We start from the raw sequence: 56640 nt of genomic DNA on the forward strand, positions 1-56640 counted from the left end.
AGGTTTTGGTTCAGGTTTTGGTTCAGGTTTTGGTTCAGGTTTTGGTTCAGGTTTTGGTTCAGGCGCGGGCTTATTAATACTAACTTTATCTTCATCTAATACAGCAACAAAATCAATACTATTGTTTCCTGATATTTCAACTTTTTCAAAGTCATTTATATTATTTTTTAATCCAGCTAAATTTATAGTAATTATATTGCCACTAGTGTAAAACATAGGTAATGGTATGTATTGTAATTTACCACCTTCTATTTGATAAGAATTTGCTATAAGTTTAGAATTACCATTATTTCCAAAATCAAGCTGCAAAATAGCATTGTTTTTTTGGTTATATAGACCTTCTACAATTAAATCGCTTAAGTCTTGATTTCCAGGTCTCACAATTCCTTGATTGTATAAATTATTTTTTATTAAACCATTTCCGCTAAATTTACCATTAGTTAAAACTTTAACCTCTCCACTTATAATTCCTTTATTATTTTGTGTTTTTATTAGGGAAAGCTCACCCTCTTTTACTATAGTTTTACCAAGATAAGTATTTTCTCCACTTAAAATTAACCTTCCTTGACCATCTTTGATAAATCCAATATTTAAATTTTGTATTTCATCTTTTGGAGAATTTAAAGCATCGAGTCTATGTAAACTATCATCCCATTTTTTTTGAGATATGTCATTGCTAAAAGTCGCGTTATATCCTTGAGTATTTATAGTATAGTAAGCTTCTTTTTCGCCATAAGTATCGGTAATATCTTGTGAATTTAATCTATTTGCATCTAAAATTCCTATACCATTTATGGCTTTTTCAATGTCTAGAATGCCTTGTCCTAAGATTTGTTCTTTTTTGAGAGTTTGTATTCCTTTGTAGTCTTCATTGGCATTTTGCATAAGTGGATATTTGTCGATTAGATTGTTTAATATCTTATCTGCTTCAAAACTCCAATATCCAGCATCTATCAAATCTTGTTTTATTTTATTTTTATCATCAGGGATAGGCGTATCTATATAAATAATAGTATAATAGGATTGTTTTCTTCCATTGGAAGTATTAAGAAGTTGAGTTTCTTTTACTGTTAGTTTTGGAGTTTTGTAATTTTTATTTGCTGTACTTAATAAAACATCAGCTATTTGTTTTCCATTTAAAAAAGGGAATTTTTCTGACACTAAAGCAGCAGCTCCACTTACCATAGGAGTTGCCATAGAAGTACCACTCATTTTAACATATAAATTTTTATCAGGTCTTCCAAAAATGGGTTGTATATTATAAGCAGCATTAACTGAATTAACAAAACTTCCAGGTGCTACTAATGAAAAATTTTCAACTCCTTTTAATCCATTACTATACGATGCTATAGCTTTAGAGGATAATATAAGTTTTCCATTTTCATCTTTTGTAATTTTAGAAGAATCAATGGCTCCAATGCTAAGCCATGATCTTAAATTTTCATCATAATAAGGAAGAGTAGCATTAAATCCAGGTGATACTATACCCTCATTTCCAGCTGCAAATAGTATTAGAATGTTTTTTTCTTTTGCTAACTTTATAATCCCATCAAGCGGTTTATTGTTGTTTGCTAAATTTAAAAAATAATTAGAATTTTGCTTTTTAAGATCTGATACATACCACCCGAGCTGACTCATTCCTACTATTGGATATAATTGCGTATTCCAGCTATTATTGATTATTTTTATTTCTTTATCTTTAAAATAATCATAAATATTATAAGGAATTATTTTTTGACTTCCATTGTTATAGCCAAAAATTTGAATTCCATACATTTTCGCATTGTAAGCAATCCCATATGGCTCTTTAATGTTTTTAAAATTACCAAGTATAATTCCTGCTACATGTGATCCGTGAGTGTCTACTGTTAGATCAGGAGTATAAGGTTTATTATTTACTGTTGAGTATTGTTGCTCTATGATTTGTCCTTGCAAACTAGGATGATTTGCATTAAAAGCAGAATCTATAATACCTACATTTATATTTTTTCCTGTGATATTAAGATCGTGTGCTTTGTGAACATTAATAACTTCAAAATCATTTAAAGCTAAAATTTGAGTTATAAAAATAAATATTATTAAATATTTTTTCATATGACTTTCTTAAATTTTATTAAAGATTCTTATAATTTTTAAGTATAACAGAAATATTTTAATTTTGATTAGAAACTCTTGTTTAAGATATTTATATTATTTCTTTTCCTTCTATAAAAAGTTTTAACACTTCTTTGCTTTGTAAGATAAATTGCAAAGGAAGTTGTTTTAAATTTGCACTATTTGGTAAAGCAAAAAGACTAAAATCAGCTATTTTGCCTTTTTGAATTTGACCTAGGTTTAAATTTAAGGCTTTTGCGGCTTTATTTGTTGCCATTAAAAGTAACATTTTGGCAAAATTTTCTAACTCAAAATCATGTATAAGTAAATTTGCTCTCATTTCATCAAGTATGCTTAAAGAAGTATTTGAACTTAAGCCATCGGTTCCTAGATGGATATTAATACCATTTTTTAAAGCAGATTTTAATTTAAAAGTATTTTTACTCAAAAGCCTATTTGAAAAAGCACAATGCGTGATTGAGTGCAGATTTTTATCTAGCAAATTCCATTCTTTAAAATACACACAATGTGTAAATAAAGTCCTTTGATCTTTAAAAAGTTCTAAAAAGCTTTGCGGAGTGTAAAATGGCATAGGATTTTTGCTAAATTTAGTCAAGCTCTTTTTAAAACCACCTTTTTTAAACCTTAGCCAGTTGTTTTCATGATTGCTTTCAAGAAAATGTGTGCTTAGTAAATGATCGTTTTCTCTAGCAAGTTTTATAGCAAATTTAGCAAGCTCTGTGTGGGTTGAGTAGGGTGCATGCACTGAAATAGCAGGGATAAATTTAGAAGTTTTAAAGCTCATGCTTTTTTTATAGCGAGTTAAAAATTCCTCTTTTTTTGCTTGGATAAAATTTTCATTTGAACCTAAAATTTCATTGAAAAATATCACTCTAGCTTGTGAATTTACACAAGGGATTAAATCGCCCCCAAAGCTTGAAATTTCTCCTATAGTAGCAGTGCCACTTTTTAGCATTTTATGAATATTTTGTGAGATTAATTTTTCTTTGGCTTTTTCGTTTAATTGCTCGCGGTTATTAAAAACGCTATCAAGCCATTTTAAAAAGTCCCCAAAGACTAAATTTCCATTATTTGCACTAAATTCTAAATGTGTGTGCGGGTTGATGAAGGCGGGTAAAAGTAAGGTATTTTTTGGAGTTGGTATAAGCTTGGCTTTCGGATAGGATTTTTGTAAATTTTCTAAAGTATCAATTTCTAAAATATTATCATCAAAAAGAATAGCTTTTTTTTCTAAAATACTAAATTTATCATCACAAGTTAGGATGATTTTGGGTGCTATTATAAACATTTTCCATCCTTTAAAAAGGTAAATTGTAGCTAAAATTTAGCTTTAAAGTGTTATAATATAGTAAATTTTACTAAATAAAGGTTAGATTATGAAAGTTATGGTGATACAAGGACCAAACATTAATATGCTCGGTGTAAGAGAAACTCACATTTATGGTAATATGAAAATGGAAGATATCCACGAGCAAATGAAACAAGCCGCAAAACAAGCTAATGTGGAGATTGAGTTTTTTCAAAGTAATTTTGAAGGTGAGCTAGTTGATAAAATTCAAGAATGCTTAGGCAGTGTAGATGGAGTGATTATTAATGCAGCTGCTTATGCACACACTTCTATAGCAATCCGTGATGCGATTGCGGCGATTAATATGCCTGTGATTGAAGTGCATATTAGCAATACTTACAGAAGAGAAGAATTCAGACAAAAAAGCATGATAGCACCAGTTTGTGCAGGTAGCGTGGTAGGTTTTGGTCCTTTTGGTTATCATATGGCTCTAATGGGACTTTTCCAAATTTTTGATCAAATCAATGCATATAAAGCAGCTCAAGCAAAAGCACAACAAGCAAATCAATGAATTTTATCTTAAAAAACGAAAATGCACTTTTTTATGAGTGTGGCTATTCTTGCGATAATGCTTTGTTTTTAAAACTTGAAGATAAAGCTTTTTTCATCACTGATGCAAGATATAGCTTTGAAGCTAGCGAAATGATAAAAAATGCTAAGGTGGTTTTAGCACAAGATCTTTTTGCTAGTGCTAGAGAGCTTTTAGAAAAAGCAGGAATTGATAGGGTGTGTTTTGACCCAAAAGACTTTAGTTATTTTGAATTTAAAGAACTTAGTAAAAGTGCAAATATCGTTTTTGAAGAAAAATTAGACTTAAGTAAAAATAAACGCATTATAAAAAATGCCAAGGAATTACAACTTTTGCAAAAGGCTGTAAATTTTGGTAAAGAATGCTTTGAAGAATTTGCTAAATTTATCAGTCAAGAAGGCCATGGAAAAAGCGAAAAAGAATTACATTTTAAAGCATGTGAAATTTTTCAAAAAAAAGGTGCTTTAGGGCTTTCTTTTTCACCTATTGTAGCTATTAATGAAAATGCGGCTAAAGCACATGCTTTACCTAGTGATAAATGTTTAGAATATGGAGATTTGTTATTAGTTGATGCGGGTGTGGTTTATCAAAGGTATTGTTCTGATCGCACAAGAACGGCTTGTTTTGATGAGAGTGGCATAGTGTTTGATAAAAATAAGCCAAATTTTAAAGACAAAGAAATTATGCAAATTTATGAAGTGGTTAAGCAAGCCCAACTTCAAGCTATAGAAAAAGCACGCGTTGGTATGAGATCAAGTGAGCTTGATTTTATCGCAAGAGAAGTGATTAAAAATGCAGGTTTTGAAAAAGAATTTATTCATAGTTTAGGACATGGAGTGGGGCTTGATATACATGAGTTACCAAACATTAGTCCAAGAAGTGATTATGAGTTAAAAGAGGGTATGGTATTTACCATTGAACCTGGAATTTATATCAAAGATAAACTTGGCATTAGGATAGAAGATATGGTTTATCTTGATAAAGAAAAGGCAGTGGTGTTATAACTTGCTGATTAAAGGGGCTAGAAGGTTAGAAAAAATTCGTTTTTTTCCTTTTTATTCAAAGGCTGATAAAAAAGGAAAATACATAGCCATTATAGGACTTGGAAGCAATATAGAAGATGAAAAAAAACGCTTTCGGAGTTTATTTAGGCTTTTAATGCAAGATAAACGCTTGCAAGTATTGCAAACATCGCCATTTTTGATTAATAAAGCTTTTGGCTTTGAAGAGCAAAAAGACTTTACTAATGCAGTGATGGTTGTAAGCACAAGTTTGCATGCAAGAGCACTTTTAAAAGTTTTGTTTTTTTATGAGTTTAAATTCAAAAGAAAAAGAACTTTTAAAAATGCTCCTAGAACGCTTGATTTGGATTTGTTGTATTTTTCAAAAAAAGCGCGTAAAGATGAGTATTGCATAGTGCCTCATGTGGGGGTAAATGATAGAATTAGCGTAACTTTGCCTTTGGGCTTGTTAAGATAAGGAAAAATATGGGACAATTGATTCATACTTTTACGGTTGAAAGCACAGATGAGATTATACCTAAGGTCAAGCAAGATTATGGCGATAAGGCTTTGATAGTAACTAATAAGCAAATTCGTCCAAAAACTATCAATCAAAAGCCTTTGTATGAGGTTATAGTGGCGATTGAAGAAGCTGATTATGAAGAGCATTTAAAACAAAATAATTTGCCTATGCCACCAAAGAAAAAACCAAACACAGCAAGTTTTCCTGAGGCTAAAATTCAAGCTCCAAAACTTGAAGATGAAAAAAAAGAAGAAGATGTAGTGCTTGATTTTTCTTCGAAAGCTAAGCAAAAACCTATTAATCCTTATTTAAATACAAGCAAAAAAGATGATAATTTTTTAAATTTAAAAAACAAACTTTCTCAAGTTAGTTCAGAAATTAGCAAGGTTTCAAACTATCAAGATTTTTCTATGCCAAATCCAAATTATGATAAAAAAATAGAAGCTTTTGAAAAACAAATGAACAAGCTTAATGATAAAATGAATTTGCTTGTGGATATGATGTGGGATGATAAGGCAGATTTACGCAAAGAATTAGCTATACCACCTGAGTTTGCAAGTATTTATAAGCAAGCTAAAGCAAGTGGTATGCAAGAAGCGCATTTAGAAGCGATTATGAAAGCAACTATTGAAAATATGCCAAGCACTATGAAAGCAAATCAAGAAGCAGTGCAAAGGTATTTTTACTCACTTTTGCGTAATATGCTTCCATGTCGTTTAGAAAGTGAAATTAAAAAGCAAAAAATCATGATGTTAGTAGGCCCAACAGGAGTGGGTAAAACTACTACTTTAGCTAAACTTGCTTTTCGCTATGCTTATGGAGATAGACGCTATAAAACCGGTATTATAACTCTTGATACTTATAGAATAGGCGCAGTAGAGCAACTTTTTCAATATGCTAAGATGATGAAACTTCCTATTATTGATAGTATAGAGCCAAATGACTTAGATGATGCGATTAGAAGTTTAAATACTTGTGAGGTTATTTTAGTAGATACAACCGGAAATTCACAGTATGATAAGGCAAAACTTGAAAAAACAAAAGAATTTTTATCGCATTCTAATGCGCAAATTGATGTGAATTTAGTGCTTTCAGCAAATACAAAATATGAAGATTTATTAGAAACTTATAATAATTTTTCATTTTTAAATATAGACACTTTAATCATTACAAAATTTGATGAAACAAAAGTATTTGGAAATGTGTTTTCTTTGCTTTATGAAACTAGCACTCCGATGAGCTTTTTTTCCATAGGTCAAGAAGTACCTGATGATATAGAAGTAGCAAATAGCGACTTTTTGGTGCGTTGTGTGTTAGAAGGTTTTAGAAGGGATGAAAATGAGTAATCAAGCAGAAAAATTAAAAGATCTAGTAAAAAATGAAAACTCAAATGTAAAACATACCCATTTTATCGCAGTTACTAGCGGTAAAGGTGGAGTTGGAAAAAGTACTTTTAGTGCAAATTTGGGCAACATCCTAGCTAAAAATGGATATAAAGTAGGGCTTTTTGATGCAGATATAGGGCTTGCAAATTTAGATGTGATTTTAAATGTGCGTGTAGAAAAAAACCTTTTACATGTTTTAAAAGGTGAATGCTCACTAGAAGATATTCTAATAGAAGTCAAGCCAAATTTATGGCTTATCCCAGGTGAGAGTGGCGATGAAATTTTAAAATACAATGATAAAAATATTTATGAGAGATTTTTAAATCAAACAAGTATTTTAGATGATTTAGACTTTTTAATCATTGATACAGGAGCAGGTATTGGTGGCAATATAGGGAATTTCTTAGAAATGTCTGATGAGGTTATTGTCATAACTGTACCTGATCCTGCCGCAATTACCGATGCTTATGCTACTATAAAAACTACTTCAAAGACTAAAGAGAATTTATTAATGGTATTTAATGTAGTTAGAAATGAAAATGAGGCTTTAAGAATTTTTGATAATATTAAAAAAGTAGCAGATATTAACATTAAGCATAATTTAAATTTAGAATTTTTAGGATTTTTAGGTCAAAGTAAAGATATTAGTTCTAGTATTAAAAAAAGAACTTTATTTAGCGATGATGATACTAATGCAAGTGATGAGCTAAAAGCCATAGCTTCTAAGCTTTTATATAGGTTGGAACAAAAAGTGCTTAATAATGTGGGAGATAAAAGCATTATGAGTTTTTTCAAAAAGCTTTTGGATCGTTTTTAGATTGAAGGAAAAAGATGAGACCAGAAAATTTTGTTGCTTTTTTTACTGTTTGTGGTTTTTTTATAGGATTAATGTTCACCATAGTTAATATAGAAGATGCAGTAGAGATAGTTGTATATACCTGTTTGATTACTTTTGTGTTTTATGTGTTAATCCATATAGTAATTATGATTTTTGTAGATGCAAATAAAATTAGTGGTAGAAGCTTTAATAAAGAAAAATATGAAAATGAAAATAATAGCTTTATAGCAGAATTAGCTGCAAGAGAAAAGAAAATGGATTACTTGCTTGAAAAACTTCAAGAAGAGCGTGAAGACCTTAAAAAACTTGATAGCTCTTCAAAAAGAAAAGTAAAACATGCAGCCGCATAATGCTTATGCTTCTACGCTAAAAAAAGAACAAGATGACTTAGTCATCTCTTATATGCCCGCATTAAGAGCTATGGCTTTTAGACTTAAAGAGCGTTTGCCTGCAAGTATTGATGTAAATGATTTAATTAGTATTGGCGTAGAAGAGATGATTAAACTCTCGCGTCGCTATGATAAAGAACAAAATGACAATTTTTGGGGTTTTGCAAGAAAAAGAGTAAATGGAGCTATGCTTGATTATCTAAGAAGCCTTGATGTAATGAGTAGAAGCAATAGAAAAATCATCAAAGATATTGACGCTATTATAGATGAGTTTTATCAAGAAAATGAAAAAGAACCTGATGATGAGTATTTAGCACAAAGATTAAATTTAGAAGTAGAAAAGGTAAAAGAAGCAAGAGCAGCTCATGCTATATCGCTTGTTATGCCTTTAGATGAACAGCTAAATTGTTTTAATGATAGTAATATCATAGAACAAATAGAAAAAGAAGAATTAATAGAAAAAATCAACGCGGTTTTGGAAGAATTTAAAGAAAGAGAAAGGCTTGTGATACAGCTTTATTATTATGAAGAATTAAATTTAAAAGAAATTGCAGAGATTTTAGAGATTAGCGAGTCAAGAATTTCACAAATTCATAAGCGTTTGCTTAAGAAGATTAGAGAAAGGCTAGTTTAATGGCTGAAATACTTTCCCAAGAAGAAATTGATGCTCTTTTAGAAGTCGTTGATGATGATAGCGATGATAGTGCTGCTTCTTCAAAATTAGAAGAAATAGAAGATAAAAGAGATATTGTAGTATATGATTTTAAGCGTCCAAATAGGGTTTCAAAAGAACAACTTCGTTCTATTAAAGGAATTCATGATAAATTAGCTAGAAATCTTGCTTCGCAAATTTCATCTATGATGAGAAGTATAGTTGAGATTAAACTACACTCAGTTGATCAAATGACTTATGGTGAATTTTTGATGTCTTTACCTTCACCGACAAGCTTTAATGTTTTTTCTATTAAGCCTTTAGATGGAAATTGTGTTTTAGAGATCAATCCAAGTATTGCTTTCCCTATGATAGATAGGCTTTTGGGTGGTCAAGGTGAAAGTTTTGACACCTTAAGAGAGCTTACAGAAATAGAACTTAACTTGCTTGATTCTATTTTGCGTATTATTATGCAAAGGCTTAAAGAAAGTTGGATGAATGTTACGGAAATTTATCCAAGTGTTGAAGCAAAAGAATCAAGTCCAAATGTTGTGCAAATTGTTTCTCAAAATGAGATTGTTATCATGGTGGTAATGGAGATTATCATAGGAAATTCAAGTGGTATGGTAAATATATGCTATCCAGTTGTGCATTTGGAAAGTATTTTGAGCCGTTTAGCAAATCGTGATATTATGATGGGTGAAACTTCGGCTAAAAAGTCAAGAAACAAAGAACTTAAAACTTTGATCGGTCGTGCTGAAGTGATTTATGAAGCTATGCTTGGTAAAACTTTTATCAATGTAAATGAATTTTTAGATTTAAAACAAGGAGATATTTTAAAACTTGATAGAAGTGCAGATGATAAAGCTATAGTGGCCATAGATAAAAAAGAAGTATTTTTAGCTCAAGTAGGACTTCATAGATTTAGAAAGTCGATTAAAATCTTAGAACTTATTAAAACTGATAAAGATGAGATTAAAGAAATGCTTGAAAAATATGAAGATGAAAGAAGAGCAAAGGCAAATTCTTATGATGAAAATGAAGAGTTAGAAGAGGAAGAAGATGATCAATGATTTTTTAGGCATATTTGTCAACGAGTGCATAAGCACAATAGAAGGCTTAACAGGGAAAAGTGCTGAATTTAGCGAGTATTATGAGTATGATGTAAATTCTCAAGATTCTATGACTCCGCCATTAGTTAGTGCTACTTTTAGTGTCAATAATGAGATGAAAATCAAAATCTTAGCAAGTGCGGTTTTAATGAGTGCAATTGGTGAGTGGATGATGGGAGAAGAAGAAATCTCTAAAAATAGTGAGCTAAATGAAGATGAAATGGACGCGGCCAAAGAAGCTATACAAAATATCATTTCAGCATTTTCTACAACTTTAGGTGCACAAAAAGAAATTCCAAAAATGGAATTTAGTTTAGAAAATTGTGAATTTGTTGCAGATAGTCTAGAACTTGGCGGCTTTCATAAAATATATTTATATAATGTAAAAATAGCTGATTTAGAAGAGAAAATTTCCTTAGTATTTGATGAGAAAATTTATAAAGTTTTAACTAAAACTAATTTAGAAGAAATTGTTACAACTCATGAAGAGCATACTCAAGACCATAAAACCTTAGCAAGCGTTGAAGAGTTAAGAAATATCGGCTTGATTATGGATGTGCGTTTGCCTATAAGAGTGCGTATTGGTAGTAAAAAAATGCTTTTAAAGGATGTTTTAACTATGGACATAGGTTCAGTTATCGAGCTTGATCAATTAGCTAATGATCCTTTAGAAATTTTAATAGGTGATAAAAAGATTGCCTATGGGGAAGTAGTTATTGTAGATGGAAATTTTGGAGTACAAATTACTGAGATTGGCTCTAAAAAAGAAAGATTAGAGCAATTAAGATGAAAAATTAGTTCTCTAATCAAAAAACAATAAAAATCAATATAAGCTAAAAGGCTTAAAATCAAAATGCAAAGATTTTGGAGTATTTAGCTTGAAAGGTTTTAACTCTTTTTAGGAGCAACAATTAAAGCATAACCACCTTTATTATATCTATCCCAAATGCTAAAAAATTGACTTTTAGAGCTTATGTATTCTCCATGGCTTGGATCAAGCACTTGTAAATAATTCCCCTTGTGATTAATAATTACCACAAAATGTGGGAAGCGTGGGTCATCTTCAATTTTTACAAGCATTGGAATATTTACAAGCTTGTCTAAGCTTTCTCTATTGATTTGATAGGAATCGCTTTCATAACCTAGCTTTTTAACCGCATCGTTTAAATCTGCAAAGCTTACCATATCCGTATAAAGCTTTTGTCCGCTCATGGTTTGTAAAAGTTTAAGCTCATCAAACTTTTTATCATCAAGTATATTGATTAAAGTTGCCAAAGATGAAGCCCCGCAAGATTGCTCGTAAGTTTGTCTTATTACTCTTTCGTTTTTAATTTCTTGATAAGACTTGACTACCCATTCTGCTTTTGCATTCAAAGAAAGAATGGATAAAAATAATAAAATTTTTAAAATTTTCTCCATAAGCTTATCCCAAATATACTATCAGGCGAAGCAGAACTTCCCCCAAAACTAGCATTAACAGAAACTGCGGTATCTGAATTAATGCTATAAGTAGAACCTAGACTTAAAGTTGGAATAGAACGCACTTCAGAATTTTGATAACCATTGATTTTTTGCTCGGTTTGAAATCTTTGCTCTGCTCCCAAATCTAAAGTAATTTTAGGACTTAGTATGATAGACAAATCCCCACCCACATAAATACTATTTCCATACTCTATTTTAAGGGTTTTAAATTTTCTTGATTGATTATAACCAAAACCGATATAAATGCTATATACAACAGGGTCGCTATATCCCCTTAAACTAGCTTGTAGGCTTTGTGATTTTAGATAAAAGTTTTCGGTTTGATTGATTGCTTTTTCTCTTTGAACGACTGCAGTTTGAAAGGTAATTTGTGGAATTAAATCTGCAATGCTATCTCCTGTATAAATAAACCTAGCCATAAACTATCAAAACCTATTCTGTTTTTACTAGAATACTCATTTGTAAAAAAGTTTGTATATTCAGCTCTTGCATAACTTCCGCCCCCTGAAATAAGTATGTCAAACTTAGGTGTTATGGTATAAATGAAAGTTTGAGTTAAAAATACTTGCTTTGTATCATTCCAAATTGTAGGATCTCCGTCTATTGTTATATTAGGATAAAGAGAATACGAGTTTGCATTTCCTGTGCTAAGTAAAGAAAAGCTTGTAATGCTTCTTAAGCCTATTTGCTTTTTAAATAAACTGTCTATACTTAGTTCATCACTAGCAAAAACACAACTAAGTAAAACCATAAATGTTAAGAAAATCTTTTTCATTGTTATCTTTCTAAATATTTTTAGATTTTTTCCATTAAAACAATAAATGTTTCAAATAACAAATTGATTTTAATATGTAATTTGTGATATTCTTTAAAAAAGAGTAAAAATAGCTAAAAAAGGAAGTTATGTTAAAGAAGTTAGCAAGTTCTTTAATTTTAGGTTCTTTGTTAGTAAGTTCTGCTTTTGCTGGGGATTTTTTAGCTAAAGTTAGTAATGGTGCTTTAAGTGATAATTCTCAAGGCGTAAAAGTTCTAAATGTAGATGAAATGAAACAAGTTAAGGGTGGGTATTTAGTCGGTTTTAAATTTTTTAAAGATCGTCCAAATTTAATTTCAGAAGTTTATGCAATTGCAGATTTTTCAGAATACGAACTTAGCAATCTTAACAAGAGTCTATGTGGTGCAGGAGATGAAAAATGCTCAAACCCTAGTAGAGATAGATTAATTTCTTGGTTGCAAGCGAGTGCTAATTCTCCTGCTGAATATCGTCCTGTATATAAGGTAAAAAGACAAATAAAATACTCAAATTTAGGACAGCCTTATGTTTTATTTACTTATGGAGTCGGTGTTTATAATGTAAAGAATGGACAAATATATCAATATAATTCTAGTCCTATGTTAAATAATAATACAATCATGAGAGAAATTGCTTATAAATATCAAAATTCTATACAAGATGCCATGGGTGGTTGGAATCCAAGATTATTTTAATAAAATATCATAAAAAAAGGGTTTTCTATGGTAAATTTTGATACTCAATATACAAATATTAATTATCTAAGCAATAACACGAACAATAAAAAATCTGTGCTTAAAAACGATGATAATTATTTTAATTCCGTGATAAAAAAATTTAATTTCTCTGAAAAAACCAAAGAAGAACAAGGGTATAATGGATCTCCTGATGTAAAAGAAGTAGAAAACTCTTTATATAAAAGATATATGGAAGATAAACTAAGCAAGGATGAAATAAAAATACTTAATAAATTTGGCACAGACTATCTTACAGAAGGCGTAGATTTTGTCCGCACTTCATAAACGAAAAGTTGATCTTTTAAAAACTCTTACAAGTATGAATGAATTTGAGAAAATATGGGGTGCTGAAAGGGCACAAAGAGAAAAACAATTTTTTAATGAACTTGGTAAGTCACTTACTCAAGAAGATATAGATAGGTTCTTAGCTAATAAAAACAATCAAAAAGAAGATAAAGAAAAACCCTTTAAACCTATACAAGCAGAAAGCAAAAACAAAGAAACTTATAAAGATGATAATACAAGAAATGATCTTGTAAAAAAACTATTAGAAGGTAAATTTAGCACAAGTAAAGAATTAGAACTTCTTTTTGGTATGAAATTTAGCGATGATGCAGGAGAATTTAACAAAGTTCTTTCTTTAAATTCTGTACCAAAAAGTATAGATATTAAAGTTTGAAAATGCAACAATTTAAATCACATTAAAGAGAAATTATGTTTAAAAAATTAACAAGTTCTTTGATTTTAGGTTCTTTGTTAGTAAGTTCTGCTTTTGCTGGGGATTTTTTAGCTAAAGTTAGTAATGGTGTTTTAAGTGATAATTCTCAAGGGGTTAAAGCTCTTAATTTAGATGAAATGAAACAAGTTAAGGGTGGGTATCAAACTAGCTTTAAGCTAGTTGGGAATAATGAGCTTTTAGCTTTTGCTAAGCCTAGTTGGACTTCAGAATTAACCTTATTTCAAGATAGTAACGGAGATCAATATTATTGGAATAGAGAAGGGCTTGTCCGATTTGGTGGAATGTGCGGTATAGATACCACAAATTGCTTAGTTAATGGAAAACATACATACACAAATCAACAAAGACTTTTGGAAACTATAAGTATAGTAGGAAATGATCCTTATCACAATTTTATTGGATATACTGTAAAAAGAAATATTGGTGTTTCTAATTTAGGAAAAAGATTTGTATATTTCTCCTATGGTGTAGCTGTTATTAACGAACAATTAGGTAGTTGGTATAGAGTAAAATCGAGCACTGTTTTAAACAATTACAAAGTAATTAAAGAAATAAGTTCAAAATATAAGAATGATATGGAATTAGCTCTTGGTGGTTATTCTATAAAATAAAAAGGATAAGTTAATGATAAACGGTATAAATTTCAATTTAAATCATCATCACACTATCTTAAATTTAAATAATAAGAAAGAAGATGAAAAATTTTCAAATAATACAATGACTGAAAATTCTATTTATCGCGGGAAAAATTTGAATTTAATTCTAAAATATTCGGACTTGATAAAAGTATTAGCAAAAAAGATATGAAAAAATTTAATAACTTTATGAAGTCAAATGCTTTAAAAGATCCAAATAAAATAGAAAAATCTTCACTTAAAAATCTTGGTAAAGATTATAATAGTTGGGATATAAAAGATGAAGATATTAAATTGATGAACTTTTCCTCTTACTCTCAAATGTTTAATCTTGGATCTGATATTACTAAAAAAGCATCTAATTTTAGAAAAGAATTTAATAATCTTATGCAAGAAGATTTAACTCTAGAGGAATTTAAAACTAAATATCTTGATTTTAAACAAAGACACGATGAGTTTGTAAAAGAATTTGAAATAGCTATGGGCGATAAAATGTTACTTAATGATAATAATGATACTAGCATACAAGAAAACAAAGAAACTTTTAAACCTATACAAGCAGAAAGTAAAAACAAAGAAACTTACAAAGATGATAATATAAGAAACGAGCTTGTAAAAAAAACTATTAGAAGGTAAATTTAGTACAAGCGATGAGTTAAAATTCTTTTTGGTGTTAAAATAGATGTAAAGATTTAAATAATAACGAATTTATTAAAATCTTTTCATAATTAAGTGTGTATAATATATAAAAGTGTGAATTTGAAAGTTTAGAAATTTAAAAAAACCTAATTTAATGCAGTTTGCAAAAGAAAATTATTTAAAAATTACATAAAAGATTATTATAAAAATTTAGCTAGAATGGAATTTATTTTAACTAAAGGTTATAAAATGAATGAAAAAATAATCCAAGATTTAGAAAAATTTGCTAACATGCCAAACCTAAAAAATGCTATAACTTTTTTTGGTTCTGCAAGATTAAAAGAAGACAATGAGTATTGTATTTTGGCTTCAAAATTAGCTCAAAAGTTAGCTGATGAGGGTTATAGCATCATCAGTGGTGGTGGCGGTGGTATTATGCAAGCTGCTAATCATGGCGCTATGCAAAGTCAAACTTCCCACTTAAAATCTTTTGGATTTAATATACATTTACCATTTGAGCAAAAAGCAAATGACTTTTTAGAGTATAATATCACTTTTAAGAGCTTAGCCATTCGCAAAATGGCTCTTATCCAAAAGAGTCTAGCTTTTGTGATTTTCCCAGGCGGCTTTGGAACATTAGATGAATTTTTTGAAATTCTTACTCTTAAGCAACTTAGTTTTAAAAAAGATGTTCCTATTATTTTAGTTGGGCAAAAATTTTGGCAACCTCTTGATGAATTTATCAAAACTTCTTTACTAGAACTTGGAACTATATCTAAAAATGATGAGTTAAAGTATAGTATAAGTGATGATTTAGATGAAATTATAAGAATGATAAAGGAAAAAGATGAAAATTCTTGTTGCAATGAGTGGGGGTGTAGATAGCACTGTAACTGCTTATAAGTTAAAGCAAGCAGGACATGAGATTATAGGTTGTTATATGAAGCTTCATGGAAAAGCTAATTATCATGAAGAAAATATACAAAAAGTTGAAAAAGTTGCTAAATTTTTAGACATCAAATATCATATTTTAGACTTACAAGAAGATTTTAAAAATCAAGTTTATATGCCTTTTGTTAATACCTATAAAGAAGGTAAAACGCCAAATCCTTGTGCTTTGTGTAATCGCTTTATTAAGCTTGGCAAGCTTTTAGAATTTGCTAAGAGTTTGGGTTGTGAGAAATTAGCCACAGGTCATTATGCAAGGATAGAAAATGGTTTGATTAAAATTGCAGTTGATGAGAGTAAGGATCAAAGCTATTTTTTAGCAAATGCAGAGAAAGAGGCTTTGGAATATTTGATTTTCCCTCTTGGAGAGATGAGAAAAGAAGATGTGAAAAAATTTGCTTCTACAATCGATGTTTTAAAATCTTTTGCAACACAAAAGGAAAGTTCTGAAATTTGTTTTGTGGAAGATACTTATGTGCAAGTTTTAGATCAGTTTATGGATACTAAAATTCCAGGTATTGTAAGAGATAGTAGTGGCAAAGAAGTAGGAAAACACGAAGGTTATATGCACTATACCATAGGTAAAAGAAGAGGTTTTGAGGTACGCGGGGCTCATGAGCCACATTTTGTGTTAAAAATTGATCCTAAAAAAAATGAAATCATAGTAGGTAAAAAAGAAGAACTTAAGATAAGTGAATTTAATCTTGATAATATTAATTTATTTGTTGATGCTAAAGAGCTAGATTGTGAAGTAAAAATACGCTATAGATCAAGATCGACCCCATGTAAAGTTTTGATTAATGAAGATAAAAGTGCAAAAATCATCTTACAAGAGCCTGTTTATGGGCTTGCTAGCGGACAAATGGCGGTATTTTACGATAAAGATTTGGTTCTTGCAAGCGGATTTATTAAATAAAAAAGCTAAAGGGTTGCACCCCTTTGGCGTTGCACCCTTTATACTAACTTTTTTTAAAAATTAAAATTATTTTATTGTAATAGAAAATAAGAAAATTGTAGTTGAGGTTTTTCTAAGATAGATTAAGCAAATCTTGTCTTAGAAAAATTATATTGCATTTGATAAGTTGATCTTATTCAGTCACATCAACAATTGATCCACGATCTTCACATCTTTCTTTATTCCATTTTCTTGTATCACACATGCCATAAACTATTTTATGTTTATTCAAATTGCCATTTTTATAGTTGATATAAACAACATCGCCATATTGTATTTGCCCATTTGCAACTTCTTTAGCTAATTCATCTTGAGTCGGTTTTATCTCTTCAAAATCTTCAGCTACTTCAGGGTGTTTTTCTTTTAAAGCATTTAAATCAACATCTTTAAGGCTTTTTATCACAACATTAGAGCCGTAATCTTTTTTTAAAGTTTCAATGAATAAATCATAACCACTTTTAGAACCTCTACTTGGATCATATTTATAATCTACTCCATTAGCACATGCTATAAAAGAAATTAATGTCAAAGCACCAAACATTGTTTTTTTAATCATTTTTTATCCTTTTAGTTTTAGTTTGCAAAGTTTATCATAAATGAAGTTAAATCAAAAAATTACGGAGCTAAAATATCTCCATAATACTTATATCAAACCATAAAAGATCAAATTTAAGTAAAATTCCATAAATTACTGCACTAAATAATCCTGCGAAAATTCCTGCTAAAACATCATCTAGCATTACGCCTAAACCACCTTTAGTTTTTTTGTCAATTTTACCTATGATAGAAGGTTTTGTGATATCAAAAAATCTAAATAAAACAAAAGAAAGTAAAAAAGTAAAAATACTCTGTCCGCAAATTGCCAAGGCTAAAAATACCCCAACAACTTCATCTATTACAATATGCTTATCATCGTGTATGCCTGTTTGTTTTTCATATTGATCGATGATTTTTATAGAGATTAAAAAAAGTAAAATTGCAAGCAAGATCAAAGTTCCTATGCCCAAATACCTTAAAATAAAAAAAGCAGGGATTAGCGCTGCTATCGTGCCAAAAGTTCCTGGAGCTTTATTAACACTACCTGAATAAAAAAAAGTTAAAAATAATTTTTGCATGATTACACCATATATGACATTTGATGAAGTTTTATAAGTTGCTCATAAAATTCTTTATCGCTTCGATACTCTAAAATACCATGTGTAGGGAAAAGATTACTATAGATATTTTGTTTATTATGAAAGCGATTTGGGAAAAGCTCAGATAAAATCAAAGCTGAAATTTCTCTTCTTATAAAAACTGCTGGTGGAATGATACCAAGTCTAAGTAAATTTTTTAAAGAATCACCATGGTATTTCATATGATGATGAGCTCCATGGGGACATGATTTGGTACTTACTACCATTTTACATTCATCACAAAATACAAATTCAGGAAGTATGGTAACTTCTATATTATAATCTTTTGCAAAATCATCAAGCACGGTAAAGGTTCTGTTTTGATTAAAATACATCCCAAGTCCTGCATGATTTTGTCCTACAAAAAGTTTATTGCAATCAAAACTTTTAGCCAAAGCACACTCAAGCACAGGGTTTAAATGCGAGGCAAAAATTTTGATATTATGTAAAGGTATAAGTAAAACCCTAGAAGATGGTAAGTAATTTTGCGCAAAAACATCAAAACAACGCTTTTTGAGTTTTAAGCTCAATCCGTTGTTTTCATAGGATTCTATAAGGAAAATAATCACTAAATCAGATTGTTCTATAGCCCATCTTAAAATTCTCTCATGTGCTCTATGAAAAGGATCAAAACTTGAAACAATGGCTGTGATATTAGAAGGATTTAATCTTTTTTTGATTTTTTCAAAATCTTCTTTAATGGCTTTGATATTATTGTGATAAATTTCAAATTCGCCACTTATACAAATTTTTCCAAAATCTTGGATCAAGCAAGCATTAGGTCTAAAAATATCATTGCTATTTTTATCATTTTCAAATTTGCTTTCTAAAATGATATGTCCTATGGGTTTATCATTGCAAATAAAGTCTATTTTATCGCCAACTTTTGCATTTTCTAAAGCAGTATTATTTTCTTTTGTACTTGCAGGTGCAAAGGTGAGAGTATAAGGAATTTTTTGTTTATGTATCATTCCTGTGGCTATAACTTCATCTCTTTCTTTTTGATTCATTAATTTTGTAAAAGAACCAAAAACTCCTTCTTTGATAAAACATAAAACTTCGTATTCTTCTTCTGAGATTGTAATACTATTTTTTCTTTGTAATGCCATATTTTTTCCTTTTTTCCCATAAAGATTTTCTAGAAATTCCTAATTTTTTTGACAAATCTGTATCAGGAAAGACATTTTGATAACTAATGATAATATGTTTAACATAATCATCAATAGTTAAAATTCCATTACTTTCGAAGTTTTTCTCATCCTCGCCTAGTTCTAAAATTTGAAAATCACTATGTTCAACATTTGTACTTGTATGTATAATAACAGCTTTTTTTAAAGCAAGGTTTAACACTTTTTCTTTGTCTGATGATTTTAGAGTTTGGAAATTTACAAGATAGTATAAACAATTATCTTTAAAGATTTTATCTAAATTTTGTTGATGTGAAAGATCTATGTAAATATTTGCGACATTATGCTCATTGGTATAGTTAAATACAAAATGATCTGCAAAATTTTGATTATTAGTTTTTAAAATCAAAGGCAATTTGAATTTTTTATAATCAAAAGTTGGTAATTTAGCTGTCTCAAATTTATGTTTTAAATAAGACTGATAAGTATGATTTAAAATATTTATTTTCTTAAATTCTTGAAAATGTTTGATTTTTCGCGTTAATTCTTCTATCATAAAAGGCTTTTGTATATAATCACTCGCACCGGCTTTTAGTGGCGCTAAAACTGTATCTGAGCTTATATAAGATATGAGTAAAATAATAATTTTATGCTTAAAAATTTCTACAATATGTTCAAAATTGGCCATACTAGTAGAAAGCAAAATGATTTCATAATCATGATGAGCAAGCTCATTAACATTTGCAATAATATCACAATCATAACCTATAGAATTAAGTTTTGAACCTATGCTTTGGGCTAAATAAAATTCATTTTCTACTATTAAAACTTTCATAATTTCATCCAATCAAAATATTTTAAATTCGCACTTACTAAAACAGCAATTCCTTCTTTTCTTCCTACAAAACCTAAATGCTCTGTGGTGGTGGCTTTGATATTGATTTTATTTGGTGTTACTTTTAATATTTTGGCTATATTAAAAGCAATATCTTCTTTAAAATCTTTCATCTTGGGCGTTTGTGCAATGATTGTAATATCAGCGTTCACAAGCTCAAATCCATAATTTTGCACCAAAGTATAAGCATTTTGCAATAAAAGCATAGAATCTGCGTTTTTATATTGTATATCATTATCTGGAAAAAGTTCTCCAATATCTCCAAGTCCTGCTGCACCTAAAAGCGCATCAATTAGTGCATGAGTTAGCACATCTCCATCAGAATGAGCTTTCAAGCCCATATTTTCATGTACCTTTACTCCGCCTAAAAGTAAGGCTCTTTGCTCTCCAAATTCATGCACATCAAAGCCATTTCCATTAAAAATTTCCCAAGATGGTTTTGGTAAATTTAAGCTTTTTAAATCTTCTTTAAAGGTAATTTTTTTAGCTAACTCATCACCTTGTACATACCAAATCTTACCACCAATAGCTTGTATTGCTGTGCTATCATCGGTAAAATTTGCATTTTGCTCTAAAGCTTTTTTGAGCATACTTGTGCGCGAAAGTTGAGGGGTTTGTATGAGTTTTATTTTATCTCTGTCGATAACTTCTTGAGCATAAATTGCTGTATCGCTTACTTTTAAAACAGGTGTAATACAATCTGCTTTATCGTAATTTTCTATAATATTATTAAAAAGGTTTTTAGAAATCAAAACCCTTGCGACATCGCTAACTAAAACATATTCACTTTGTACTAAATTTAAAGCATTAAGTAATGATTGTGCTCTTGTATTACCGCCTTTAACAAAATGATACTCAGGTGCAAATCTTTTCATATAAGAAATATTACCAGAAGTAACAATTACTTGTTTAAAAGGGTAAAAAGAACTTAAATTTTTAGTTGCATAAAGCCATAATGGATGTTCACCTAGTCTTAAAAACTGCTTTTTTACCGGAGCATTAAATCTTGATGACTCCCCTGCTGATAGCATAATCAAGGAAATATCTAACATTTGTTACACCTTAATTTTTTATTAATGTTACGATATTATACACCATAAAAGCCAAAATTTATATTTAAGTTAGTAGAATTAATCATTTTAAACAACAAGGAGAAAAATTGAAGGAAAAAATCGAAGAAAGACTAAAACAAGTTATATATCCGGGATTTAAAAAAGATATAGTAAGTTTTGGTTTTGTAAAAAAGATTGATTTGAATGAAAAACAAGCTCATATTGTAGTTGAAATCGTTTCGGCTAATGCTCAAATTGCACAAGAACTTAGACTAAACATTGCAAATGTTTTAAAAGATTTAAATTTAGAGCTTAATTTAGAAATCATACAGCCAAAAATTCCTGAAGAAAAAAGCAATTCAAGAAGTGGTAAAAACATCGCTCCACAAATTAAAAATTTCCTTATGATTTCAAGTGGAAAAGGTGGGGTAGGTAAAAGTACTACAACTTTAAATTTAGCGATTTCTTTGGCTAAAATGGGTAAAAGGGTAGGGCTTTTGGACGCAGATATTTATGGACCAAATATACCAAGAATGCTAGGTGAGAGTAAAAGCAAACCTGAAATTGTAGGTCAAAAAATTCGTCCTATTTTATCTCATGGGGTTTATATGATGAGTATGGGTGTGTTGATAGAAGAAGGTAAGGGTTTAATGTGGCGTGGCTCTATGATCATGAAAGCGATTGAACAACTTTTAGCTGATGTGCTTTGGCCTGAACTTGATGTATTATTGCTTGATATGCCTCCAGGAACAGGTGATGCGCAAATTACCCTAGCTCAAAGCGTGCCAGTGAGTGCGGGTGTGTGTGTAAGTACTCCTCAAGTAGTGTCTTTAGATGATAGCAAAAGAGCGCTAGATATGTTTGAAAAATTGCACATTCCTGTTGCAGGTATTATAGAAAATATGAGTGGCTTTTTATGTCCTGATAATGGTAAAGAATATGATATCTTTGGTAAAGGCACCACAGAAGAAATGGCAAAAGCTTATAAGTGTGAAGTTTTAGCTCAAATTCCTATCGAAATGAGTGTAAGAGAAGGTGGAGATAGCGGTAAGCCTGTAAGTTTTTATATGCCTGAGAGTGTAAGTTCAAAAAGATATTTACAAGCTGCTGAAAAAATCTGGGAATTTATAGAAAAGGTTAATCAAGAAGGTAAAGTAGATAATTCAGCTATTCAACCTATAATGAATGGCAAAAGCGCGTGCTCGCAATAAGGAGGAAAATATGCCAATAGAAAGTAAAGAAGAATTTTTAAATTTAATCAAGCAAATCGAACAAAGGATTAATTATAAAAAGCCTAAAGCTTTTGCTATAGCAAGACTTGATCTAAGTCAAGTTGATCCTAGTAAAAAACTTCAAGCTAATTTTGGTGTGATTAATTTTGAGCAAAATTATGCCGCTGCAGCTGTTATGTTTGAAGCTTTTTTTAGAAGAGGGGTTGATGTTGATTTTAATGAAAGTGAGTTTGTGGCTACTTTGATTAAAGAAGATTTGGATTTTGCACTTGAATGCTTTGCGCCATTTTTACAAGAGCAAGGTCATAAAAATATAGAAGCAATCAAAGCAGCAAAGGAAAATTTTAGAGAAAATGCTTTTTCTTTTGTTTGTATTTTTGAAGATGAAGCACCAAAAAGCTTAGAAAGTGTGTATTTAAAACTTTACTTACTTTCAAATAAAAAAGTACCTTTGAGGAGTTTAAATTTAACAGGTGCTTTTGGGATTTTACCAAATGTTGCATGGAGTGATAATAAGCCTATTGATTTGGACTTTTTAAGAGAAAATGAGATTGATTTAAAAATGAGTGGAAGGTATCCAAGGATTGATTATGTAGATAAATTTCCAAGATTTTTAGCTCATGTTATTCCTGAGGATAATACTAGAATTTTAGAAAGTTCTAAAGTAAGAATGGGGGCGGTTTTAGCTGCAGGTACTACTATCATGCCAGGGGCTGCTTATGTGAATTTTAATGCAGGTACAACTGGAGCTTGTATGGTAGAAGGGCGTATTAGTTCATCAGCTGTTGTGGGCGAAGGTAGCGATGTAGGAGGCGGTGCTTCTATACTTGGTGTTTTAAGTGGTACAAGTGGTAATGCTATTAGCATTGGTAAAGCTTGTCTTTTGGGTGCAAATTCGGTTACGGGAATTCCTTTAGGGGATAATTGTATCGTTGATGCAGGCATTGCTGTTTTAGAAGGGACTAAATTTGCTTTAAAAAATAAAGAAGAACTTCAAAAAATCAATCCTGATTTTAAATTTGACAAAGATATATACAAAGGTTTAGAATTAGCAGGGCTAAATGGCTTGCATTTTAGACAAGACTCTCAAAGTGGAGTGATGATAGCAGCTTTAAACAAAAAAGCTGTAAAACTTAATGAAGATCTACATTAAATTCTTAGCCCTTATGGGTTAAGAATTTTAAAACTCATGTTGTAGATTTTAAATTAAACTATAGATATTGTAAAAATGATTTTTAGTATTTAGCTTTTTTAGTGAAAATTCCTACATAAAAGCTTGAACTGAATACTTATCTAAATAATATTTTGTGATGATCATTTTTCAATGATATATTTTTGTTTAAAAATACATTGAGTTGCTATAAACTATAATTATAAAACAGTACTTAAGCGAACTTGGAATTTTATAAGAGTAGTTTCTCTTGGGAAGTTAAATTTGTTTTTTGACTTAAAGCAATAAAGCTTTGTAAGTCAAAAAACATTATAAATTCTTACATAGAGCAAGTATTTTGGATAGTTGAATTAAGCATCCAAAGAACTTTTTCATATTTTGCGATATTTTCTTGAGCAAATGCTGCAGTTGTAGTATCGCTTGCTTTTTCAGCTTCTTCATTTAATTTTTTAAATTCAGCTAAAAGATATTTATAATCTTCTCTAATAAATTCTAAAACTTCTACAGGAGTAAAGCAATCTTTACCATTTTCTAGTTTTGGGCTTTTTGCATTTTCCATTAAAACTTTTTGGCAAGTAATAGCTTTTTCTCCAAGTTGTAAAACTCTTTCAGCGCAATCATCAAAAAGTTCTGCCATTTCTTCATAAGCTTTTTCTGTATATTCATGAATTGAAAAAAACTGTAAACCTTTTACATTCCAATGATAATTATGAAATTTAACCCATAAATGATGAGCATCTGCTTGTAATTGTAATAATTGTTTTGTTACTGACATGTTATCTCCTTTTTTATTTTTAAAATTATAACATAAAATTCTTAAATAATAATTATTATTATTATCTAATAAATTTTAATGTTAATAATTATTATATTTTCATTATACTCTTTTTTTACAATAAAGCAAATTTATTTACTTAATATATTTTTGAGTATTAATTTTCCCACCTCTACGCCAGGTTGATCATAAGTGTTAATTCCAAGCATAATGCCACATGCAGAAGTAAATAACTCATAATAATACATCAAATACCCACAGTGATAAGCATCTAATTTCTCAAGTTCTATTACATCAACACTTAAATTTTCAGCAATTAATGCATGCATGGTTGCATCGCATTGCGCGTTTAAAAGATTATGTAAATTAACTTCATTAGTAAAATCACAATTTTGTAAATGATTAAAGCTTATATTTGGGATACTAGGAGATTTTTGACTATCTTTGATTTTTAAAAAAGTAACAGTTTTATCTTTGGGTCCATCCATGATAAGTTGTAAAAAGCTATGCTGATCTCTAGCGCCAATTAAAGCAATAGGAGTTAAACCTATGCGTTTAAAGCCCTGTTTTTTACCTAGACTTTCAGCAATTAGTTGAATATACCATTCATTAAAACCTTTAAAAGCATCTCCATAAGAAAAAAGCACATTAATATGTGCACTTTTATGTGTGCAGTAATGATAAGCCTTTTGCAAAATTTGATCACATTTTTTCTCAAAAAAATCCACATAACAAGCTTTTGCGCCTTCTAATAAGGCTTTAGTATCATAGCCACAAAAACTCAAAGGAACAATACCAATAGCAGATAAAACACTAAATCTACCACCGACATTTTTAGGTATAAAAAAGCATTTTATGTTTAATTCTTCTCCTAGTTTGTGAAGTTTTGACTCAAAATCAGTAATAAACACAAAATTTTTGTGTAAATTTTCATTTTTAAAATCAAAATGAGCAATGATGAGTTTAAATAAAGAAATCACTTCTATAGTTGTGCCTGATTTGCTTGCTATGATGAAAAGTGTTTTTTGGGGATTTATTTTTTGCATAGTTTGGGTAAAAGTATGTGAGGAAGTATTATCTATAATGAAAAGTTTTTTTTCTTCTACTTGATCAAATAAAAGCTCTTTTAAAGCTTTAACCCCACAACTTGATCCACCCATGCCCACTAAAACGATATTTTCTATATGAGTTTTAGTTGCGATAAATTCTTTACTTTCTTTGATTAAATCAAAGCTTGTATCTACTAAGTGATAATACCCTATATCGCCACTTTCTAACTCATCATTCATTCTATTTGCATAAGCGGTAATTTTTTTAAAATCTTGGGTTTTAAAAAATAAAGTATTATTTAGCATTTTTACTTTTCTCATAAAAATAATTTGTCGCCTCAACAAAGCCTTCTACGCTTCCACAATCAAACCTTTTTCCTTTAAATTTATAAGCTAAAACCATATTATTAGTTGCTTGTGAAAGTAATGCATCAGTTAGTTGAATTTCTCCGTTTTTACCTGCTTTAGTATTTTCTAAAATACCAAAAATATCAGGCGTTAGAATGTATCTTCCTATGATAGCTAAGTTGCTTGGGGCATCTTTTGGATCAGGTTTTTCTACCATAGAATTTACCATGATCAAATCCTCTTCCACAGCATTTCCTGCTATAACCCCATAGTTTGAAACTTGATCAGCTTCAACTTCCATCACAGCTATAACAGAGCAGCGGTATTTTTCATAAATTTTTACCATTTGAGCTAAGACATTTATCCCATCTTCATTTACACATAAATCATCTGCTAAAATAACTCCAAAAGCTTCATCTTGCACTAAAGGCTTTGCTTTTAAAACCGCATCTCCTAAGCCTTTCATTTCATTTTGTCTTGTAAAAGTAAAAGTGCAGCGATCTATGAGTGTTCTTATTTCATTTAAAAGATATTCTTTTTTAGTACCTGCGATTTGGTGTTCAAGTTCATAAGAAATATCAAAATAATCCTCCAAAGCCCTTTTTCCACGCCCTGTAACAAAGCCCATGGTTTCCATACCAGCTTCTAAAGCCTCATCTACACCATAATGAATTAAAGGCTTAGTTAGTATAGGCAGCATTTCTTTAGGTAGGGTTTTTGTAGCAGGTAAAAATCTAGTACCATAACCTGCTGCAGGAAAAATACAAGTTTGAAGCATAGTTTATCCTTAAATTTTTATAAGTTGTTTTGATTATAATTTTATTTAAATATTATAACTAATTTAAGGAAAAAATGAAAACTATTGATCAAATTTATCAAGCAAAAATAGAAATCAAAAAATCAACTTTTTTGTCGTTTTTATGTCCTTTTGAAGAGTTTCAAACTTTAATGCAAAAGCTAAGAAATGAGCATTTAAAAGCCGTGCATTTTGTATATGCTTATAGGTATTTAAATGAATTTGATCAAATCATAGAAGATAAAAGTGATGATGGTGAGCCAAAAGGAACTTCTGCTATGCCTTGTTTGAATGTCTTAAGAGGGGCTTTGCTTGTTAATTGTGCGGTGATTGTGGTGCGTTATTTTGGAGGGATTAAACTTGGTACAGGTGGTCTTGTAAGAGCTTATAGTGAAGCTACAAATGAAGCTATTTTAAATGCAATGCTTTTAGAATTTGAAGCTAAAAATATTTTAAGTTTAAACATTCCTTTTTATCTTTATGCAAGATTTGAGCATTTTTTAAATAAAAATAACATTTCTTATGAAAAAAAATTTCAAGAAAATGTTGAATTGATTTTAAGTGTTAATACAAAAGAAGAAGAGGAATTTAAAAAATTTGCAAAAGAGTTTGAATTTAGTGGACTTATTTGGAAGTAAGCGTTTGCTTACTTCATTTTCATAAAGAATTTAAAAGATCTTTTACCATATCTTTTTGTGGCTCTTGTTTTTCTTCTATATTAGCTTGCATAGGAGTTTCGTTTTGTCCTCTAAAACGATAATTATAAATATTTGACATATTTGAGCTAAAAATTCCTGTGCTAAATTGATCTTGTCTCATGGCTTTTGAAAAAAGCTCATCAAGTTTTATACTTTGCTCGTTTAAATTTTCGCTATTGTTTTGACTAAGTAAAGACATAAAGTCTTCATTAGCTCCTTGAGTGCTTTTATAGGCACTACTTTGACCATATCCATACTCTTTAACCGATAAATTATCATGGTTAACTTGCATGTTTTCTCCTTTCAAAATATTACAAGGAAAAAACAAGCAAAAATCATTCCTTAATCACCATGAGTTGGGTAGTATTCAGCTTCTATTTCATTGTTTTTGATAAACTCTTCTCTAGCTTTATTACAGCGCTCATCTCTTAGTTTTCTATAAGCATTTCTACTTTCTAATTCTTGAGAAGTTAAAGGGCGATCTTCTAAAAATGAAATGTGAAAATAAGTATCATCTTCTTTGCTGAATTTTTCATAAAATTCAACATAGTCAAAATAATCTTTTTCACTTTGAAAATCAATACTTTCTTCTACATAAATAGTTGGGCCAAAACCTCTGTGATTTTGAGTAAAATGTCCAAAACCAGCTGCATATTTTATCTTAAACGAATTCATTCTAAACCTCCTAAAAATTCGTCATAACTTCCTTTAAAGTCTGTTAATTTCCCATCTTCTAAAAACCATATACGATTAGCAAAAGCACTAATTAGCTCTCTATCGTGGCTTATGCATATCACACAACCTTTGAAATTATACAAGGCTTCGCCTAATGCAATGATACTTTCAAGATCTAAATGATTATCCGGTTCATCTAAAAGCAAGAAATTTCCACGTTCTAACATTAATTTTGAAAGCATTAAGCGGTGTTTTTCGCCCCCACTTAAACTAGAAGCCATTTTTTCTTGATCACTTCCGCTAAAGAGCATTCTACCAAGACATTTGCGAATTTCATCTAAATCTTTGAATTTTTCACTCATTAGCCATTCATAAAGTTTCAAATTTTCATTGATTAAATTCGTTGTATCTTGTGAAAAATATCCCATTTCTATGGTAGCACCAAGGTGGATGTGGCCACTATCGGGTTCTAATTTTGATGCGATGATTTTAGCTAAAGTACTTTTTCCAACACCATTTGCTCCGATTAAGGCTATTTTATCACCTTTTTCTAATTTTAATTCTAAATTCTCAAATAAAGTTTTATCATAAGCTTTGCTAATACCTTTTAATTCTAAAACTTCATTTCCTATTTCTCTATTTGTTCTAAAAACTATACTAGGATCACGCCTACTTGAAGTTTTAATCTCTTCAAGCTCAAGTTTTTCTAAAGCTTTAGCTCTACTTGTAGCTTGTTTGGCTTTTGAAGCATTAGCGCTAAAACGGCGTATGAAATTTTCTAATTCTTCTCTTTCTTTTAAGGTTTTATCGCGTTTGAGTTCAGCTTGTTTAGCAAGCAAGGTTGAAGCCATATACCAATCATCATAATTTCCAGCAAAATCGCGTATTTGTTTAAAATCCACATCTAAAATTCTTGTACAAACTTTATTTAGAAAATGTCTATCATGGCTAATTACTACTAAAGTTCCCTCATGTCTTAAAAGTTCATTTTCAAGCCAAGAAATAGCTTCTAAGTCAAGGTTGTTTGTAGGTTCATCTAAAAATAATACATCAGCACCTAAAAATAATACTTGAGCTAATAAAACTTTAAATTTATCTGCACTTTGTAAAGTGCTCATGAGAGCATTAAAATCTTTAATATTTAAAGAGCTAAGAATTTTTTCACATCTAAGCTCGCAATCATAGTTTGGATCTTCTTCTGCTGTTATGATTTCAAGCTCGCTTAATCTATCATTAATTTCATCGGTAAATTCTTCACTCATATAAAGTTTTTCTTTTTCTTTTAGTGCATCATATAATCTTTTATTTGCACACATTACCGCATCTTTGATAGTGTAGTTTTCAAAAGCAAATTGATCTTGTCCTAACACTGCGATTTTTAAATTTGGATCTATGCAAATTTCTCCACTGCTTGATTCTATTTCGCCTGAGAGAATTTTTAAAAAGGTTGATTTTCCTGCGCCATTTGCACCTATAAGTCCATATCTTTCACCACGGTTTAATTTTAAATTTACATCTTCAAATAAAAGTTGATTTGCAAAACGCATAGTGAGATTTTTTATTTCTACCATAATTTTCCTTAGAATTTTCTAGATATTGTAGCGAAAAACTTTTGAATGAAGAAGGGCTTGAATCAAGTCAAACCTAAAATATCATACTAAAGAAAAGATTTAATCGTTTTATAAAGTTCTTCAGAACACTGCTCTACATATTTCTCCATTTTTGTCTGTAAAAATTTCCCATTTTCCTCATAAAACTCACTCTTAGTTAGGCTTTTAAACTCTTTAACTCTCGCTTGAGTATTTTGCTCTAAGTATTGTTTTATAATTTCACAAGTTTTACCCCTTGTGCGATATGCAACTATAAAAACATCGAAGCACTTTACACCTTGCTCCAAAGCTTCCTTATTTAAGAGCTCAAATTTATTTACAAGTTCCAAATCATCACCAGCTGAGCAAAAAGACACATATTGATCTTTAAATTCTACTATGGCTATAAAATCTCCTTTTTCATAATATTTAAAATATCTTATCAAAGGCTTCTTTTCTAAGGTACGTAAAAATGCACGAGAAATGCTTGCAGTTTTTCCTGTGTTAGCTGCACCTTGAAGTGTAATTAACGCGTTAAAATTCATCATTATTTATTCTTGCTTATCTTCATTTTCTATATTTTGTATCAAATCCATAATTTGATAAAAATTATAACTATAAGCCAAATCATCAGCTCTTGTAATATCCCAAATCCATAAAATTATAATTAAGATTTTTAAACCGATTAAAATTGCACCTCCAAATACAAATGCAATCCCTGCGAATTCACTTTGGAGTCCATTAAACACAATCCGTGGAAGAATAAGTATAACAACCAAAAGAAATATTCTTATCCAACCTGCAACTTTTCGCCCAGTCATAAATCTAGCAATTCCAAAAGCACCGAAAAAAAATGTTAAAAATCGTAATTTTGGTGCTTCTTTTAAATTTAGTTTATCTATCCTACTATCAAATTGCTTTAATTGTTCGCTAGAAAATTTTCCAAGCTTTTGTTCAATTAAATCTAATTCATAATCACCACCAATAGCCCACGCAATGTTTGCTATCGAATCCACTTTATCCACAAAAAACTCCTTTTTAAAAAATGATATTAAATTATTCCACAATTTAGCTTAATTAATATTGAAATAATCAATATTAATTAAATAAAACATAGAATATTTCAATTGTTTTTAATAAAGAATTTTTAATGTAAAATCAGCCCATAAGTATTTAAAAATTTAGGGTAGCTTATGGCAAAAAAGAGCAAACGCGATATGGCATATGAATTAGATATTGATGTTAGCACTTTGTATAATTGGAGAAAATACAAACCTAATTTATATCGCATCGTTATGCTTGGCTTTAAATTTGATGAACTTTTGGAAAAAAATAAAAAAAATTATGAAGAGCTACTTGAGATAAATCAAACCATACAAGATGAAATTGCAAAATTTAAATAAAAACAATTTAATGATTTTAATATATTTATTAGCTTTTTAATTTCATAAAGTTTTATTTTAAAAGTTTTTTCGTGTTATTATTTGTTGCTTTGAAATTTAACTATCTAAGATAAATTACATTATTTTTTACTAAGCATATTTCAGGCATATTTATTTTAATTTCTATTTTTATTTTACTTATAATATGTATTAAAAAAATAATTTAAAATTGTTGTATAATTTTTAAAATTATTTTTAAATTAAGGTTATTTGATTGAGTTTAGTTTTATTATCTTTTTTACCTTCTTTTAGTTTTGTTTTGGAATTTTTAGCTTTATTTTTAGCTTATTTTTTTAAGCAAAATAAGATTTTTTTCTTGCTTTTGTTGATTTTATGTGCTAGGGCTTTATCTTTAGTGGCAAGTGAATATCAAGCGCATTTGTTTATCTCGGTATTTTTACCTTTTTCTTTTGTGCTTTTTGTTTTTTTGCAAGATAGTAAGCTTGTTTTTGAAAGAATTAATTTTATTAAATTTGCGTATTTAGCCTTTATGGGTTTTGTAGCGTTAATACTTAGCACAAGTACTAATTTTAATGCAAGCATTACAAGTGAAATTTTTGGCCTTTCAACGCAATTTTTTAAGCCTATTAGTGAGTTAAGCTTTTGTGTGTTTTGGGTAGGAATGATATTTTTATTATTTTCATATTTTAAAAATAATGATTTTCATTTTTTGCTAGCTTATATGGGCTTGAGCGTGCAATTTTTATTTTACAATAGTGTTGATTTGGGTTATTATGAATTTGCTTCTTTGGTGTTGATAGGATTTTTAGTGTATAAAGCTTATAAAATAGCCTTTTTTGACACTTTAACCAATTTGCCAAATTTAAAGGCCTTAAGAAGATATGCTCAAGGACTTGAAAATTTTCATTTAGCCTTGATTGAAGTAAAAAATATCAATGAAATTTATCATCAAAAAGACTCAAAAATGGGTGAGTTTATAATGCATGAATTTGCTAGGATTTTAAAAAAAGCTTTACATGCTAGGGTTTTTAAAGATGATAAGGATTATTTTATTATTGTATTTGAAAATGAAAATATAGCCTTTGTACAAAGCAAGCTTCAAATGCTTGAAAATTTTATGCAAAAATATTGTTTTGAATTTAAAGAACAAAATGTAAAGTTAGAAATTAAACTTTGTTTATCAAGCAAAAATGAAAACATAGAAGAAAGTTTAAAACAAGCAAAATTAGAACTTAGAAGACAAAAGGATTAAAATGTTAGATTTGATTTTTAGAGAGTATGATATAAGAGGGCTTTACCCAAGTGAGTTAAATGAAAAAAGTGTAAAAGCTATAGGCTATGCTTTGGGTTTAGAAATGAAATCAAGGGGTTGTGAGAAAGTAAGCGTAGGCTATGATGCAAGATATAGTGCAAATGAACTTTTTAACTATTTAATCAGCGGTTTAAATAAAGCTAATATGCAAGTTTTCAATATAGGCTTAGCACCAACTCCTATGGGGTATTTTAGTTTATTTTTTGATGATATTTTTGATGCAAATATCATGATAACAGGTTCGCATAATCCAAAAGAATACAATGGCTTTAAAATAACGATTAATAAAGAAAGTTTTTTTGGTGCTGATTTGAAAAAGCTTTCTTTAAAAGTGCAAGAGTATTTAGAACTTGAAATCAATGATGATTTAAGATATGAAAATTATGATATTAAAAGCTTATATATAGACTTTTTAGCTAAACATTTTTCACATCTTAAGGGCTATAAAGAAAAAATCATTATTGATTGTGCAAATGGAGCTACTGGAGTGATTATAAAGCCTTTGGTGGAAAAATTAAATCTTAATGCACAAATTTTATTTGAAAATCCTGATGGAAATTTCCCAAATCACGCGCCCGATCCAACAGAGCTTGAAAATTTACACGCATTGCAAGTTGCGCTAAAAGAAAATGAAAATGCAAAAATGGGCTTTGCTTTTGACGGAGATGGAGATCGCTTGGTGGTTGCAAGTAAAGATTATGTATTTAAGGGCGATGAGCTTTGCTATTTATTTGCTAAAAATATAAAAAATCCTAGAGTTTTAGGTGAAGTAAAATGTTCTAAAAATCTTTTCGATGAGGTAGCTAAATTTGGTTTTATCATGATGGGTAAGACCGGGCATTCTAATATTAAAAAAATGATGAAAGAGCAAAATATCGACATAGCAGCAGAGCTTAGTGGGCATATTTTCTTTAAAGATAGATATTTTGGTTATGATGATGGAATTTATGCATTTTTAAGAACCTTAGAGCTTTTAGTAAATGGTTTTGATATAGAAAAATTAGTTAAAGAATTACCAAAACTTTATGCAAGTGAAGAGATTAAGCTTAAGGTTAGTGAAGAAAATAAATTTCAAATCATAGAAAAATTTAAAGAAAAAGTAAAAGCAAATGCTTTTGAAAATGTGCTTGATTGTAATGAAATTGACGGAGTTAGAATTACCTTTAAAGAAGGCTGGGCGCTTTTGCGTGCTTCTAATACAAGTCCATATCTTATCATGCGTGCTGAAGCTACAAGTGCTGAATTTAAAGACTTTTTAGAAACAAGAGTAAAAGAACTTTTTGAAGAAATCATAAAAGAGCTTGCATGAGTTCTTTTACATCAATATTTTTTGTATATAAATATGCTCTTAAGAGTTTAGGGATTTTTGCTTTTCTATAAATTTCTTTAAATTCTTTTGACATTTTCTCACAACTTACAAAAGGAAAAATCAAAACTTTTTCTTGTATGTAAACAATGCCTATTTTATGCGAAATTACTCCATCGCCTTTTAAAGCTTCTTGTCTTTGTTTAGCACTTAAAAGTATTCCAAGTTTTTTAAAGCATTTTGCGATTAAACTTTCATCTTTATGAGTAATGTAAATATTTTTAAATTCACAAATATTTTCTTCTTTTAAGTCTTTTTCTAGGTATTTAAAGCTCATTTTTACTCCATTTGGATAAAGCTTTAAAAACTCATTAGCAAAATTTTTGCGTATGAAATTTCTAAAATATTTTTCATCATCATTACTCTCATCATGAAAATAAGTGATATTGTTTTCTTTTAGGTAGTTTGAAATTTCTTCTTTTGGAATTTCAAGCAAGGGTCTTATGATGGTAAAATATTTTCTTTTTTCAATATCTTTAAAGCCAAGCAATTCTCTAAGTCCTGCACCTTTGGAAAATTGCATTAAAAACCATTCTAATTTATCATTTAAATGATGAGCTAGTAAAAGATTATCATAAGAGTGATTTTTGCAAAGTTCTTCAAAAAACTCATAACGCAAAGCTCTTGCACAAGCTTCGAAATTTTTTGTTATCTTGGGTGCGGTTTTGATGTAAATTTTTTTATGAAAACACTTGGCTAATTCTTTAGCACTTTGTTCTTCTTTATCACTATTTTTGCGAGTTTTGTAGTTTATAAAAGCAAGATCAAAATCTATATTTTTTTCTAAAAGCATGAAAAATAAAGCACTAGAATCACTCCCATGAGAAAATGCTAAAAGATTTTTCCCTTGCTTTAAATGATTTAAATATTTACTATCAATCATCAAACTTTCTTAAGGCTTTTGCAATGAGTTTTTTATCTAAGCTCTGCGTGATTTCACACTCATAAAGCTCGCCCATTTCTAAATTTCCACAATCACTTTCATTGATGAGAATTTCTCCATCAATATTTCTATCCCAACGCAAATCTTTTGCACCGATGAAAAATTCTCCTTCAGAGCTTTGACCTTCACAAAATGCTAAGGTTTTTTTACCAACTTGTTGATTAAAGCTTTTTTCTATGCAATCATCAACAATTTTTTCTATCACTTTTAATCTTGCATTGATGATTTTATTAGGAATTTGTTCCATTTCAAAAGCTGCGGTATCTTCTTCTTTGGAATAAGCAAAAACACTAATTCTATCAAAACCAAATTCTTTTATAAAAGCGCATAATTCTTCAAAGTCCTCATCACTTTCTCCAGGGTGTCCTACTATAAAACCTGTGCGTAAAAATGAATTTGGAGCTTGTTTCATTAAATTTAAAAGCTCGATTAATTTAGCTTTGTTAGCTCCGCGTTTCATGATTTTAAGCATATTATCACTGATGTGTTGTAAAGGCATATCAAAATAATTTACAAAAACTTTTGATTGAATGATTTTTTCTATCACTTCTTTACTAATGCTTGTTGGATATAGATATAAAATTCTAGCAGCCTTTACACCTTGGATATTTTCTATAGCTTCAATAAGCTTTAAAAGTCCATCTTTTTGACCTTGATCAAACAAATACGAACTTGTATCTTGAGCGATAAAAGAAAAGTCTTTATAGCCTTTTTTAACAAGTTCTTTTACTTCATTTATAATACTTTCTAAGCTTCTTGATTTAAGTTTGCCTTTAAAACTTGGTATAGCGCAAAATGAACATTTTTGATTACACCCTTCAGCTATTTTGATAAAAGCATGATAGTTTGATCCTGTGATCACACGATTGGTATTTTTATCTTGCAAGTAAGTAGAATTTGAAAATAGATTAGTTTTTTTAAGTATCATTTCATCAATTTTTTCATAATCTCCCACACCGGTAAAAAGATCAACTTCAGGTAGTTCTTTCATTAATTCTTCGCGGTAGCGCTGCATTAAACATCCTGTTACAACTAGCAACGAGTCCTTTTTTCTTTGCTCATGTAAATCTAAAATCGCATTTATGCTTTCTTTTTTAGCACTATCTATAAAACCACAGGTATTTACAATCAAAACATCAGCTAAGCTTGGCTCATCACAAATTTCATAATCACTTAATCTTCCAAGCATGATTTCACTATCAACTAAATTTTTATTACAACCTAAAGACATTAAAAAAAGTTTTGGCATATTTCTCACTTTAAATGTTTTATTTTTTGCTAAAATTATAAGATTAAATTATATCAAAATTAGAAAGAAAATTTTTATGGATAATTACGAATACAGCGAACTTTTAAAAAAATTAAAAAACAAAGTTGGAAATATCGCTTCTATTATTAAGCCTGAAGAGATAAAAGCAAGATTAAAAGAAATAGAAAATTTAGAAAATTCCCCTTCTTTTTGGAGTGATGTAAAACAAGCAGGCGTTATAGGTAAAGAAAAAACTAAAATTTCAAATTTATTAAAAAACTACGAGAACGCTTTCAATGCTTTAAATGACGCTAGTGAGCTTTTTGATCTTGCTAATAGTGAAAATGATTTAGATACTATAGAAGCTTTATTTGAAGATGCAAACAAGCTAGAAGATCTTATTGTAAATCTTGAAATTTCTATGCTTTTAAGCGGGGAAAATGATGGTAAAAATGCTATAGTTTCCATTCACCCAGGAGCAGGTGGAACGGAGAGTAATGACTGGGCTAGCATGCTTTATAGGATGTATTTGAGATTTTGTGAAAGAGAAGGTTTTAAAGTAGAAACACTTGACTTTCAAGAAGGCGAAGAAGCAGGACTTAAAGATGTTAGCTTTTTAGTAAAAGGTGAAAATGCTTATGGGTATTTAAAAGCTGAAAATGGCATTCATCGTTTAGTAAGAACTTCTCCATTTGATAGCGCAGGGCGTCGCCATACGAGTTTTTCTAGTGTGATGGTTTCACCTGAACTTGATGATGATATAGAAATAGAAATTGAAGAAAAAGATATAAGGATTGATTATTATAGAGCAAGCGGGGCAGGTGGACAGCATGTTAATAAAACTGAATCAGCGGTGCGTATAACTCATATGCCAAGTGGTATAGTAGTGCAATGTCAAAATGATAGAAGCCAACATAAAAACAAAGCAACTGCTTTTAAAATGTTAAAATCACGCCTTTATGAGCTTGAGCTTATGAAACAACAAGATGAAGCAAATTCAAGTGAAAAAAGTGAGATAGGTTGGGGTCATCAAATCCGCTCTTATGTGCTTTTTCCTTATCAACAAGTCAAAGACACACGCTCAAATGAAGCTTTTTCACAGGTTGATAATATCTTAGATGGGGATATTAAAAAAATTATAGAAGGTGTTTTAATAGCACAAAAAGCACAAGATTAATACTACAAAAGGATATTAAATGGAAAAAATTCTAGTTTGTGTGGATGTTTTAGAGCCTTGTAGGGAAAGTTTGCATTATGGGGTGTATTTAGCCAAAAAGCTAGATTTACCTTTAATGTTTTTATACACTATAGAACCAAATTTTACTAATGCTGAATTAGCTTGTAGTTTTGGAATAGGTGCTAGTGGATGTGTGATTGAAGATTTGGTAGAAGAGCAAAGTCAAAAAAATGAAAATCTTTGCAAAAAAGGGCAAAGAATTTTAGAAGAATTTTGTGCTTATGCAAAAGAACAAGGCGTAAAAGAATGCTTTAGTGTGCAAAGAGATGGAGACTTAGAAGAAGTTTTAAAAGAATACAATGATCAAATAAGATTAGCCATAGCAGGTTTAAAAGGCGGAGGTAAGAAAAACAAAATAGGCATTCATACAGAAGAATTAGTAAGAGCTTTAAATGTGCCTATTTTGCTTGTAAATTCTGCATTTAAAGAGATTAAAAGTGTGATGATGGCTTATGATGGGAGTAATTTAGCTAAAAAGGCTATAGAACAAGCCATTAAAAGACCTATTTTCAAAGAAGCAAAGCGTTATGTGGTAAATGTTTCTAAAGATGAAAAAGCTTCTTGTGAATTATTAGCTCAAGTAAGTCAAATTTTCAAAGAAGCAAATTTAAATGTACAAACTCAGCATTTAAGTGGAGAGATTACTCAAGCTTTATTTGATTTTGGTGAGCAAAATGATATAGATTTATTGATTATGGGGGCTTACTCACATCACTGGGTAAAAAGTATTTTATTTGGTAGTTTGACAAATGATATTTTAACTAAGGCTAAAAAACCTTTATTGTTAATTCGCTAACATTAATCTATTTTGATTAAAAATTATAAAATAAATACATGAAGAATTTTCATGTATTTATAAATTTAATAATAAAATAAAACTAATTGATATAAAGATTAACCATATAAAAAGAAAAAATGCCATTAAAAATGGTTTAAAACCTGCATTTTTTAAAACATTTTTATGGATATTTACTCCTAAAGCTACCATAGCCATAGAAAGCAAAAGTGTGTCTATAGTTTGTATGCTTGGTTTTATATAGTTAAGCGCAAAATCTGTATTTAATATTTCAAGTGAGCTAATACCGCATGCAAATAAAAACCACAAAGCAAAATAAGGAATATTTGCTTTAATGGAGATTTTTTCATTATTTTTACTTAGAAATTTCAATGAAAAAAGACTTAAGAAAATCAAAAAAGGCACTAGCATTAAAACACGCATCATTTTTTCTATGACAGCACCATCTCCTGCTTTTACAGCTTCACCTGCTGCAACAGCATGTGCAACTTCATGCAAGCTTGCTCCCATGAAATACCCCATTTGCTTTAAATTAAAAAAATCAAACCAACCTAAATTCCAAGCCAAAGGATATAAAAACATCCCTAAAGTTCCAAACACAACCACAGTGCAAACTGCTACGCCAACTTTAGCAGAGCCACCTTTAACAATGCTTTCACTAGCCATCACAGCAGCTGCTCCACAAATGCTTGAGCCACTACTTATAAGTATGCTTTCTTTAAGATCAAGTTTGAATAATTTTCCTAACAAAAGCCCTATAAAAAAGGTAGAAAATACCACTAAAAATGCTAGCAAAATCCCATTTAATCCAACTTTTTCTAAATCATTAAAAGTAATTCTAAAACCATAAAGTATAATTCCAAGTCTTAAAATTTCTTTTGTTGCTATGCCTAAAACTCCTGATTTTTTGAGTAAATTTGCATTTTGATGAGCTAAATTTCCTATTAAAGCTCCTAAAATCACGGCTATGATTAAAGCTGAAATTCCAAGATTTTTAAAAAAATTAAGCTCAGAAATAGCAAAAGCACAAAAAGCAAGAGTAAAAAGCAGTAAAAAAGCTTCAAATTTTCTATGTTTATATATATTTTTATGCATGAATTTTTCCTTTTTTTGTTTTTTGTAATCTTAATGATTTTTTTGTGATAAGTAAAATTAATTTTATTTGATATAATGATTAAAAATATTTATCAAAAGAGTGCTTATGACTTTTAAACAAATAAAATATTTTCAAGCCTTGTGTAGAAATTTAAATTTAAGAGCTTGTGCTAAAGAATTAAATATAACTCAATCTGCTTTGTCTTTAGCTATATTTGAACTTGAAAAAAGTTTAAACACCAAGCTTTTTGATAGAAATGCTAAATTTTTAAGTTTAAATGAAAAAGGAAAAGTGTTTTTAAAACAAATCACTCCTTTGATTTTAGAATTTGAACGCATAGAAAAAGCAATGCAAGATGATCAAAGCTATGAAATAAGTATGAAAGTTAGTCAAAATGTAGGCACTTATTTACTAGGATCTTTTTTAGATCAAAAAGCAGAAAATATCAAGTTAAATTTGTCTTTGGATAATAGTCAAAATATTATCAAAGATATTTTAGATAAAGAAATAGATATAGGTTTGATTGAAGGAATTTGCAAAGATAAGGATATAAAAAAGATTAAAATTTGTGATGATGAGCTTATTGTAGTGAGTAAAAATGACTTAAAAAAAGAATTTTTCATAGATGAATTAAAGGATTTTAAATGGCTAAGTCGCGAGCAAGGTTCAGGTGCAAAAGAAGTGTTTTTAAATGCTTTACCTGAAGATGTAAAGCTTAATTTGGTTTATGAGTTAAACTCAACTGCTATGATAAAAGAGTTGGCTAAAAAAGGTAAATTTTTAGCAGTTTTACCTAAATTTAGTGTTAAAGAAGAGCTTGAAGCTAAAAGTTTATTTGAAGTAAGATTAAAAAATTTTAAAATTTCAAGAGAGCTTTGCTTGATTTATCATAAAAATAAAGAACCAAGCAATAAATTTATAAATTTATGTGAGTTTTTAAAATTTTGCATTCAAAAAGATTTAGCTTAATTCTTGAATACATTTTTTAAAAAGTTCTCCTCTTTCTTCATAAGATTTAAACTGATCTAAGCTTGCGCAAGCAGGGCTTAGTAGGGCTACTTCATCATTAGTTAAGTTTTGATTGATTTTTTCTACCGCTTTAGGTAAAAACTCACAAAAATATGCTTTTAAATTAGCATTTTTAGCATAATCAAGTATTTTATTGGTGCTTTTTCCTATGGCATAAAGCTCTATATCAAGCTCTTTCATAAAAGCAAATAAAGCACTTAAATTCACTCCCTTATCATCCCCACCTATGATAAGATGAATTTTTTTATCCTTATAGCGTTTAAGAGCAGCTAAACTAGCATCAAGATTAGTCGCTTTAGTATCATTTACCCAAAGTCTATTTTTATGATCAAATATTTCTTCAAGTTTATTTTTTTCTATTTTAAACTCATTTAAAAGCTTATAAGAGCAACGATCTAGTATGATTTTTTCTATACTTAAGGCAATAAGAGCATCAAGCAAAAAAGGGGTTTTAAAATGAATTTTTTCTAAATCAATTTGCATTTTTTTAGCTAAATCTTGCTCATCTTCATAGCTTATAACATAAGCATGGGTTGGATAAGCCTCATACTTTTTAGGTAAAATTACCACATCATTTTCATTCATTCTTTCAAGCACGCTAAGCTTTGCTTGCTCGTAGTTTTCAAAGCTTTTATGCCAAGAAAGATGATCAGGTGTAATAGGTAAAAGCGCATAAATTTCAGGTTTAGCTATTTTGGTGTAAAAAAGTGAAAAAGATGAGCTTTCTAAAATCCATAATTTAGCATTAGCGTCCATTTGTGCTAAAGGAGTTCCTATGTTTGCTCCCATTTGTGCATTGATATGTTTTAAAAGATGATGTGTCATTTGGGTGGTGGTGGTTTTGCCATTTGTTCCGCTTATCCAAACACTTTTTGGCATGCCATCATAAAAAAAATCATACTCACTGCTTAAATTTTTTGCTTGCCGTATGAGAGAATGATTATTTGGAAAGCCAGGACTTGGAATTTCTAAGTCACTTTTTAAAGGATCAAATTCACAAGGTGGTAAAAGTGTATTGTTAAATTCATCCTTACTTATACTTGTAAAATGATCATCATAAATATCGCAATTTCCAAAACGCTGTGCAAAAGCTTTAGTTGTTTTTCCGTATCCAAAAAGTGAAATTTTCATTATCTTAACTTTATACTAATTAATGCAATAATATTTGCAAGTAAGGCTATCATCCAAAAACGCACAATGATTTTATTTTCCACCCAGCCTATTTTTTCAAAATGATGATGAATAGGTGCCATTTTAAATACTCTTTTATTAAAGATTTTAAAACTTCCTACTTGTAAAATCACTGAAATAGTTTCTAAAACAAATACAAAACCTATAAGTAAAAGTAAAATTTCATTTTTACTTACTATACCAAGATAGCCTAAAAATGCCCCTATACTTAAACTCCCACTATCTCCCATAAAAACTTGTGCAGGATAGCAGTTATACCACAAAAATCCCATAAGCGCGCCAACTAAAGCTGAGCTTAGCACCACAAGTTCTCCTAGTCCTTGAATTTTAGGTAAAAATAAATAAGAACTATAAATAGCATTTCCACTTAAATACAAAAAAGCACCAAGACTTAAAAGAGAAAATATAGAAGGCACGGTTGCAAGACCATCAAGCCCATCGGTTAAATTTACAGCATTAGAGCTTGATACAATAACTAAAATCCATAAAAACAACATAAACATACCACCATCAAAAATAGCATGTTTGTAAAAAGGTAAATAAAATTCAGTATTTATATCAAATAAATATAATAATCCAACACAGATAAAAGCAGCGCTAAATTGCCCTAGTAGTTTCATTTTTGGGCTTAATCCTGCGTGATTGTCTTTTTTTAAAATTTTCCCCAAATCATCAACTAAGCCTATAGTACAAAATAGTACTAAACATAATAATCCAACGATTACAAAACTATTATTTAAATCAGCACTTAAAACACTTGCTATGATAGTAGCAAAGATAAAAACAAGGCCACCCATAGTAGGGGTATGAGATTTAGCTTGGTGTGATTGTGGAGCGTATTCATAAATAGGTTGATTTGCTTTTTTATTTTGAGCCCATTTGATAAATTTTGGCATTAAATACAAACTCAAAAATAAAGCAATAAAAAATGCAAAACCAGCACGCACGCTAATATAAGAAAAAAACATATAATTTGTATATTCTGTAAGATAAAGCAAAATTTTAACCTTGTATTTGTTTTTTAAAAGCATAATTTTAGTAAAATCACATAAATAAATTATAAAAAAGAGTAAAAAATGAGTCAAAAATGTATTTTGATAATCACAGATGGTATAGGACATAATACAAATTCAAACTATAATGCTTTTTTTCATGCTAAAAAGCCAACTTATGATAAGCTTTTTGAAAATACCCCTAATGTTTTGATAAAAACAAGTGGCTTGGCAGTTGGCTTACCTGAAGGTCAAATGGGTAATAGCGAAGTAGGGCATATGTGTATAGGTAGTGGACGCATAATCTATCAAAATTTAGTCAAGATAAATAAAGCCATAGAAAATGACACTTTAAAAGACAATAAGGCTTTAAAAGAATTGTTGCAAAAATGCAAAAGAGTGCATATCATAGGGCTTTATAGTGATGGCGGGGTGCATTCTATGCATACACATTTTAATGCACTTTTAAAAATTTGTAAGCAAGAAAATAAAGAAGTTTTTGCGCATGCAATTAGTGATGGTAGGGATTGTCCTCCAAATTCAGGTTTAGAATTTATAAAATCTTTACAGGAATTTTGCGAAAAAGAAGGGGTTAATTTTGCTTCTTTATCGGGAAGATTTTATGCTATGGATAGAGATAAGCGCTATGATAGGGTTAAGTCTTATTATGATGCTTTATTTGCTAAGGCACCAAAGTGTGATGATTTTGTGCAATTTATACAAAAAAACTATGATGAAAATATCACAGATGAGTTTTTAACCCCAGTTATTAGTCAAAACTTTGATGGAATTAAGGCTGAAGATGGTGTGATTTTTATCAATTTTAGAAATGATAGAATGCGTCAATTAGTCGCTTCTTTAACCCAAGAAAGTTTTAATGAATTTCCAAAAGAAGTGCTTATAAAAAATGCCATTACTATGAGTTTGTATGATGAGAGTTTTAAACTACCTGTGATGTTTGAAAAAGAAGAGTTAAATAATACTTTAGCTTTTGTGATAGCTAATGCAAATTTAAGCCAACTTCACACAGCTGAAACAGAAAAATACGCTCATGTAACCTTTTTCTTTAATGGGGGAAAAGAAGAATTAGAATGCAATGAAACAAGAATTTTAATTCCAAGCCCTAAAGTAAAAACATACGATGAAAAACCTCAAATGAGTGCTAAAGAAGTCACAGATGAGGTGCTTAAGGGTATAGAAAGTGGTATGGATTTTATCGTAGTAAATTTTGCAAATGGTGATATGGTAGGACATACGGGTGATTTTGAAGCTGCGATTAGTGCGGTTGAATGTGTAGATGAGTGTTTGGGTAGGGTTATTGCTAAAGCAAGAGAGCATGATTATGCTTTTATTATTACTTCAGATCATGGAAACTGTGAAGCGATGAGGGATGAAAAAGAAAATATGCTCACTAATCACACAACCTTTGATGTTTTTGCTTTTGTCGAAGCTAAAGGAATAGAAAAGCTTAAAGAAGGCATGGGGCTTAGTAATATAGCACCAAGTGTGCTTAAAATTTTAAACTTACCTATCCCAAAAGAAATGGATGAGGCTTTATTTTAATTTAAAGGAGAACAATGAAATTTAGTGGAAAAAATGTTTTAATAACAGGTGCAAGTAAAGGTATAGGTGCAGCAATAGCCAAAGAATTAGCAAGTTATGGCTTAAAAGTTTGGATTAATTATAGAAGTAAGCCTGAACTTGCTGATGCACTAAAAGAAGAGATAGAAAAAAGTGGTGGTTGTGCGGCTGTGATTAAATTTGATGCAAGTGTTGAAGAAGAATTTACAAGTGCTATTGCAACTATAGTAGAAAGTGATGGTGAGCTTAGTTATTTAGTTAATAATGCAGGTATTACTAATGATAAATTAGCACTTAGAATGAGTATGGATGATTTTTCTTCAGTGATTAATGCTAATTTAAATTCAAGCTTTTTAGGTTGTAGAGAGGCATTAAAAACTATGAGTAAAAAGCGTTTTGGCGCGGTTGTAAATATTGCTTCTATAGTTGGAGAAATGGGAAATGCAGGCCAAACTAATTATAGTGCTAGTAAAGGCGGTATGATAGCTCTAACAAAATCTTTTGCTAAAGAAGGCGCAGCAAGAAATATAAGATATAACTGCATTACCCCAGGTTTTATAAAAAGTGATATGACTGAAGTTTTAAGTGATGAGATTAAACAAAATTATATTAACAATATCCCTTTAAAGCGTTTTGCAGATGCTAGTGAAGTAGCTCAAGCTGTGGCATTTTTATTAAGTGATCATTCTTCTTATATCACAGGAGAAATTTTAAAAGTCAATGGCGGGCTTTATATGTAAGCAAGGTTTTAACCTTGCTTAGTTTCTATAGCTACTACTGCTATAGCAAAACCTCCATCATGTGCTACGCTTACACTTGCTGATTTAATTTTGAATTCTTGCATGACTTTTTGAGAAAAACTAATATGCGGAGCATTTTTATCATCCTTAGAGATGATGATGTCAAAAAAAGAACATTCTTTAGAAATTCCAACCCCCAAAGCCTTAGAGGCAGCTTCTTTAATAGCCCAAAATCCGGCTAGAGTGTTGGTATTTTTTATATAACTTTGCTCTTTCTTGGACAAAAATTTATCCAAGAAAAGCATTTTATGTCTTTCATAAATTTTTTCTATGCGAGAGCATACGACTATGTCACAGCCTATCATTAAGATACTACAAAGTCGGTAAAATAAATATTTTTGATAAAACCATCAGTTAAAACTTCATTGATCTTACCGGTTAATTCATCTTTTAATCTTTCTTTACCCTTTGTAGTGCTTACTTCTTCAAAGGTTTTTGATGTTAAAGTTCTAATGATAATATCTCTAATAATAGCAACTTTTTTATCAAGTTCAGGAGTTAAGGTTTCAACATTTTGTTCAAGTTGAATGGTGCATTTTACATATCTTGATCCACCATCACTTAATAAATTTAGCGTAAAAGGTGCTAAAGGATACATCACGCCAATATTTGCATAATCACTCCCTCTAGCTGCTACTGCATTTGTTTTTTTAGGAGCTTGTGCAACTTGTGCGCTTTCTTCGGTTTGCGGGGTAGGATTTTCTTCAGAGCCGCCACTAAACATTAGATAAGCAATTGCTCCTACAATAACAAGTAAAAATACAAATAAAAATACAACGATAATGATTACTAAAGTATTCCCGCCTTTTTTCTTTGATTCACCTTGTTCATCCATCATATCATCAGCCATATTTTTCCTTTTATAAAATTTTAAAATGTTATTGTATCAAAAATTATATTTTTTTTAAATTATGATTATTTAATCTTTTGTAAATGTCTATAAACACTAGGTTCTGAAATATTTAAAAGCTCCGCAACTTTAGGAATAACACCTTTTACATTAAATACGCCTTTTTCATATAAACTAGCTATCATTTTTTGTTTTTCCTTTGGTTTTAAACTTTTATTTTTAAAACTTTCAATATCTATCCCCGTAATATCTTCAACGATTTCTTCTAAATCAAGTTTTATGTATTCTTTATTTTCTTGTTCAGGACTTTCATAAGAATTATCATAAATATTTCCAAGATTTAAAATTTCATCAGAGATTTTTTTAAATGCTGAAGTATCATGATTAATACAAAGCAAACCTTCAAGTTTTTCATCTTTTTTAATAAAAAAAGTAGAGCCTGACATTACTTGTGAGCTTTTAGCTGAAGTTTTATAATGTGTTATATAATCACGCTCTAAATAGATTTTGTTTTTAATCATTTCAATAGCAAAGCCTGTTAGAGGTGAATTTATAGTTCTTTTGCTAATATGATTATTAGCTATTTCTGCTATATTAGTACCATCTTCACTTACATCATGCAAAACTATTTCATAATTTCTTCCCAAAGCATCAGCAAGAAATTTCACTAATTTAATATAGTAAGTTCTTGTTTCTTTATCCATTAAACTCTCCTTGTTTTATTAATTTTGTAGTAAAAATATTTAAAATAAGAGCACTTATTCTTATTTTTCAACAATTTTAATACAAAATAAAAATAATTATGCTTAAAAAAAGATTATTTTTTCAAAAATAATAATTTTTATTGTTTAATTTTATTTTAATAATATAGGGATATAATTTATCAAATAATAAAAATTATTATTTATAAAAAGGAGAAAAGATGAAAAAACTAACCAATGATTTCGGAAATATCATAGCCGATAATCAAAATTCATTAAGCGCAGGTGCTAAGGGTCCACTTTTAATGCAAGATTATATTTTGTTAGAAAAACTTGCCCATCAAAATAGAGAAAGAATTCCAGAAAGAACTGTTCATGCAAAAGGGAGCGGTGCTTATGGGGAGCTTAAAATCACTAAAGATATTTCTCAATACACCAAGGCAAAAGTTTTACAGCTTGGAGAAAATACACCTTTATTTATAAGATTTTCAACCGTTGCAGGCGAAGCAGGTGCAGCTGATGCAGAAAGAGATGTAAGAGGTTTTGCTATTAAATTTTATACTAAAGAAGGAAATTGGGATTTAGTAGGTAATAATACTCCGACATTTTTTATAAGAGATGCATATAAATTTCCTGATTTTATCCACACTCAAAAAAGAGATCCAAGAACTCATTTAAGAAGCAATAATGCTGCATGGGATTTTTGGAGCCTTTGTCCTGAAAGCTTACATCAAGTTACTATTTTAATGAGTGATAGAGGAATTCCTGCAAGCTATCGTCATATGCATGGTTTTGGAAGTCACACTTATAGTTTGATTAATGATAAAAACGAAAGATTTTGGGTGAAATTTCATTTTAAAACCAAGCAAGGTATTAAAAATTTAACCAACGAAGAAGCGGCAAATTTAATAGCAAATGATAGAGAAAGTCATCAAAGAGATTTATATGAAGCTATTGAAAAAGGAGATTTTCCAAAATGGACTTTCCAAATTCAAGTTTTAAAAGAAGATGAAGCAGAAAAATTAGGTTTTAATCCTTTTGATTTAACTAAAGTTTGGCCACATAGTATTGTGCCTTTAATTGAAGTAGGCGAATTAGTACTTAATAAAAATGTACAAAATTACTTTAATGAAGTAGAACAAGCTGCATTTAGTCCAAGCAATATTGTTCCTGGTATTAGTTTTAGTCCTGATAAAATGTTGCAAGCTAGAATTTTTTCTTATCCTGACGCACACAGATATCGCATAGGGACAAATTATCATTTATTACCAGTTAATCGTGCAAAAAGTGAAGTAAATACTTATAATGTAGCAGGTGCTATGAATTTTGACACTTACAAAAATGGCCTTGCTTATTATGAACCAAATAGTTATGATGATAGTCCAAAAGAAGATAAAAATTACCTAGAGCCTGACTTAGCACTTGAAGGTAATGCGCAAAGATATGCTCCACTTGATAATGATTTTTATACCCAACCAAGAGCCTTGTTTGATATAATGAATCAAGATCAAAAAGAGCAATTATTTAAAAATATCGCTGCTTCTATGAGTGGGGTTGATGAAAAAATTATACAAAGAGCATTAAGTCATTTTGAAAAAATTTCAAGTGAATATGCAAATGGCGTTAAAAAAGCTTTGAAAATGTAATTTTTACTTGCCACTTTAAAAGTGGCAAACTAAAGATTATAAAGGAAAAATATGTTTAGTAATGAAGAAGAAAAAAGAATTCAAGAGCTTTGCACTATGGCTTTTGATTACGCAAGACAAAATGATTTACAAAATTTAAAGATTATGATAGAAGCAGGTTTGAGTGTGAATTTAAAAAATCATAAAGGCGATAGTCTTTTAATGCTTGCAAGTTATCATAATGCTTATGAATGTGCTAAGTTTTTACTAGAAAATAATGCTAGGGTAGATGAGAAAAATGATAGAGGGCAAACTCCATTAGCAGGGGTGTGTTTTAAAGGATATTTACCTATGTGTAAGCTTTTGGTAGAACATGGAGCAAATATTGATGAAAACAATGGTCTTGGTATGACACCTTTTACTTTTGCGTTGATGTTTGGGCATAGAGATATAGTAGAGTTTTTAACAAAGAATTCTAAAAAAAGTTTTCTTAAAAAAATAGCTTTTAGTGTATTAAAAATTTTCAAAAAATAGTTAATAATTTATAATATATTAAAAATATATTTTATTTATTTAAAATTATCAAAAAATTCTATTATTAAATTATAAATTTTTAAAATTTTTTATTATAGAAATAAAAAATTTAAGCTAAATTAAAATAAATTCAAATAAAATTACCCCTAATTTTTTAATGAAAGGATAACAAATGTCTAACAAAACAGAAAAATTATGGGGTGGGCGTTTTGATTTACCTACAAATAAATTAGTTGAAGAATATACTGCTTCACTACCAGTTGAGCCAAGACTTGCTCCTTTTGATATACAAGGTAGTATAATTCACTGCACCATGCTTGCAAAACAAGGTATTATAAAAGACGATGAAGCAAAGACTATCATTAAGGGCTTAGAACAAGTTAGAGAAGAAATTCAAAATGGTACTTTTGTGTTTGATATAGCTGATGAGGATATTCATATGGCTGTAGAAAAAAGAATGACACAAATCGTAGGTCCAGTAGGTGGAAAACTTCACACCGCAAGAAGTAGAAATGACCAAACTACTCTTGATTCAAAAATTCATATGAGAGCAGTTATTAAAGAAGTATTAACTCAAATTACTACTTTGCAAGAAGAAATCGTCCATCAAGCTCAAAAAAATATCAAAGCTATTATGCCAGGTTATACGCATTTGCAAACGGGCCAGCCAGTGCTTTTTTCACATTGGATTATGGCGTATTTTTGGATGTTAAGTAGGGATTATTCTCGTTTTGAGGATTTATATAAAAGAATGAATGAGTGTCCTTTGGGAGCAGCTGCACTTGGCGGAACTACATTTAATATAGACAGACATTTTTGTGCCAAAGAACTAGGCTTTACTAAACCAACAGAAAATAGCATTGATAGTGTAAGTGATAGAGATCACATGGTTGAATTTACTGCTATTGCTGCAATGTGTTTCATGCACCTTAGTCGTTTTTGTGAAGAGCTTATACTTTTTTCAAGTCAAGATTTTAAATTTATAGAATTAAGTGATGATTTTTGTACCGGTTCAAGTATAATGCCTCAAAAGAAAAATCCTGATGTAGCTGAAAAAATGCGTGGTAAGACAGGTAGAATGTATGGTAATGTTATGGCAATGCTAACTATTATGAAAGGTATTCCATTAGCTTATAATACTGATATGAGTGAAGATAAGGCTCAAGTTTATGATTCTATGGATACTTTAATGGCAAGTTTAAAAATTATAACTCCTATGATAGAAAAAATGCAAGTAAATGCTAATAATACAAGAGCAGCAGCTGCAAAAGGATTTTCAAATGCCACAGATATGGCTGATTATTTAGTAAGAAAAAATATACCATTTAGAGAAGCTCATAGTATAGTAGGTTCAGCTGTGAATTATTGTATTAAACACGGAAAAATGCTTGAAGAGCTTAGCATGGAAGAATTCCATCGATTTAATGAAAATATCCAAGAAGATATTTATGAGGTAATTGCTTTAGAAACTTGTATAGACGCAAGACTTTCTTATGGTGGTACAGGAACTAAAGTTGTATTAGAGCAAATTGAACATGCAAAAGAATTGTTGGATAAATGTAAAAAATAAACAATAAGGGCGAAGATTAGATGGATATTATTTTTATACTTCAACTTTTTATTATTTTTTCTATGATAGCCATAGGTGGTAGATATGGTGGTATAGGACTTGGGGTTGCAGGTGGGCTTGGTATGTGTATTTTGGTGTTAGTTTTTGGTATGCAACCAGCTTCACTTCCTGTGAGTGTTGTGTTTATTATACTTGCTGTGATTACTTGCGTGAGTGTTTTGCAAAGCGCAGGCGGGCTTGATTTGCTAGTAAAAATAGCTGAAAAAGCATTAAAGAAAAAACCTCAAGCTATTGTTTTTATGGGTCCATTAATCACATCCACATTTACAATATTTTGTGGTACTACTTATGTGGCTTTTTCTATTTATCCAGTGATTGCTGAAGTAGCTGCTCAAGCTAAAATTCGTCCTGAAAGACCACTTTCAGTTTCAGTTATAGCAGCAGGTATTGCAGTGGTAGCTTCTCCTATGAGTGCAGCCACTGCAGGTATGGTAGCCATTTTAGCCATTAGTGGTGTGGGACTTGTTCAAATATTAGCTGTGGTAATGCCAGCATTTTTAATTGGTGTTATATGTGCTTGTTTGAGCGTTTTTAAAAGAGGAAAAGAGCTTGAGCAAGATGAGGAATTTCAAAGAAGAGTAAGAGCAGGGGAGTATCAATTTTTAACTCAAGATAAACAAGAAGATAAACAAGAAGCAGATCCTAAAGTTAAAAGAGCTTTATTGATATTTGCTTTGGGGATTTTAACCATTATTTTCTTCGGGACTTTTACAAATTTGTTACCTCACTATGAGCTTGCAAATGGTAAAATAGAAAGACTTTCTACCCCAAATTTAATTCAAATGATCATGCTTGCAACAGCTTGTTTAATTATGCTTTTTGCTAAAGTTCCTGCTAATAAACTTGGTGAAGCTTCTGTATTTAAATCAGGACTTATAGGCGTTGTAGGGGTTTTTGGTATAGCTTGGATGACAGGGACATTTTTTGAAGCTTACAAGCCTTTATTTAGTGATTCTTTATCACATATTGTAGAAGATTATCCGTATTTATTTGGTGTAGCTTTATTTGCCTTTTCTATGGTGATTTTTTCTCCAGCTGCAACAGTAGCTGCTTTGATGCCCTTGGGTGTGAGTTTGGGAATTCCTCCTCAAATTCTTATCGTGCTTTATCCTTGCGTGAGTGGAGATTTTATAGTACCAGGAGCTAATCAAATAGCTTGTGTGGCTTTTGATAGAACAGGCACAACAAAAATAGGAAAATTTGTGATCAATCACTCTTATTTAAGACCAGGTTTTGCTTTAATCATTGGTGCTGTTGTGAGTGCTTATTTTATATCGCAAATAGTTTTTTAGCTATTAAAGGCTATTTTTAAATTTTTGCAAATATCTATAGACGCTAGGTTCTGATATATTAAGTGACTTAGCAACTATAGGTATGCTTCCTTTTATATTAAAAATTCCCTTTGAATGAAGCTTTTTAATAATCTCATCTTTTTGTTCAGTGCTTAAGCTATATCCTGAATTTAAATATTTTAAGTCTATGTTTTCAGCTAGAATATCTTCTATAGAATGACTAAGTGTTTCTATATTACTCACATTGTGTAAATTTACGTTGTTTTGATTGTGAATATCTAATAAATCACTAAAATCATTAATTTTTTCTAGTTCTATGATTTTACTAATAGCATTTCTAAGTTCTGTGGTGTCGTGATTTATACATAAAATTCCTACAATTTTATTTTGGTTTTTTATAAAAAAGGTTGATCCGGTAACGATCTTAGACTTTTCAACCTTTGCTTTGTAATCACATAAAAAATCTTTATTTAAATACTCTTTTTCTTGTACAAGCTCACTCGCAAAAGAGGTTAATGGAGAATTGATTGTCCTTCCGCTAATATGATTATTTGCAATGGCTGCTATATATGAACCCTCAGGTGAAATCACATGAAAAACTATTTCATACTGATCTCCAAGAACTTGCCCTAAAAATTGAGTGAGTTTGATAAATAATTCTTTTTGTTGTTCATCCATGATCTAGACCTTTTTGTTGTTTTTTGTTATTTTACAAAATATTTTCATCAAAGTTGTTAATATTTACAACAATAAAAAAAATTATTATTATGATAAAAAAATATTGACAATTTATTATTATGATGATAATATTATATTATGATTTCATTTAAACACAAGGAGTATACATGGCAAATTATCCAAAGGCTATAGGACCATATTCAGCTTATAGAGAAGCTAATGGTTTGTTATTTATTTCAGGACAACTTCCTATTAATCCACAAAGTGGAAACATAGAAAGTGAAGATGTAAAAGAACAAACAAGACAATCATTGTTAAATATCAAGGCTATATTAGAAGAAAATAATCTTTATTTTAATAATGTAGTTAAAACGACTTGCTTTTTAGCAAATATTGATGATTTTTTGGCTTTCAATGAGGTTTATTCTGAATTTTTCGCAGCTCCATATCCTGCAAGAAGTGCTTTTGCGGTAAAAGATCTTCCTAAAGGAGCAAAAGTGGAGATAGAGGTTATTGCTCATAAAGGATAGAGCATGTTGGGTTTATTTTTTGCAGGATGTTCTGTATTTTTACTTGTTTTTATGCTCTATAAAAAAATCAACGCCCACATGGCGTTGCTTTTAAGTGGTTTATTCTTGTTAGCTTTAGCAGGAATTTTTGGACTTTCTCCAATTATTAATGAAAAACAATCTTTACATTTAGGTCTTTTTGATATTTTTCAAGTAGTAAATACTAAAATGTCAAGTACTCTAGCAGGTCTTGGACTTACTTTAATGTGTATAGCAGGATTTTCTGCTTATATGGATCATGTAGGTGCAAGTTATGCTTTATTTAAAGTATTTGAAAGACCTTTAAAAGCTGTGAAATCACCTTATGTTTTATTGTTGGTTTCATATTTTGTGATCCAGTTTTTAGTGCTTTTTATACCTTCACATGCAGGTTTAGCACTTTTGCTTATGGTTACAATGTACCCTATTTTAGTGCGTTCAGGTGTTTCTAAGCTTTCTGCGCTTTCGATTATTGCTATTTGTCAATACATTGACCATGGTCCAGGAAGTGGTAATGTAATTTTAGCTGCAAAAACAGCTGAAATTGATCCTGCGGTATATTTTGTGCATTATCAGCTTCCTACAACTGTGCCTATTATTATAGCAGTGGGTATTGCGATTTATTTTTGCTCAAAATATTTTGATAAAAAAGAAAATTTCACATTTAACCGTGATGATGTTGAAAAAGAATTAGCAGAACATGATGGCAAAAGTGAAGAGCTTAAAAAACCACCTAGAATTTATGCGATTTTACCTATTATACCTTTAGTGTTAATTTTGGGCTTTAGTAGTGTTTTAGATAGCATTATGGTGTTAATGGGATTTACTACCATGGAAGATGTTAAAGCAGCTTCATCTACTGCAATTAGAATGAATGTACCGGTTGCTATGATGATTTCAACTTTTATAGCAATTATTTTTGAAATCATTCGTTATAAAAGTTTAATTGATACTTTAAATTCTATCATGGTATTTTTCAAAGGTATGGGACATTTGTTTGTAATCACGGTTTCTTTGATCGTTTGTGGCCAAGTTTTTGCAAGTGGCCTTTTATCAGTTGGTTTTGTAGATACTTTAATAGACTTTGCAAAAGATGCAGGTTTTGGAGTGCTTGCTATCATCATAGCAGTTTCTATTTTACTTGCTGTGTGCGCATTTTTAATGGGTTCAGGAAATGCAGCATTTTTTTCTTTTGCACCACTCATTCCAAATATAGCAAAATCTTTTGGAGTTGAAACTATAACTATGATAGCACCTATCCAAATCATGACAGGTTTTGGTAGATGTGTTTCACCTATTGCACCAGCTATTTTGGCAATTTCAGCTATGGCTAAAGTAAATCCATTACAAGTTGTAAAAAGAACAGCTATTCCTATGCTTGTAGCTGCTATTGTTAATGTGATTATGACTTATGTTTATTTGTAAAAAGGACTTAAAATGAATAATAAAACTAAATTAATCCACCTAGGAAGAGGCGATCAAAACGCTGAAGCAAGATCAGTTAATCCAACCTTAATGCGTGCATCAACCATACTTTTTAAAGATCATGCTACTTGGCAAAAATACCGCGAGCTAAGAAAAAATGAGCGTGTTTTAAGTTATGGTGCTAGAGGAACAGCTACAAATTTTGAACTTGAAAAACTTATTTGTGAGCTTGAGGGTGGTTATAGAGCACAACTTTTCCCAACAGGGCTTGCAGCATTAGCTATGGTGCTTTTAAATTATGCTAGTAAAGATGCTCATTTTTTAATCACTGATGCTATTTATGGACCTGTTAGAACAATTTGTGATTTATTTTTAACTAAAATGGGTGTAGAAATTGACTTTTTAAAAGCTGATGCTTCTGATGTAGAGGAAAAAATCAAACCAAACACAAAATTAATCCTTTGTGAAAGTCCAGGTTCTATACTTTATGAAATCATAGACTTACCAAAACTTTGTGAAATTGCACACAAACATAACATACCAGTAGCGATTGATAATACTTATTCAAGTGGGTATTTTTTAAACCCGCTTGAGCTTGGAGCAGATATTTCAGTAATTGCAGCGACTAAGTACTTAAGCGGGCATTCAGATGTTACTATGGGTATAGTAGTGATTAATGAAAAAGAATGGAAAAATTTTGACAAATTACCAGAAGCTTTAGGATTTACTACAAGTCCTGATGATGCTTATCTAGTGCTTCGTGGTATGAGAACTTTAGATGTAAGAATGAAAGCACATGAAAAAAGTGCAGATGAGGTGGTAGAGTTTTTACAAAGTAGAAAAGAAGTTAAAACAATTTTTTATCCAAAATTAAAAACTCACCCAAACCATGAAGTTTTTATGCGCGATCATAAAGGCGCTAATGGTATGGTAACGATTGAATTTGCAGATGGCATTTCTAAAGAACAAGCCGTTAAATTTGTAGATAATTTAGAGTATTTTTCAATCGGTGCAAGCTGGGGTGGATATGAGAGTTTAGCTACTGTTACTACTCCGCCAAGAACGGCAACAGATTGGAGCACTAGAGGTCCTTTTGTAAGATTTCATATAGGTCTTGAAGATAGTAAGGATTTGATTGCTGATTTAAAACAAGCATTTGAAAAAATAAATTTTAAAGGATAAAACATGGGTGTGAGTGTATTTGATATGAGGTTGCTTCAAGATTCTTGGAGCACCCCTGCAATGAGAGCTATTTTTAGTGAAGAAAATAGAATTCAAAAATGGCTTGATGTAGAAGCTGCTTTGGCAAAAGCTCAAGCAAAACTTGGCATTATCCCTAATGAGGCAGCTACAGAAATAGCTAAAAAAGCGCATTATAAATTTATGGATATGGATTTTATTTTTGCTGAGTTTAAAAAGACTAAACACCCTTTAGTGCCTACTGTTAGAGGTTTGGAAAAAGCTTGTGAAAATGGTCTTGGCGAATATGTGCATTTTGGTGTAACAACACAAGATATCATTGACACAGGCATAGTTTTACAATTTAAAGAAGCTATGGCTTTAATCAAACAAGATTTAAAAGATATAGCTAAAAATTTAGCAAAAATCGCAAAAGAGCATAAGAACACTGCAATGATGGGAAGAACCTTAGCTTTACAAGCTTTACCTATAACTTTTGGACACAAAGTTGCAATTTGGCTAAGTGAGCTTAATCGTCACTATGAAAGAATTATCGAACTTGAAAAAAGATTATATGTAGGATTAATCGTAGGTGCAGTGGGAACTAAAGCAAGCTTAAGTGACAAGGCTAATGAAGTAGAAAAACTTACTTTAGAAAGCTTAGGTTTAGAAGTTCCTGACATCTCATGGCAACCAGCAAGAGATCGTTTTATTGAGCTTGGTTATGTTTTAGGTAATATCAACGCAACCTTTAACAAAATCGCACATCAACTTTTAATCTTAGCTCATAATGAAATCGATGAAATTGCTGAGCCTTTTGGAAAAGGTCAAGTAGGAAGTTCTACTATGCCTCATAAAAGAAATCCCGCAGTAAGTGAAAACGCAGTGACTGTAAGTAATGCCCTAAGAGCTAATATTGCAATTTTAAGTGATATAGAAAGACATGAGCATGAAAGAGATGGTCAAGTTTGGAAAATGGAATGGAAGCTTTTACCAGAAGCATTTTTAATGCTTTCAGTGGTATTAGCAAATATGAAATTTGTCTTTGATGATTTAGAAGTTAAAAAAGACAAAATGTTAAAAAATCTTGATACGCTTAATGGCTTTGTATTGGCAGAACGCGTGATGTTTGCTTTGAGTGATCATTATGGTAAGCAACATGCACATGAAATTGTTTATGAAAATGCTATGAGAGGTATAGAAAATCATAAAACTTTTAAAGTTGTTTTGCTTGAAGATGAGCGTGTAAGTAAGGTTTTAAGTGAAAAAGACATTGATGTTTTAATGGATGCTACAACTTATGTAGGTTATGCACCAAAATTAGTTGATGAGTTCTTAGAAAAAATCGCTAATGCACAAATTCTAAAGTAGAAAAAAATGTATTTAAGTGAAAAACTAGCCGAATTTATCGTAAATTTAGACTATGAAGCTATTCCTAGTGAAGTAAAGCAAAGAGCAAAAGAGCTTATGCTTGATGCACTAGGAACAGCCCTAGCTGCTAAAAATGAAGCTTGTGTTTTAAATGCAACTAAGACTTTTGAAGCTTTAAGCGTAAATCCTAGTGAAAAAATTTGGAGTGGGGATAAAAAACTTGATGTAATTTATGCTGCGATGGTAAATGCTATTGCAGCGCATGCCCTTGATTTTGATGATACTCATACTGAAGCTATTTTGCACGCTAGTGCTATTTTAACTCCACTTTGTTTAACTTATGGATTTAGTGTAAGTAAAGATGGAAAGAAAGTTTTAAAAGCCTTTATTATTGGTTGGGAAATTGCTGC

59 protein-coding genes and 3 pseudogenes (1 of these 62 only partly in view) are annotated in these 56640 nt (G+C 30.1%); 36 read left to right on the top strand and 26 right to left on the bottom strand.

Features of this window, described 5'->3' with window-relative positions; all coding sequences use genetic code 11:
- Both L8W64_RS05040 and L8W64_RS05045 read right to left on the bottom strand, forming a co-directional pair.
- A partial coding sequence (locus tag L8W64_RS05040) for a S8 family serine peptidase (protein ID WP_263673011.1) occupies positions 1 to 2094 on the bottom strand: 2094 nt, incomplete at its 3' end.
- Positions 2095 to 2185: 91 nt separating this feature from the next.
- Positions 2186 to 3403 (bottom strand): metal-dependent hydrolase, encoded by a 1218-nt coding sequence (locus L8W64_RS05045; RefSeq protein ID WP_263673013.1) that lies wholly within the window; start codon positions 3401 to 3403, stop codon positions 2186 to 2188.
- Positions 3404 to 3491: 88 nt separating this feature from the next.
- Here L8W64_RS05045 and aroQ point away from each other — a divergent pair, with 88 nt between their 5' ends.
- The 9 genes from aroQ to fliY are packed head-to-tail and all read left to right on the top strand — an operon-like array spanning position 3492 to position 10682.
- Positions 3492 to 3974, top strand: coding sequence for a type II 3-dehydroquinate dehydratase (gene aroQ, locus L8W64_RS05050; RefSeq protein WP_039625266.1), 483 nt, complete (start codon positions 3492 to 3494; stop codon positions 3972 to 3974).
- Positions 3971 to 4996, top strand: coding sequence for a M24 family metallopeptidase (locus tag L8W64_RS05055; RefSeq protein WP_263673014.1), 1026 nt, complete (start codon positions 3971 to 3973; stop codon positions 4994 to 4996). The genes aroQ and L8W64_RS05055 overlap by 4 nt, the downstream gene beginning before the upstream one ends.
- A gap of 1 nt (position 4997) precedes the next feature.
- Complete coding sequence (gene folK / locus L8W64_RS05060; RefSeq protein ID WP_263659453.1) at positions 4998 to 5471, top strand: 2-amino-4-hydroxy-6-hydroxymethyldihydropteridine diphosphokinase; 474 nt, start codon at positions 4998 to 5000, stop codon at positions 5469 to 5471.
- Positions 5472 to 5479: 8 nt separating this feature from the next.
- A complete protein-coding gene (gene flhF, locus L8W64_RS05065; protein WP_039667960.1) occupies positions 5480 to 6862 on the top strand; it encodes a flagellar biosynthesis protein FlhF in 1383 nt (460 codons plus the stop codon).
- Positions 6855 to 7718: a flagella biosynthesis ATPase FlhG gene (gene flhG, locus L8W64_RS05070; protein WP_133319628.1), complete on the top strand. Its 864-nt coding sequence runs from the start codon at positions 6855 to 6857 to the stop codon at positions 7716 to 7718. Before flhF ends, flhG begins: the two co-directional genes overlap by 8 nt.
- A 14-nt stretch (positions 7719 to 7732) precedes the next feature.
- Positions 7733 to 8089, top strand: coding sequence for a hypothetical protein (locus L8W64_RS05075; RefSeq protein WP_133319627.1), 357 nt, complete (start codon positions 7733 to 7735; stop codon positions 8087 to 8089).
- Complete coding sequence (locus L8W64_RS05080) at positions 8076 to 8762, top strand: RNA polymerase sigma factor FliA (protein WP_133319626.1); 687 nt, start codon at positions 8076 to 8078, stop codon at positions 8760 to 8762. Before L8W64_RS05075 ends, L8W64_RS05080 begins: the two co-directional genes overlap by 14 nt.
- Positions 8762 to 9853, top strand: coding sequence for a flagellar motor switch protein FliM (fliM, locus tag L8W64_RS05085; RefSeq protein WP_133319625.1), 1092 nt, complete (start codon positions 8762 to 8764; stop codon positions 9851 to 9853). The genes L8W64_RS05080 and fliM overlap by 1 nt, the downstream gene beginning before the upstream one ends.
- Positions 9843 to 10682: a flagellar motor switch protein FliY gene (fliY, locus tag L8W64_RS05090; protein ID WP_263673015.1), complete on the top strand. Its 840-nt coding sequence runs from the start codon at positions 9843 to 9845 to the stop codon at positions 10680 to 10682. Before fliM ends, fliY begins: the two co-directional genes overlap by 11 nt.
- A gap of 33 nt (positions 10683 to 10715) precedes the next feature.
- Here fliY and L8W64_RS05095 read toward each other — a convergent pair.
- A pseudogene (locus tag L8W64_RS05095) lies at positions 10716 to 11311 on the bottom strand (C39 family peptidase).
- Positions 11296 to 12149 (bottom strand): annotated as a pseudogene (locus L8W64_RS05100) (hypothetical protein). The pseudogenes L8W64_RS05095 and L8W64_RS05100 overlap by 16 nt, the downstream one beginning before the upstream one ends.
- Positions 12150 to 12277: 128 nt before the next feature.
- On the opposite strand from L8W64_RS05100, the gene L8W64_RS05105 reads away from it, so the two are divergent.
- From L8W64_RS05105 to mnmA, 7 genes and pseudogenes are all read left to right on the top strand, one after another.
- Positions 12278 to 12862 carry a hypothetical protein gene (locus tag L8W64_RS05105; protein ID WP_263673017.1) on the top strand — a complete coding sequence of 195 codons (585 nt, stop codon included), beginning with the start codon at positions 12278 to 12280 and terminating at the stop codon, positions 12860 to 12862.
- 27 nt (positions 12863 to 12889) lie between these two features.
- A pseudogene (locus tag L8W64_RS05110) lies at positions 12890 to 13583 on the top strand (hypothetical protein).
- 35 nt (positions 13584 to 13618) lie between these two features.
- Positions 13619 to 14254, top strand: coding sequence for a hypothetical protein (locus L8W64_RS05115; RefSeq protein ID WP_263673019.1), 636 nt, complete (start codon positions 13619 to 13621; stop codon positions 14252 to 14254).
- Positions 14255 to 14267: 13 nt separating this feature from the next.
- Positions 14268 to 14450, top strand: coding sequence for a hypothetical protein (locus L8W64_RS05120; RefSeq protein ID WP_052823866.1), 183 nt, complete (start codon positions 14268 to 14270; stop codon positions 14448 to 14450).
- Complete coding sequence (locus L8W64_RS05125; RefSeq protein WP_263673021.1) at positions 14447 to 14914, top strand: hypothetical protein; 468 nt, start codon at positions 14447 to 14449, stop codon at positions 14912 to 14914. Before L8W64_RS05120 ends, L8W64_RS05125 begins: the two co-directional genes overlap by 4 nt.
- A gap of 252 nt (positions 14915 to 15166) precedes the next feature.
- The gene (locus L8W64_RS05130; protein ID WP_133319622.1) at positions 15167 to 15802 is read left to right on the top strand and encodes a TIGR00730 family Rossman fold protein; all 636 of its coding nucleotides are present in this window, start codon (positions 15167 to 15169) and stop codon (positions 15800 to 15802) included.
- A complete protein-coding gene (gene mnmA, locus L8W64_RS05135; RefSeq protein ID WP_133319621.1) occupies positions 15765 to 16781 on the top strand; it encodes a tRNA 2-thiouridine(34) synthase MnmA in 1017 nt (338 codons plus the stop codon). Before L8W64_RS05130 ends, mnmA begins: the two co-directional genes overlap by 38 nt.
- Before the next feature lie 172 nt (positions 16782 to 16953).
- Here the strand turns inward: mnmA and L8W64_RS05140 are convergent, their stop codons facing one another.
- The 5 genes from L8W64_RS05140 to L8W64_RS05160 form a co-directional block, all read right to left on the bottom strand.
- Positions 16954 to 17376 (bottom strand): hypothetical protein, encoded by a 423-nt coding sequence (locus L8W64_RS05140; protein ID WP_263673022.1) that lies wholly within the window; start codon positions 17374 to 17376, stop codon positions 16954 to 16956.
- A 67-nt stretch (positions 17377 to 17443) separates the two neighbouring features.
- Positions 17444 to 17935: a phosphatidylglycerophosphatase A gene (locus L8W64_RS05145; RefSeq protein WP_263673024.1), complete on the bottom strand. Its 492-nt coding sequence runs from the start codon at positions 17933 to 17935 to the stop codon at positions 17444 to 17446.
- 2 nt (positions 17936 to 17937) lie between these two features.
- Positions 17938 to 19104, bottom strand: a complete 1167-nt coding sequence (locus L8W64_RS05150) for a sulfate adenylyltransferase (RefSeq protein WP_133319619.1) — start codon at positions 19102 to 19104, stop codon at positions 17938 to 17940.
- On the bottom strand, positions 19082 to 19957 hold the full coding sequence (locus L8W64_RS05155; protein WP_220566787.1) for a hypothetical protein: 876 nt from the start codon (positions 19955 to 19957) through the stop codon (positions 19082 to 19084). Before L8W64_RS05155 ends, L8W64_RS05150 begins: the two co-directional genes overlap by 23 nt.
- Entirely contained in the window at positions 19954 to 21069 is a 1116-nt protein-coding gene (locus L8W64_RS05160; RefSeq protein ID WP_220566788.1) for a bifunctional 2-C-methyl-D-erythritol 4-phosphate cytidylyltransferase/2-C-methyl-D-erythritol 2,4-cyclodiphosphate synthase, read from the bottom strand. The genes L8W64_RS05155 and L8W64_RS05160 overlap by 4 nt, the downstream gene beginning before the upstream one ends.
- A 107-nt stretch (positions 21070 to 21176) precedes the next feature.
- Between L8W64_RS05160 and L8W64_RS05165 the strand changes: the two genes are divergently transcribed.
- Positions 21177 to 22280, top strand: coding sequence for an Mrp/NBP35 family ATP-binding protein (locus tag L8W64_RS05165; RefSeq protein ID WP_133319616.1), 1104 nt, complete (start codon positions 21177 to 21179; stop codon positions 22278 to 22280).
- Positions 22281 to 22290: 10 nt separating this feature from the next.
- Complete coding sequence (locus L8W64_RS05170) at positions 22291 to 23454, top strand: tetrahydrodipicolinate N-succinyltransferase N-terminal domain-containing protein (protein WP_114640023.1); 1164 nt, start codon at positions 22291 to 22293, stop codon at positions 23452 to 23454.
- Between the two features lie 337 nt (positions 23455 to 23791).
- On the opposite strand, the gene L8W64_RS05175 is transcribed toward L8W64_RS05170, so the two are convergent.
- The 3 genes from L8W64_RS05175 to galU form a co-directional block, all read right to left on the bottom strand.
- Positions 23792 to 24247 carry a Dps family protein gene (locus L8W64_RS05175; RefSeq protein WP_133319614.1) on the bottom strand — a complete coding sequence of 152 codons (456 nt, stop codon included), beginning with the start codon at positions 24245 to 24247 and terminating at the stop codon, positions 23792 to 23794.
- Between the two features lie 131 nt (positions 24248 to 24378).
- Positions 24379 to 25602, bottom strand: a complete 1224-nt coding sequence (locus L8W64_RS05180) for a glucose-6-phosphate isomerase (RefSeq protein WP_047208746.1) — start codon at positions 25600 to 25602, stop codon at positions 24379 to 24381.
- On the bottom strand, positions 25592 to 26422 hold the full coding sequence (gene galU, locus L8W64_RS05185) for a UTP--glucose-1-phosphate uridylyltransferase GalU (RefSeq protein WP_263673026.1): 831 nt from the start codon (positions 26420 to 26422) through the stop codon (positions 25592 to 25594). The genes L8W64_RS05180 and galU overlap by 11 nt, the downstream gene beginning before the upstream one ends.
- Positions 26423 to 26496: 74 nt before the next feature.
- Between galU and L8W64_RS05190 the strand changes: the two genes are divergently transcribed.
- A complete protein-coding gene (locus L8W64_RS05190; RefSeq protein WP_220566792.1) occupies positions 26497 to 27078 on the top strand; it encodes an IMPACT family protein in 582 nt (193 codons plus the stop codon).
- Positions 27079 to 27097: 19 nt separating this feature from the next.
- Here L8W64_RS05190 and L8W64_RS05195 read toward each other — a convergent pair whose 3' ends face one another.
- The 5 genes from L8W64_RS05195 to L8W64_RS05215 form a co-directional block, all read right to left on the bottom strand.
- Positions 27098 to 27430: a hypothetical protein gene (locus tag L8W64_RS05195; protein WP_263673029.1), complete on the bottom strand. Its 333-nt coding sequence runs from the start codon at positions 27428 to 27430 to the stop codon at positions 27098 to 27100.
- Positions 27431 to 27480: 50 nt separating this feature from the next.
- The gene (locus L8W64_RS05200; protein WP_039617462.1) at positions 27481 to 27813 is read right to left on the bottom strand and encodes a hypothetical protein; all 333 of its coding nucleotides are present in this window, start codon (positions 27811 to 27813) and stop codon (positions 27481 to 27483) included.
- The gene (locus tag L8W64_RS05205; RefSeq protein ID WP_263673031.1) at positions 27810 to 29384 is read right to left on the bottom strand and encodes an ABC-F family ATP-binding cassette domain-containing protein; all 1575 of its coding nucleotides are present in this window, start codon (positions 29382 to 29384) and stop codon (positions 27810 to 27812) included. The genes L8W64_RS05200 and L8W64_RS05205 overlap by 4 nt, the downstream gene beginning before the upstream one ends.
- Positions 29385 to 29470: 86 nt before the next feature.
- Complete coding sequence (locus tag L8W64_RS05210) at positions 29471 to 29950, bottom strand: hypothetical protein (protein ID WP_263673033.1); 480 nt, start codon at positions 29948 to 29950, stop codon at positions 29471 to 29473.
- A gap of 3 nt (positions 29951 to 29953) precedes the next feature.
- Entirely contained in the window at positions 29954 to 30427 is a 474-nt protein-coding gene (locus tag L8W64_RS05215; protein ID WP_263661141.1) for a hypothetical protein, read from the bottom strand.
- Positions 30428 to 30595: 168 nt separating this feature from the next.
- Between L8W64_RS05215 and L8W64_RS05220 the strand changes: the two genes are divergently transcribed.
- The 3 genes from L8W64_RS05220 (at position 30596) to L8W64_RS05230 (ending at position 33426) form a co-directional block, all read left to right on the top strand.
- Entirely contained in the window at positions 30596 to 30805 is a 210-nt protein-coding gene (locus tag L8W64_RS05220; RefSeq protein WP_039662706.1) for a hypothetical protein, read from the top strand.
- 253 nt (positions 30806 to 31058) lie between these two features.
- Positions 31059 to 32057 carry a hypothetical protein gene (locus L8W64_RS05225; RefSeq protein ID WP_133319607.1) on the top strand — a complete coding sequence of 333 codons (999 nt, stop codon included), beginning with the start codon at positions 31059 to 31061 and terminating at the stop codon, positions 32055 to 32057.
- Between the two features lies 1 nt (position 32058).
- Positions 32059 to 33426, top strand: coding sequence for a phosphomannomutase/phosphoglucomutase (locus L8W64_RS05230; RefSeq protein ID WP_263660689.1), 1368 nt, complete (start codon positions 32059 to 32061; stop codon positions 33424 to 33426).
- Here the strand turns inward: L8W64_RS05230 and tilS are convergent.
- Positions 33407 to 34369, bottom strand: a complete 963-nt coding sequence (gene tilS / locus L8W64_RS05235; protein WP_263673035.1) for a tRNA lysidine(34) synthetase TilS — start codon at positions 34367 to 34369, stop codon at positions 33407 to 33409. The genes L8W64_RS05230 and tilS overlap by 20 nt on opposite strands.
- A complete protein-coding gene (gene rimO, locus L8W64_RS05240) occupies positions 34359 to 35675 on the bottom strand; it encodes a 30S ribosomal protein S12 methylthiotransferase RimO (protein ID WP_263673037.1) in 1317 nt (438 codons plus the stop codon). The genes tilS and rimO overlap by 11 nt, the downstream gene beginning before the upstream one ends.
- A gap of 76 nt (positions 35676 to 35751) precedes the next feature.
- On the opposite strand from rimO, the gene prfB reads away from it, so the two are divergent.
- Positions 35752 to 36852 (top strand): peptide chain release factor 2, encoded by a 1101-nt coding sequence (prfB, locus tag L8W64_RS05245; RefSeq protein ID WP_047207962.1) that lies wholly within the window; start codon positions 35752 to 35754, stop codon positions 36850 to 36852.
- Positions 36853 to 36871: 19 nt separating this feature from the next.
- Positions 36872 to 37708 (top strand): universal stress protein, encoded by an 837-nt coding sequence (locus L8W64_RS05250; protein ID WP_263673038.1) that lies wholly within the window; start codon positions 36872 to 36874, stop codon positions 37706 to 37708.
- A 57-nt stretch (positions 37709 to 37765) separates the two neighbouring features.
- On the opposite strand, the gene L8W64_RS05255 is transcribed toward L8W64_RS05250, so the two are convergent.
- Complete coding sequence (locus tag L8W64_RS05255) at positions 37766 to 38803, bottom strand: YeiH family protein (RefSeq protein WP_263659430.1); 1038 nt, start codon at positions 38801 to 38803, stop codon at positions 37766 to 37768.
- A 106-nt stretch (positions 38804 to 38909) separates the two neighbouring features.
- Between L8W64_RS05255 and L8W64_RS05260 the strand changes: the two genes are divergently transcribed.
- Positions 38910 to 39773 (top strand): LysR family transcriptional regulator, encoded by an 864-nt coding sequence (locus tag L8W64_RS05260; protein WP_263673039.1) that lies wholly within the window; start codon positions 38910 to 38912, stop codon positions 39771 to 39773.
- On the opposite strand, the gene murD is transcribed toward L8W64_RS05260, so the two are convergent.
- Together murD and mraY are read right to left on the bottom strand one after the other, a co-directional pair.
- Positions 39765 to 40964: a UDP-N-acetylmuramoyl-L-alanine--D-glutamate ligase gene (murD, locus tag L8W64_RS05265; RefSeq protein WP_263673041.1), complete on the bottom strand. Its 1200-nt coding sequence runs from the start codon at positions 40962 to 40964 to the stop codon at positions 39765 to 39767. The genes L8W64_RS05260 and murD overlap by 9 nt on opposite strands.
- Entirely contained in the window at positions 40964 to 42022 is a 1059-nt protein-coding gene (gene mraY, locus L8W64_RS05270) for a phospho-N-acetylmuramoyl-pentapeptide-transferase (protein ID WP_214125069.1), read from the bottom strand. Before mraY ends, murD begins: the two co-directional genes overlap by 1 nt.
- A 78-nt stretch (positions 42023 to 42100) precedes the next feature.
- Here mraY and gpmI point away from each other — a divergent pair, with 78 nt between their 5' ends.
- Both gpmI and fabG read left to right on the top strand, forming a co-directional pair.
- A complete protein-coding gene (gene gpmI / locus L8W64_RS05275) occupies positions 42101 to 43579 on the top strand; it encodes a 2,3-bisphosphoglycerate-independent phosphoglycerate mutase (protein ID WP_263673042.1) in 1479 nt (492 codons plus the stop codon).
- Between the two features lie 14 nt (positions 43580 to 43593).
- Positions 43594 to 44337 carry a 3-oxoacyl-ACP reductase FabG gene (gene fabG / locus L8W64_RS05280; RefSeq protein ID WP_220566803.1) on the top strand — a complete coding sequence of 248 codons (744 nt, stop codon included), beginning with the start codon at positions 43594 to 43596 and terminating at the stop codon, positions 44335 to 44337.
- Between the two features lie 8 nt (positions 44338 to 44345).
- Here the strand turns inward: fabG and acpS are convergent, their stop codons facing one another.
- From acpS to L8W64_RS05295, 3 genes are all read right to left on the bottom strand, one after another.
- Complete coding sequence (gene acpS, locus L8W64_RS05285) at positions 44346 to 44702, bottom strand: holo-ACP synthase (protein ID WP_133319595.1); 357 nt, start codon at positions 44700 to 44702, stop codon at positions 44346 to 44348.
- Positions 44702 to 45247, bottom strand: a complete 546-nt coding sequence (gene fliL / locus L8W64_RS05290) for a flagellar basal body-associated protein FliL (protein ID WP_133319594.1) — start codon at positions 45245 to 45247, stop codon at positions 44702 to 44704. The genes acpS and fliL overlap by 1 nt, the downstream gene beginning before the upstream one ends.
- Positions 45248 to 45312: 65 nt before the next feature.
- The gene (locus L8W64_RS05295) at positions 45313 to 45951 is read right to left on the bottom strand and encodes a transcriptional regulator (protein WP_220566805.1); all 639 of its coding nucleotides are present in this window, start codon (positions 45949 to 45951) and stop codon (positions 45313 to 45315) included.
- Between the two features lie 218 nt (positions 45952 to 46169).
- On the opposite strand from L8W64_RS05295, the gene L8W64_RS05300 reads away from it, so the two are divergent.
- From L8W64_RS05300 to L8W64_RS05315, 4 genes are all read left to right on the top strand, one after another.
- On the top strand, positions 46170 to 47594 hold the full coding sequence (locus L8W64_RS05300; RefSeq protein WP_263673045.1) for a catalase: 1425 nt from the start codon (positions 46170 to 46172) through the stop codon (positions 47592 to 47594).
- A gap of 51 nt (positions 47595 to 47645) precedes the next feature.
- Positions 47646 to 48107, top strand: coding sequence for an ankyrin repeat domain-containing protein (locus tag L8W64_RS05305; RefSeq protein WP_220566807.1), 462 nt, complete (start codon positions 47646 to 47648; stop codon positions 48105 to 48107).
- A 172-nt stretch (positions 48108 to 48279) separates the two neighbouring features.
- The gene (gene argH / locus L8W64_RS05310; RefSeq protein WP_263673046.1) at positions 48280 to 49677 is read left to right on the top strand and encodes an argininosuccinate lyase; all 1398 of its coding nucleotides are present in this window, start codon (positions 48280 to 48282) and stop codon (positions 49675 to 49677) included.
- 20 nt (positions 49678 to 49697) lie between these two features.
- A complete protein-coding gene (locus L8W64_RS05315; protein ID WP_263673048.1) occupies positions 49698 to 51029 on the top strand; it encodes an anaerobic C4-dicarboxylate transporter family protein in 1332 nt (443 codons plus the stop codon).
- Positions 51030 to 51032: 3 nt separating this feature from the next.
- Here L8W64_RS05315 and L8W64_RS05320 read toward each other — a convergent pair whose 3' ends face one another.
- Complete coding sequence (locus L8W64_RS05320) at positions 51033 to 51707, bottom strand: transcriptional regulator (protein WP_263673049.1); 675 nt, start codon at positions 51705 to 51707, stop codon at positions 51033 to 51035.
- Positions 51708 to 51874: 167 nt separating this feature from the next.
- Here L8W64_RS05320 and L8W64_RS05325 point away from each other — a divergent pair, with 167 nt between their 5' ends.
- The 5 genes in view from L8W64_RS05325 to L8W64_RS05345 are tightly spaced (at most 12 nt apart) and all read left to right on the top strand, a layout consistent with a single transcriptional unit that may run on beyond the window.
- Positions 51875 to 52237, top strand: coding sequence for a Rid family detoxifying hydrolase (locus tag L8W64_RS05325; protein ID WP_044598311.1), 363 nt, complete (start codon positions 51875 to 51877; stop codon positions 52235 to 52237).
- A 3-nt stretch (positions 52238 to 52240) separates the two neighbouring features.
- Positions 52241 to 53680 carry a C4-dicarboxylate transporter DcuC gene (dcuC, locus tag L8W64_RS05330; RefSeq protein WP_263673050.1) on the top strand — a complete coding sequence of 480 codons (1440 nt, stop codon included), beginning with the start codon at positions 52241 to 52243 and terminating at the stop codon, positions 53678 to 53680.
- Positions 53681 to 53692: 12 nt separating this feature from the next.
- On the top strand, positions 53693 to 54862 hold the full coding sequence (locus L8W64_RS05335) for a trans-sulfuration enzyme family protein (RefSeq protein ID WP_263673051.1): 1170 nt from the start codon (positions 53693 to 53695) through the stop codon (positions 54860 to 54862).
- Positions 54863 to 54865: 3 nt separating this feature from the next.
- Complete coding sequence (gene purB / locus L8W64_RS05340) at positions 54866 to 56230, top strand: adenylosuccinate lyase (RefSeq protein ID WP_173787881.1); 1365 nt, start codon at positions 54866 to 54868, stop codon at positions 56228 to 56230.
- Positions 56231 to 56236: 6 nt separating this feature from the next.
- Positions 56237 to 56640, top strand: the beginning of a protein-coding gene (locus L8W64_RS05345) for an MmgE/PrpD family protein (RefSeq protein WP_263673053.1). It continues 937 nt past the right edge of the window; 404 of the gene's 1341 nt are visible here — the first part of the coding sequence; the start codon lies at positions 56237 to 56239; its stop codon lies beyond the right edge, outside the window.

The organism is Campylobacter sp. IFREMER_LSEM_CL1097, assembly GCF_025772225.1.
GTDB lineage: Bacteria > Campylobacterota > Campylobacteria > Campylobacterales > Campylobacteraceae > Campylobacter_D > Campylobacter_D lari_D.

What these genes read in the sequence shown, in the direction of transcription:
- L8W64_RS05045 (WP_263673013.1), bottom strand. Translation starts at nt 3,403, where the DNA reads ATGTTTATAATAGCACCCAAAATCATCCTAACTTGTGATGATAAATTT.
- aroQ (WP_039625266.1), top strand. Translation starts at nt 3,492, where the DNA reads ATGAAAGTTATGGTGATACAAGGACCAAACATTAATATGCTCGGTGTA.
- L8W64_RS05055 (WP_263673014.1), top strand. Translation starts at nt 3,971, where the DNA reads ATGAATTTTATCTTAAAAAACGAAAATGCACTTTTTTATGAGTGTGGC.
- flhF (WP_039667960.1), top strand. Translation starts at nt 5,480, where the DNA reads ATGGGACAATTGATTCATACTTTTACGGTTGAAAGCACAGATGAGATT.
- flhG (WP_133319628.1), top strand. Translation starts at nt 6,855, where the DNA reads ATGAGTAATCAAGCAGAAAAATTAAAAGATCTAGTAAAAAATGAAAAC.
- L8W64_RS05075 (WP_133319627.1), top strand. Translation starts at nt 7,733, where the DNA reads ATGAGACCAGAAAATTTTGTTGCTTTTTTTACTGTTTGTGGTTTTTTT.
- L8W64_RS05080 (WP_133319626.1), top strand. Translation starts at nt 8,076, where the DNA reads ATGCAGCCGCATAATGCTTATGCTTCTACGCTAAAAAAAGAACAAGAT.
- fliM (WP_133319625.1), top strand. Translation starts at nt 8,762, where the DNA reads ATGGCTGAAATACTTTCCCAAGAAGAAATTGATGCTCTTTTAGAAGTC.
- fliY (WP_263673015.1), top strand. Translation starts at nt 9,843, where the DNA reads ATGATCAATGATTTTTTAGGCATATTTGTCAACGAGTGCATAAGCACA.
- L8W64_RS05105 (WP_263673017.1), top strand. Translation starts at nt 12,278, where the DNA reads ATGTTAAAGAAGTTAGCAAGTTCTTTAATTTTAGGTTCTTTGTTAGTA.
- L8W64_RS05115 (WP_263673019.1), top strand. Translation starts at nt 13,619, where the DNA reads ATGTTTAAAAAATTAACAAGTTCTTTGATTTTAGGTTCTTTGTTAGTA.
- L8W64_RS05120 (WP_052823866.1), top strand. Translation starts at nt 14,268, where the DNA reads ATGATAAACGGTATAAATTTCAATTTAAATCATCATCACACTATCTTA.
- L8W64_RS05125 (WP_263673021.1), top strand. Translation starts at nt 14,447, where the DNA reads ATGAAAAAATTTAATAACTTTATGAAGTCAAATGCTTTAAAAGATCCA.
- L8W64_RS05130 (WP_133319622.1), top strand. Translation starts at nt 15,167, where the DNA reads ATGAATGAAAAAATAATCCAAGATTTAGAAAAATTTGCTAACATGCCA.
- mnmA (WP_133319621.1), top strand. Translation starts at nt 15,765, where the DNA reads ATGAAAATTCTTGTTGCAATGAGTGGGGGTGTAGATAGCACTGTAACT.
- L8W64_RS05140 (WP_263673022.1), bottom strand. Translation starts at nt 17,376, where the DNA reads ATGATTAAAAAAACAATGTTTGGTGCTTTGACATTAATTTCTTTTATA.
- L8W64_RS05145 (WP_263673024.1), bottom strand. Translation starts at nt 17,935, where the DNA reads ATGCAAAAATTATTTTTAACTTTTTTTTATTCAGGTAGTGTTAATAAA.
- L8W64_RS05150 (WP_133319619.1), bottom strand. Translation starts at nt 19,104, where the DNA reads ATGGCATTACAAAGAAAAAATAGTATTACAATCTCAGAAGAAGAATAC.
- L8W64_RS05155 (WP_220566787.1), bottom strand. Translation starts at nt 19,957, where the DNA reads ATGAAAGTTTTAATAGTAGAAAATGAATTTTATTTAGCCCAAAGCATA.
- L8W64_RS05160 (WP_220566788.1), bottom strand. Translation starts at nt 21,069, where the DNA reads ATGTTAGATATTTCCTTGATTATGCTATCAGCAGGGGAGTCATCAAGA.
- L8W64_RS05170 (WP_114640023.1), top strand. Translation starts at nt 22,291, where the DNA reads ATGCCAATAGAAAGTAAAGAAGAATTTTTAAATTTAATCAAGCAAATC.
- L8W64_RS05175 (WP_133319614.1), bottom strand. Translation starts at nt 24,247, where the DNA reads ATGTCAGTAACAAAACAATTATTACAATTACAAGCAGATGCTCATCAT.
- L8W64_RS05180 (WP_047208746.1), bottom strand. Translation starts at nt 25,602, where the DNA reads ATGCTAAATAATACTTTATTTTTTAAAACCCAAGATTTTAAAAAAATT.
- galU (WP_263673026.1), bottom strand. Translation starts at nt 26,422, where the DNA reads ATGCTTCAAACTTGTATTTTTCCTGCAGCAGGTTATGGTACTAGATTT.
- L8W64_RS05190 (WP_220566792.1), top strand. Translation starts at nt 26,497, where the DNA reads ATGAAAACTATTGATCAAATTTATCAAGCAAAAATAGAAATCAAAAAA.
- L8W64_RS05195 (WP_263673029.1), bottom strand. Translation starts at nt 27,430, where the DNA reads ATGCAAGTTAACCATGATAATTTATCGGTTAAAGAGTATGGATATGGT.
- L8W64_RS05200 (WP_039617462.1), bottom strand. Translation starts at nt 27,813, where the DNA reads ATGAATTCGTTTAAGATAAAATATGCAGCTGGTTTTGGACATTTTACT.
- L8W64_RS05205 (WP_263673031.1), bottom strand. Translation starts at nt 29,384, where the DNA reads ATGGTAGAAATAAAAAATCTCACTATGCGTTTTGCAAATCAACTTTTA.
- L8W64_RS05210 (WP_263673033.1), bottom strand. Translation starts at nt 29,950, where the DNA reads ATGATGAATTTTAACGCGTTAATTACACTTCAAGGTGCAGCTAACACA.
- L8W64_RS05220 (WP_039662706.1), top strand. Translation starts at nt 30,596, where the DNA reads ATGGCAAAAAAGAGCAAACGCGATATGGCATATGAATTAGATATTGAT.
- L8W64_RS05230 (WP_263660689.1), top strand. Translation starts at nt 32,059, where the DNA reads ATGTTAGATTTGATTTTTAGAGAGTATGATATAAGAGGGCTTTACCCA.
- rimO (WP_263673037.1), bottom strand. Translation starts at nt 35,675, where the DNA reads ATGCCAAAACTTTTTTTAATGTCTTTAGGTTGTAATAAAAATTTAGTT.
- prfB (WP_047207962.1), top strand. Translation starts at nt 35,752, where the DNA reads ATGGATAATTACGAATACAGCGAACTTTTAAAAAAATTAAAAAACAAA.
- L8W64_RS05250 (WP_263673038.1), top strand. Translation starts at nt 36,872, where the DNA reads ATGGAAAAAATTCTAGTTTGTGTGGATGTTTTAGAGCCTTGTAGGGAA.
- L8W64_RS05255 (WP_263659430.1), bottom strand. Translation starts at nt 38,803, where the DNA reads ATGCATAAAAATATATATAAACATAGAAAATTTGAAGCTTTTTTACTG.
- L8W64_RS05260 (WP_263673039.1), top strand. Translation starts at nt 38,910, where the DNA reads ATGACTTTTAAACAAATAAAATATTTTCAAGCCTTGTGTAGAAATTTA.
- murD (WP_263673041.1), bottom strand. Translation starts at nt 40,964, where the DNA reads ATGAAAATTTCACTTTTTGGATACGGAAAAACAACTAAAGCTTTTGCA.
- gpmI (WP_263673042.1), top strand. Translation starts at nt 42,101, where the DNA reads ATGAGTCAAAAATGTATTTTGATAATCACAGATGGTATAGGACATAAT.
- fabG (WP_220566803.1), top strand. Translation starts at nt 43,594, where the DNA reads ATGAAATTTAGTGGAAAAAATGTTTTAATAACAGGTGCAAGTAAAGGT.
- acpS (WP_133319595.1), bottom strand. Translation starts at nt 44,702, where the DNA reads ATGATAGGCTGTGACATAGTCGTATGCTCTCGCATAGAAAAAATTTAT.
- fliL (WP_133319594.1), bottom strand. Translation starts at nt 45,247, where the DNA reads ATGGCTGATGATATGATGGATGAACAAGGTGAATCAAAGAAAAAAGGC.
- L8W64_RS05295 (WP_220566805.1), bottom strand. Translation starts at nt 45,951, where the DNA reads ATGGATAAAGAAACAAGAACTTACTATATTAAATTAGTGAAATTTCTT.
- L8W64_RS05300 (WP_263673045.1), top strand. Translation starts at nt 46,170, where the DNA reads ATGAAAAAACTAACCAATGATTTCGGAAATATCATAGCCGATAATCAA.
- L8W64_RS05305 (WP_220566807.1), top strand. Translation starts at nt 47,646, where the DNA reads ATGTTTAGTAATGAAGAAGAAAAAAGAATTCAAGAGCTTTGCACTATG.
- argH (WP_263673046.1), top strand. Translation starts at nt 48,280, where the DNA reads ATGTCTAACAAAACAGAAAAATTATGGGGTGGGCGTTTTGATTTACCT.
- L8W64_RS05315 (WP_263673048.1), top strand. Translation starts at nt 49,698, where the DNA reads ATGGATATTATTTTTATACTTCAACTTTTTATTATTTTTTCTATGATA.
- L8W64_RS05320 (WP_263673049.1), bottom strand. Translation starts at nt 51,707, where the DNA reads ATGGATGAACAACAAAAAGAATTATTTATCAAACTCACTCAATTTTTA.
- L8W64_RS05325 (WP_044598311.1), top strand. Translation starts at nt 51,875, where the DNA reads ATGGCAAATTATCCAAAGGCTATAGGACCATATTCAGCTTATAGAGAA.
- dcuC (WP_263673050.1), top strand. Translation starts at nt 52,241, where the DNA reads ATGTTGGGTTTATTTTTTGCAGGATGTTCTGTATTTTTACTTGTTTTT.
- L8W64_RS05335 (WP_263673051.1), top strand. Translation starts at nt 53,693, where the DNA reads ATGAATAATAAAACTAAATTAATCCACCTAGGAAGAGGCGATCAAAAC.
- purB (WP_173787881.1), top strand. Translation starts at nt 54,866, where the DNA reads ATGGGTGTGAGTGTATTTGATATGAGGTTGCTTCAAGATTCTTGGAGC.